Here is a 49,997-nt window from a genome sequence, read left to right on the forward strand (position 1 = left end):
AAAGTTCTTGCCATCTGAATGACGCCAGCCCTACAGAAAATAAATAGGTGCTCTCTGTAGTTGATGTTATGAGCAACATCACTTTTCACTCCGTATCATACTTCGTAGCTTTTGACTGGAGGTACGCAACTTCTCGACACCTCTTCAATGGTTCACTTTCGTTCAACTCCTTTATTCACACCTGCCGACCTCATGGATCGGATTCTCCCAAACGCTCAGTACCATTGCTATTCACAACAGCACCTTTGGGTGGTTTAGAGCCATCGCCTATACGACGACTCTGATGGGCCTACCATCATCTTATTTGCAGCATGCAGCCAATTTATTGCCGTGGCTGCTTCTTGGCACACTATGAACAGTACGGGTGCAAACTTGCGTGTACTTTCCGTAAGGCACTTAGTAAAACTGTTTATTTTCTTTTTTTTCAGGTCAAAGCAAAATCGAACAGATTTTGCGAACATCATAAAGTACGCAAATTTTTCGATTAAGCCCGGAGCCCGTATTGTTTATAGGGGGTGTTGTAAAACGTTTTAATTATTAGTGTTTCACATTTTTTGCGAGAAACATTCGGCTCAGATTCAGACAAAGAATTAAATATTAGCCTGCTTTATATAGATAAAGAAACATCATTAGAAGATATTTTGAATGAGGTCAGGAAAATAAACTCTAAACATTTTTCCGATTAAACTTCTTGAGGTTAGAGTTGAAAGAGGATATTAAATCATAAGTTTCCGTATCCAAGCTAATTCCTTTTGGGTATTCTCTTAAAAACCTATCCATACTTTCAGAAAAGTTATTTAATGCTTCTGCTAGTTTTTCGGCAGTTTGATTGTTTAAATCCATAGTGTTTAATTAAATTGTTATTTCAATGTTTAGACGTTTCAGGGATTGGTTTAGTTCGTTCAGGCGCAGGATTATATATGACTGCTTTCATTTCGGTTACTCTACTGTTTTTACTCTTTAAATCGGTTTTTTCGTTGCTATTTTTTTGACTGCTTTCATCGTCTTTAATCTCGTTGCCGTTATCCTTTTGTACTATTTTAGTATAAACCTCTATTCCGGAATTTATAGCTTGTGGCAATGCTATAATAGAAGCTAAAACTAATAACCACGTAGTTATATTCTTATAGTATTTGTCTTTTTTCTTATTTTTGTGTTCCATCAAGTAGTCAATGCCTTTAGGTAATAACTTAACTTTTAAAACACACTCTTCGGTAGGTGTCTTGTACCTTTGTCCTTGTAATTCAGAAAACAGTTTGTTCTCTATTATCCGTATAAATTCAAGTTGCTCGAGTTCCTTAAATAATTCATCATTTCTATGTTGGTCAGTTACTGAGCCGCCACCACCTTCTTCAATCATTGACCCTTTAGGGGCCATTAATTTTATTTTTATTAGAAAAGGAATAATATCGTAAGCGCTTAAGCCTGCCTTATCTTCTATTTCGGACAATATTTTAATTAAATCACTGCTCTTTGGTTTGTAGTATCTTTTTTCCAACTCGGAATTTAACCGTTTAGTGTTTCGGTCATGATTTCGATTATCCTTAAAGTCGCTAAACCAGCTTTTAATATTCATTGCGCTCGTTAGGATTTAACGGATCAATTTCATCTTCCGCTAATTTCTTCTTCTCCATGTAGTTCCTAAAAGCAATGAGCTTTAGCTTTTCCATTCTACTCATTTTAGGTTTGTCTGTGTTTTCCATTCTCCTCTGTTTATGTCCAAATGTTTTACAACATACGGATATAGGTATATGTTACTAAACATCCATTTAATCGAATTACTAACATAGCTCTTATTTCCCAAAATATCCAGTCGGTTATTGAAAAGTAGTTAACAATCAGATGTTTATAACCATATGAAATCGTTGGAAAATGGAGTAGAGGAGTCCAAAAATTGTATTGAATTTAGTTCCCTGTTCTATAAGCTAGGGGATAATAGAACCTTTTAGGCTGTTACATCAAATCCAAATTCAACTTAGGAAGCAAATTGGCAGCTTCTTTCATTTTCTTGTCAATGATTTTGGCATAGATCTCCGTAGTTCTAATTTCACGGTGACCAAGACGTTTGGAAACGGTATAGATATCCGCACCATTTTCTAATAACAGTACCGCATTGGTATGCCTGGCAGAATGGAAGGTGATGTGTTTGTTAATACCTGCAAACATACACCAACGGAGGAGTTGGAGGTTCATATGGGCACTATAACGGAGACCTTTAAATACTCGATCATTTGGACCTCTGCGTTCCCCCAATAGCTCCCTAGCCTGTTGTGAGATATATAAGTATTCTACGCCCTCTGTTTTCTTTTGTTGAAACACAATTCGGTAAATAAGATCCCCGGAATTGTCCGTTCCCTCATCACGTACCTCGGACCACTTTAGTTTATTAATGTCGGACCAACGTATCCCCGATAAGGTGGAAAAGAGAAAAGCACGTTTTAATAGAGGAATAGTGCAGGGGGTCTGGGATAGTTTTTGAAGCTCATCTGAAGTAAGATACTCTCTGGTGGATTCTCCAGCAGTAAACCCCTTGACTTTCTTAATGAGGTTCTCTTTTAGGTACCCTTCTTCAAAAGCTGCATTTAAACAAGCCTTGAATTTATTGTAGTACGCATTTTTGGTGTTTTGGGATAACTTCTTTTTACTCTGTGTAACCGCAACGGTGTCCAGGTATTTCTTATACCCTTTAATAAAATCGACATCAATATCGTCAAATGTTATGGTAGGGGAGCAGTAGGCTTCTAGATGTTTCTGTGCCGCATCCCAATTGTCATAATTTCCTTTGGACTGGTAGCGCTCCTCTTTTTTCTGAACATAAAAGTCTAATAAACTAACTTTTCCTTTGGTGTCGTTTTTAAGGTTATACTTCCCTTGATAGAGTTCAGCCTTTCTTATAGTTAAGATTTTTTCTGCGAGTTCTAAGGTATCTTTGTTTTTCCTTATTTCAGCATCGGTTTTGGGATCGGTTGTGAGATAGAGCTCTAGATATTCAAAATCCCTTAAAATTTTACTTTTACCTTTGGGCGTTGTGGTATGACCTTTATAGTATTCTATATAAAGACTGGTCAATCCGCTTTTCAGCTTTTTCTTTCTGAGATGAATTTTCATACGAGATACAAATTTTGTATCTCGACATCATTTTAACTTAACGAGATACAAATGGGATACAAAAATGTACGAAAAAAGGATGAATAAGAGAAAGCATAAATTTGAAAGTTGTTAACAAATTATTGATTTTCAGCTATTTGCAATCAAATGATATTATATGATATCAAATAAAATGAATGTCTATTTGCCGATACAGAAATTAGCGAAAATGTTACCCAACAATTCGTCATTGGTAACTTGTCCGGTAATTTCTCCCAAATGGTAAAGCGCTTCTCGGATATCGATGGCTAACAAATCGCTAGGGGTTTCCTCGTCCATTCCAAACTGTACTTTCTCTATCTCTTCTAAAGCTTTAAGTAGGGCGTTGTAATGTCTGGTATTGGTAACAATGGTTTCACTGTTTCGCAATGCCCCAGTATTTACAAATTCTAATAAACGCGATTTTAATTCCTCTACTCCAAATCCAGTTTTAGCAGACAATAAATACAGCTCCGAAATTTGTTCTTTTAGGGGCTCTATTTCTTCTGGTTGCAAACGGTCTACCTTGTTGGCAATGACCAATAGTGGTTTTTGAGGATACCTGTTTTTAATTTTTTCTAATTCTACTGTACTCGATTTTAGCTTGACAGGATCGGAGGCCATTTCCCAAGCATCAACCAATAGCACTACTACTTGGGCCTGAGCTATTTTCTCGAAGGTTTTCTGAATACCTATGCTCTCAACCCTATCTTCGGTATCTCTAATTCCCGCGGTATCAATAAATCTGAATCCTACTCCGCCTATATTTATTTCATCCTCTATAGTATCTCTAGTAGTACCAGCAATATCACTTACAATAGCGCGTTCCTCGTTTAATAAAGCGTTTAAAAGGGTGGACTTTCCAACGTTGGGTTCTCCTACAATGGCAATCGGTATTCCATTTTTAATCACGTTCCCAACTGCAAAAGAATCAATCAGTCTTTTTAATACCTCCTGAATTTTAGATAATAATATTTTAAACTGACCCCGATCGGCAAATTCTACATCCTCCTCTGCAAAATCGAGTTCCAATTCTATTAACGAAGCAAAATTAAGCAGTTCTTCACGCAATTTTTCTATCTCGTTGCTAAAGCCGCCCCGCATCTGTTGCATAGCTATTTGATGACTAGCTTCATTATCAGAAGCAATAAGGTCGGCAACGGCTTCTGCCTGGCTCAGGTCCATTTTTCCGTGTAGAAATGCCCTTAGCGTAAATTCCCCCGCATGTGCAGACCTACAACCATTACGTAAAAAGAGCTGGATGATCTGTTGCTGGATATATGGGGATCCGTGGCAGGAAATCTCTATCACATCTTCACCTGTATAAGAATTGGGACCTTTGAATACAGATAACAATACCTCGTCTAATACTTTATTGTCCTCCACAATATGGCCCAAATGAATAGTATGACTCTTTTGCTTTTTTAAGTCCTTACCTCGAATGGATCTAAAATGTGACCCTGCTATAGTAATGGCATCTTTTCCGGAAATCCGTATAACCGCAATGGCACCTGCACCTGAAGGGGTGGCTAAAGCAATAATATTGTCGTTGTTAATCATATAATTCAATCTATGAGCACCCTATTTTAGACTATAAAAATGGGAGGTTATTAGACATTTTTAAATTCTCCGCAAAAATACAATTTATTGAGGACACTCTAAGATAAGGCAAAGGTGGACTAGGTAAATATATTTTGAATTGTAGGGTACTGATCAACTTATAAATTATAAATGTCAAATATGACAAAAATATTATAAGGCATAGAATTTGATATTACTTATTAGGAGAGTAATGAATTATTTAGTTAGGCATAATATGGTGGGAGATATTAGGTAATTTTGTATCGAGAAAATCTTAAGAGCATCCGTATTATATAGACTTGCAAATAAATTATTCTTCAAAAATAAATTGAAGGGTGTTAATTATAACCACCCTTATTAAATACTAGAAAATGAAACTGAAAAAAAGTTTAAGATTATTGTTGTTATTGGCCTGTGTTAACTTTTCTTATGTACAAGCACAAGAGCCAGAAACACTTCCAGTGCCTACCGCTGAGGAGCTAAAAATAGAGCAAGCATTGGAAAAGGAGCGGTTGAAGGAAGCCAAGGAGTTAGAAAAACGCATGGCTAAAGCAGAAAAAGAAGCCAGGAAAGCTGAAAAGGCGCAGAAAAAGGCAGAAAAGGAACTAAAGAGAAGAAATAAGATAGCTTCAAAAATCAATTCTACTAACAAAAAGATCGATAAGGATATAAGCAAAGTAGAAAAGATTCAAGAGAAAATGGAGCGGGATGAAAGGAAAGGGAAACTGTCTCCAAAGGATTTTGAAAAACTACATAAGAAAATAGATAAATTAAATTCTCGCATTGAAAAAAATCAACAACAACTGAGAAAGCTGTATAGCAAACAGTAGGTTGCAATAATTTAGTTATTGCCATTAGTTTTGTAACAAATAGAAGCTTTTATCGTCTTAGTTTTATAACCTTTATTTTCAATTTAAAAAAGCAGGGGTCTAAAACTTAAATTAGTTTGGCCCAATTAAAACATCTGGATGAAAGCGGAAAACAAACAACTGATAGTGATTACCCATTTAAGCCAGTTATTAGATTTAGTAACTGGCTTTGGTGGGTTAATTGTACCCTTAATTTTATGGTTAGTAAAAAGAGATACTGTGATAGATATGGATGAGCACGGCAAATCTATAGTTAACTTTCAAATCAGTATGATTTTATATGCGTTGGCATGTATTCCTCTTATCCTACTATGCGGCTTGGGATTCTTGGGTATTATTGGTATAGGCCTACTTTGTATTATATTTCCCATTGTGAATGCTATTAAGGTATCTAATGGAGAGCCTCCTTATTATCCGCTGAGCATTAAGTTTGTGTAAGCCAATTATCTTAAAATAAAAAAAATCCGCATCGTAAATTTACAATGCGGATTTTTTATGGTTTAAAGAATAAATTCCTTAACTATTAAGCATTACAGGCATTACCAACATGGTAACCATTTCTCCTTCATCTAACCCGTCTATAGGGGTAAGGATACCTGCTCTATTAGGTAAGCTCATTTCTAACTGCACGTCATCTGAGGTAAGGTTGTTTAACATCTCTACAAGAAAACGGGAGTTAAACCCTATTTGCATATCGTCTCCTTGGTAAGAACAAGTTAAACGCTCTTCCGCTTTATTGCTGTAGTCTATATCCTCTGCAGAAATATTTAATTCCGCACCAGCTATTTTTAAACGTATTTGATGTGTAGTCTTGTTAGAGAAAATAGACACTCGTCTTACTGAACTTAATAACTGGGTTCTTGAGATAGAAAGTTTATTTGGATTCTCCTTAGGGATTACGGCTTCGTAATTAGGGTATTTTCCATCAATTAATCTACAGATTAAGATGGTGTTTTCAAAGCTAAACTTAGCATTGCTTTCATTGTATTCTATAACAACATCGGTCTCGCTTCCTGCCAAAATTCCTTTTAATAAATTTAATGGCTTTTTCGGCATTATAAACTCGGCTACTTTAGAAGCAGTAATATCCGTTCTCTGGTATTTTACCAATTTATGGGCATCCGTTGCTACAAAAGTTAAGTTCTCTGGAGAAAACTGAAAGAAGACTCCGCTCATCACCGGTCTTAAGTCGTCATTCCCTGCTGCAAATATCGTTTTGTTAATAGCGGTAGCCAATACATCTCCTAATATAGTAGTAGAGGATGGATTGGTTAGCTCCACAGATTTTGGGAATTCAGATCCATCAGCGTAGGCCAAGGCATATTTACCGTGATTAGAGCTAATTTCTACTGTGTTATTGTCTTCTACAACAAATGTTAAGGGTTGCTCTGGAAAAGTCCTTAAAATCTCTAACAATAGTTTTGCAGGCACCGCAATGGTTCCTTCATTGTCTGAGTCCACCTCCAAAACGGAACTCATTGTGGTTTCTAGATCCGAGGCGGAAACGGTAAGTTCCCTTTGATTTAGATCGAAAAGAAAATTGTCCAGAATTGGTAGGGTGTTACTGTTATTGATAACCCCACCCAAAATTTGGAGTTGTTTTAGTAAATAGGTACTAGATACTATAAATTTCATGTGTCTCTTATTTATTTTTAAGGAACCTAAATTTCAAATTTCCCATTAGGTTAATTAGGCTATATTCAGCAAGATTCCTTTCATCTCAATCAAAAACAAAGATATTTTAAATGTCCTTTTTAAGGAAACAAACTTATTAACACTTATCGGCTGTATTTTTTCCTTCTAAAAGCATTTATAGCCCAACCGAAAATAAGCGTCAAAACTAGCGGGAGGCCAATATTTATCAACTGCCATCTGGTTTTTTGTTCTTTAATTTTAACCTCATCTAAAAACGGAATTGCAACTTGCTTTGTACGAATGTTTATAAGTCCATTATCGTCTAAAAGGTAATTAAGGGAATTTATTAGGAATTCTTTGTTCCCATAATAGTTATTTGTCCATTTATCATATCCCAATTCTAAAGGTCGTCCCTGTCTTGTCTGGTTCCTAATTACATCACCATCCGATATAACAATCATTTTGTTGTCTGGTCCATTTTCTAGAACTTCATTAAGGGCAACAGGTTTAACCCTATTGGTGAAAGTAGAGCTAAATTCTCCCTCTACCAAGACCGCCAAGGGTTTATTTCCATTAGAATAAGATTCCTTGTCAGGAGCCTTGTTTATTATATCGAGGCTTATTTGCCTAGGAACTCCTTCTATTTTAGAAAGGGGAGAGCTCTGTAATAATATTTTCTTGCTATAGGAATTTGGGAGGGTGTCTATAGATCCTGTAAACTGAAATCTAACTGCTTCTATATTGGTGTTGATGGGATGATCATTCTTAGAGAAGACCATAGGGTGATAGTACCAAGGAACCGGATTGTATTGGGAATCGTTCCCTTCACCACTAGCCAATACAATCTGAGTAAAGTACATGTCGTTAATAAGATTGGCATTTAATCTTACCCCATATCTAAAGAAAAAATCATTTAGATTTAATTGTCGGGGGAAGGCCATGGCAGTGCCACTTTCATTATATAGGCTATCCATTTCCATTACGACCTGATCTATTAGCCAAAGCGATTTTCCACCGCCGGTAATATATTGGTCCATAATAAACTTCTCCTCATCAGTGAATGCCTCTGTGGGTTTTGCTATAAGCGCTAGATCAAATTCCCTTAACTGGTCTAACACCTTTTGCGGATTATTAGCAACTGAGTCGAGCGTTATAACCCCTAAATTATAATAGTCCCTAATAGTAGTAAGGTAATCTGCTATGAGTGTATCCTCTAACTGTCCATTTCCTTTTATAATTGCTACCCGCTTTTTATCGGAAAGGTTTAACTGAGAAAAAGCATTGGCAAAGGCATATTCTAAATGTTGTACGGAATTGTTTACTCGCTCTTCAGTAGTGGTCCCTATTTTGTTTTTGAGAAGGGGGACTTTAACCGATTTTTGATTGTAATTTATAACTGCCCACGGAAAGATAATCTCCTGAGAGACTTTACCACCCTGGTCTACTGTTACGTGAGTAGGGGTAAGGCCCAATCCGTGTAGTTCTCCAATTACCGCATCTGGAGTAGCAGCATCCTTTAAGGGATCTACAAATGCGAATTGTATATTTTTATTTTCTGCGGCAAATTCTTCTAATAATTGTCGGGTTTCATCCTTTAATCGTAAAAACTCTGGGGGTAGGTTCCCATCCAAAAGGATGTCTATAATAACCGGAGATTCAAACTTTTCCACAGAGTTAATGGAAGGAACAGATAGGGTGTATCTTTTGTCCTCTGTAAGATCTACTCTGGTGTAGAAAATATTTCCTACCACATTTAGCAAAATCAGGACGAATAAGGCCTTTAAAACGGATAACAAACTTTTTTTCATTATCGAGTCTGATTTTTAAGCTGGTTAATGGTTAGGAAAAGGAAAAATGAGCAAAGCCCAATAAAATATACGATGTCTCTGGTGTCGATCACCCCTCTAGCAATACTATCAAAATGAGCCTTCATTCCGAGGTTTTTTACGAATAAGTGCATATTTCCAGAAGGAATGAGGGATGCAATAGCTTCAAAACCATAGAAAATTAGAAAACTAACTACCATAGCAAGGATAAAGGCTACAATTTGATTTTCTGATAGGGTAGAAGCAAACAAGCCCACTGCAGTATACCCCGCAATAAGGAACAAGAGTCCAAAATAAGATCCTATAACCATTCCCATATCTAAATTTCCAACAGTAGTACCTAATTCAGAAATTGTATAGACGTATAATAGGGTGGGTAAAACGGCAATTAAAGAAAGGATAAAAGTCCCTAAAAATTTCCCCACTACCAGGCTGCCTATAGATATGGGCTTTATAAAAAGGAGTTCTAAGGTTCCCATTTTTTTTTCTTCAGAAAAACTCTTCATGGTAATAGCGGGAATTAGGAATAGAAATACCCAAGGGGCAAGGAGAAAAAACTGACCCATATCGGCAAATCCATATTCAAATATATTGAAGGGTCCCTTAAACACCCATAGGAATAGTCCGTTAAGTACTAGAAATAGTCCAATAACTAAATACCCTATTGGAGAGGTAAAGAAGGATTGGATTTCTCTTTTTAAAATAGCAATCATGTTATTTGATTAGTGGTTTTAACTTTTTTGTAAAGACCATGCTTCTGGCTTATCAGCAAAAAGCAATTTGGTGGCCTTCCAAACTTCGCCAAAATATTCCGATTTTCTATAATTTTCTAAATCGGCGTTGCTGTTCCAATAACTATGGGTGAAAAATATACGTTCGTCATTTACATCCTGTAGCAATTCTAAAAAAGTACAACCCTCCACATTTTGCATTGCCTTTTGGTGCTTTTTAAATATGGATTTAAATTCCGGGATATTTTCTAACTCAAACGTTAATTTTACTATTCTTACCAACATAGGTTAGGGCGTTTATTCAAAGTTTATAACTATGGTATCCCTATAGTCGAGTCCTAATAGGGTAGAGGCCCCACCAACAGTATTAAGGTCACTTTTATAAATCGCAATTTCCAGGTAACCAGAAGTATTAAAAAGTGCTAAAAGATCCCCAGGGGTTTTCCGCTTTTCCTTTTCTTGTTGATAATCTACTATCTCACCATATTTTCGGTGTATTTCCCTAATAACTTTATTGCGGACCAATAGCTGAAATGGCCTTGCCTTTCCGTGTAGTAGGAAGTCGCTTTGCTCTATATTAGTAACAATATTGCCATAATTATCTATGTAAATAACACTTCCGTATAGGGTGTTTCCATCGTCTGACAACCTTGGCTTTACATTTCTAAGATCTTTTAAAGCTTTAAAGTCTCTTCCTATAACCTCTAACTTTCCTCCTCTGGCAATGTGACAAGCAACCTTAACAAAAACATCTAAAACCGGAAAAGAACCATCTACCGAGTTTGGTAATTGAATCTCCACTACTTTTTCTGGCATTATTTCCGAAGTTATTAAACCTATAACACCATTATTAGCCATTATAAAATAGTGGTTATCCGCAAAAACAGCAATGTGCTGATTTTCTGGAGAAAGTTCAGAATCTATTCCCACAATATGGATGCTGCCATCTGGAAAATTTTTGTAGGAATTTTTAAGGATATAAGCGCACTCCTGAATATTAAATGGGGAAATGGAATGGGATATATCAACAATTTTAGGATCACCCAATTCCTTGTAAATTGTTCCCTTAATGGCGCCTACAAAATGATCTTTATATCCAAAATCAGTAGTTAAAGTAATTATAGGCATAGAGGACTGTTGATATGTTTTTGGTTTGGTAAGTAGTTTTTTACTTAATTTTGATTTTGTTTCACAAAATTACACAAAATATTATCGAACCAAAATATTATATTTTTTTCTAAACCATTTAAAATACACCAATTTTTTGAACGAACTTATAATAGAACTTACAGACATCGGCCCAAGGGAGTTTTTTGGTCAAAACAATGAAAATATTGATTTGTTAAAAAAGCATTTCTCAAAGTTGAAAATCGTTGCTCGTGGCAATAAAATAAAAGTATACGGCGATGAAAAACGGTTAGACGAGTTTGATCGGAGATTTGAAATGCTCACCTCTCATTACGCCAAGTACAATAAGCTTGATGTAAATAGTATAGAGCGTTTACTAACTATTGATGGTATAGAAGAGGTAGAGGCTTCACAGGCTAGTGGGGAAGTGTTAGTGCATGGGACTCATGGCCGACTCATAAGGGCTGTGACTTCTAATCAAAGGAAATTGGTAGATGCAGCAAGGAATAATGATATGGTTTTTGCTGTAGGTCCTGCAGGAACTGGTAAAACTTATACCGGTGTTGCACTGGCAGTTAAAGCACTAAAGGAAAAAGAGGTAAAACGTATAATCCTAACTAGACCCGCAGTGGAGGCAGGAGAGAATTTAGGTTTCTTACCAGGAGATCTAAAAGAAAAACTAGACCCCTATATGCAGCCTTTGTATGATGCTCTTAGGGATATGATTGCTCCTGAGAAGTTGGCCCACTATATAGAAAATGGGACCATACAGATAGCACCTATGGCATTTATGCGAGGAAGAACCCTAGATAATGCTTATGTTATCTTAGATGAGGCGCAAAATACTACCCATGCCCAAATGAAAATGTTTCTTACCAGAATGGGTAAGAATGCTAAATTTTTGATTAATGGGGACCCTGGACAAATAGATCTGCCAAGACGCTTTGTTTCTGGACTTAAAGAAGCCTTGTTGGTGCTGCAAAATGTTGAGGGTATTTCTATTATCTACCTAGACGATAAAGATGTTATCCGACATAAATTGGTGAAAAAAGTAATTGAAGCCTATAAAGGCATTGAGCATAATAATTGATTTTTCTTGATGAGTAATACAATAATTGATACGAATTTTAATTTCCCAGGCCAGAAAGAGGTCTATAAGGGAAAGGTTAGAGAGGTTTATACCTTAGAGAATGATTTGCTGGTAATGATAGCTACAGACAGGCTTTCTGCCTTTGATGTAGTAATGCCAAAAGGAATACCTTATAAAGGGCAGATCCTCAACCAGATTGCCACAAAAATGATGGCTGACACGGCAGATATAGTGCCCAACTGGCTATTAGCTACTCCGGACCCTAATGTTGCCGTAGGACACGCCTGTGCCCCTTTTAAGGTAGAAATGGTTATCCGAGGATACCTTTCCGGACATGCAGCTAGGGAATATAAACTTGGAAAACGCGAGCTGTGTGGTGTTGCTATGCCAAACGGTATGAAAGAGAATGATAAGTTCCCAACGCCTATTCTTACTCCCGCTACCAAAGCGGAAATGGGAGATCATGATGAAGATATTTCTAGGGAAGCTATTCTAGAACGCGGAATCGTAAGCGAAGAAGATTACGTTATCTTAGAGAAATATACCCGTGCCCTTTTTCAAAGAGGAACCGAAATAGCTGCTAAGAGGGGACTTATTTTAGTGGATACTAAGTATGAGTTTGGTAAGACTAAATCTGGAGAGATTGTTTTAATAGACGAAATCCATACCCCAGACTCTTCCCGTTATTTCTATGCAGATGGGTATCAAGAAAGACAAGATAAAGGGGAAATGCAAAAACAATTGTCTAAAGAGTTTGTTAGACAATGGTTAATTAGTAATAATTTTCAAGGTTTAGAAGGACAAGTAGTGCCGGAGATGACCGATGAGTATATCCAAACGGTATCCGAAAGATATATTGAATTATATGAAAATATTACAGAAGAGAAATTTATAAAAGGTGATATTTCCAATATTCAGGAGCGTATAGAGACCAATGTGGTTCAATATTTATCCGATTTAAAAAAATAAGAGGTTAGCCCATTTTTACAAGATCTTTTAGTTTAAGAGACTCCTTTTCTTTAAGACGAGATTTAATTTTTAAAAAAGCTATAGCAGTAATATAGGCATCCCCCATGGCGGTATGCCTATCTTTTTTTGATATATCAAATTTATCAGCCAATTCATCCAATGAATAGTGCTCCTTTTTCTTAACCAGATTAGTGGTTAAAAGGGTGTGTTTGTATAAATTGGAAGTATCTATTGCAAGATTTTTTAATTTGGGGAGCCCGTTTCTTTCCAAGGCCTTATTAATCATATTAAGGTCAAAGGTTGCATGGTGAGCTATAATTACAGCATTTTGCAAATAAGCTAATAGTTGTTGTAGCGCTTCTTCCTCACTTATACGGAATATCGCCTCACTTTTTAAAATACCGTGTATTTTTATACTATCGGCATTAAAGTGTTCCTGCTCTAAATAGAGCTCTAAATTATTGGAGACCTCTATCATTTTGTCCTTGAGAGTTAGTGCTCCAATAGAGAGTATTCTGTCATGTACATAATCAAACCCAGTAGTTTCCGTATCTAACACTACAAAACGAACATCCTTGAGTTCTGCGGGCTGTTTTTGCTCAAAGCATTTTTCATACTCCTCCCAATAAAGGGGATACTGTTTGGGTTTTCTTTTAAAGAAATTGATCATCGCATTAAATTTGAAACTTTAAACCTTACACTGATCAATTCTTGAATATCCTTGATCGTCTTAAATGTTCGCTTTAGTTTTATCCGTTCTTCTTTGGATAGTTGCTCAATGGCAATATACCGGCCAGAATCGTTGTGTAATAAACCTTGTTTGGTCCTAAACTTTAAAAGAGCCTTAGTGGCATAAGAGCAGGCTAAAAAGGTTTCCTTATTGTTAGGTTCTAATTCGGCTAATTTTTCAAAACGTTCAAATGTATTGTTTACAAATTTTATCGAATGGGATAAAATAAGCACCCTAGCCGCATCGGTAAGGGGCATCAATGCCCTCCGTTTAACATCAAAGGTATCCTTGTGTTCTCCATCTGCTTCTAATAACATCTGCCTAAAAAATCCTGTAGGGGACGGGTTCTGAAGCGCTCCACTAGCCAAATGCAAGTAGAAAATGGGATAATTTTGCGTAGTCTCAAAAATATGTTCCGATAGTTTGTCGGCTAATTCCATATCCCCATAGGTAACATTATAATCAAAAAATATGGAAGATAGTAACACCTCATCGGCGCCCGGATTAGTAATCCATTGAGAAACTTTAGCTTTCCATTGATCTAAACTATGACACCAATTTGGATTAGAAGCCATCATCTCTGCGGGACAATATTCATAGCCAATGTCAAAAAGGCCTTTATTTATAATCTTTGCCAATTTTAGAAAGTAATTAGTAGTCTCTTCAAGATCTTCCTCGGGCACATTCTCAAATAAAATGGCGTTATCTTGATCGGTTTGTAGTAATTGCTCGCTTCTACCTTGACTTCCCATAGAGAGCCATGTAAATTTTACTGGAGGCTCGCTAGGCATTTCTTTTAGAGAAATTTCTATAATCCGCTTTATACAGGCATCATTAAGCTCGGTTATAATTTTGGAGGTAAGGGTCATGGGGATATTCTGCTCCAAATACCCAGCTAAGAGGTGATCTATACTTTTTCTTATCCGTTTTATATTCTTTATTTTCTTTGCTCTTGTAATGGCTTTTATTAAAACAGCAGGGTTGTTTCCCATGGCCACCATGATATCGTGTTTAGATAAAATCCCAATGGCTTTGGTATCCGGGGTGCCGTCTTTGGTAATACACAAATGACTAATATTACTCTTCATCATAGCCATTTGGGCCTGAGTAATAGTAATATTTTTTCTAAAGGTGGTAACAGGCGAAACCATAATTTTTGAGGCTTCTACGGTAATAGGATATTTCCCAGTAACAATATTGTTGCGTAGGTCCCTGTCTGTAATAATTCCTATTGGAAGTTTATTTTTCAAGATTAACATGGCCCCCACCTTATTTGCGGTCATCTTTTCTGCCACTTTATTTACGGGGGTATTCTCAGTACAAGTAATCAGTTTTTTGGAATACTGTACCGTTTGTAAGTCCATTAATGGCGTGTGGGGAGTATCAGGCTCTAATACCTCTTGATAGAGTTTTCCACGGTGGGTGATAGAATACGGGTTTCTTGTGTTTGAGGCAAAGCTAGCAATCAAATAATCGCCCACCTCATTATTTTGTTGTGCATAGGGTTTAAATTTCTCTATAGGAATAGCGTACAAAATACTTTCTTCCTGTGCCCTAGCTTCCATCTTGTAGTTTTCCGATGCCATAAGGGGTCTAAGGCCAAAAATATCACCTTCGTCACAAAGGTCCATCATGCTCTTTTCATTACTCTTTTTTAGGGCAATGGCGCCTTTATTCACAACATAGAAATGTGCGTGTGGACTGTCGTTTTCCAAAAAAACCGGACTTCCCTTCTCCTTGTAGATAATGGTAATCTGCTCAGATAACTTTAGCAGATTCGGTTTATCTAACAGGTTAAAAGGGGGATAGTTTTTTAAAAAATCGGCTACCCTATGGGAAATGGTATTTTTCATATGGAGGGGTTTATTGTTAATAACAGTCACACCTGAACAAGGTAGTTGGGCAGGTATGTAAACTTGCCTTGCGCCAATCAGGATTGCATTTCTTCATTCAGATTTGCGACATGTTTTCGTTTATGCTCATTTCATAACTCGTATTTGGGATAAAATTACTTTATAAGGTTCATCATTAAAAGAAAAAAGATACACAAAAAGTAATTTATTATCGTCATTCACTATTCTAAATGAGATTATTGATGCCTAAGTGTGAAAGAAAGTATTATTGATGTCGTTTTTATTAAATGGGATTACTTAAATTTGAGATGTATTGTCCAAAATTCTTTAATTTGATTGCAGTATGAATAAAAACTATATTTTTCTTGCTGATGATGATGAGGACGACAGAATGCTGTTTTCGGAGGCGTTGAAGGAACAACGTCCAGATTCCATAATACTTACTTTTGATAATGGGGTGGACCTTATGGCTAGTTTACTAGATAGGGACCAAAAACTCCCAGATATAATTTTCCTTGATCTTAATATGCCCTTGATGAATGGGGAAGAATGTTTAGACGATATTAGGAGAGAACTAAGCTTGGCTTTTATTCCCGTTATTATCTATTCTACTTATTTAGATCCACAGAAGGTAGATGCAGTTAGAGATGGCGGGGCAAATAAGTATTTGAAGAAACCTGAATCTTATACAAAACTTAAAGAATCCTTGGAAAAAGCTTTAACCTCCGTTTTAGATGAAAATGAGGGAACAGATTCTGAGTTTATTGTGAGGTGCTAGTCTGTAAAGGAAAGCTTACTTGCCCGAGGTTCCTATTTTTAAATAATTAAAGATAAGATGGACTTATAGGGGGTATGATTTAGGTGTCCCACGACATAGATAATCAACCAATTGATTTTCAACTTTACCATTGAAGATTATTTCCTTTTTATAATACAATCAAGGTGTTTAGCGGTTATTATAGCTAGGAATATAGTTCAAATTTGCATTTAGAGTAGTTTTAATATTTTGTTTCCTTACTCACTATAAACATGCCCGTTTGCGTCTATATATTATTCAATAAAGAGCATCATTAGGGGAAGAATACTTTAATTTTAAGGTACACTTAAATAATATCACTATGGAATTAAAGTATCAAGATTGTATAGACGCCTGTCTAAAATGTATAAAAGATTGTGAGTATTGTCTAATACAGATGGCTGGGATGGAAAGTAAGAACGACTGCCCTAAATGCTGTATACTGTGCATAGAGGCATGTACTACTACAATGAAATTTTTAATGGCCGATAGTAGTTTTGCCAAGGAGTATTGTAGGTTGTGTGCAGAAGTATGTCAATGGTGTGCAGAGCAATGTGGACAACATGATCATCAGCATTGTGAAGATTGTGCCAATTCCTGTGTTAAATGTATGGAAGAGTGTAGAAAAATTCTAGCCGCATAAACCTGGGAATTTACTATCAATGGCTAATTCTAAATGAAATGACAGTAGATATAATCCTAGTGTTTCTAGTGCTGGTAACGGTAATTGTTTTATTTGCATTGGAGATTTTCCCTGTAGATAAAATTGCCTTTTTCATAATTGTATCACTAACATTACTAGGATTAATTTCCCCTGAAGAAGCTATCAGTGGATTCTCTAACAGTGCCACTATTGCCGTATTAGCATTAATGATTTTGGCCATTGCCATGGAAGAAAATGGCGTTATCTCTTGGCTTACCTCAGGTTTAGGAAAGTTAAAGGGAATGTCGGTTTACATTATGGCTCCATTGTTTATGGTGGTTACGGCTACTATATCAGCCTTTATAAGTACCACCGCAGTAGTCATAGTCTTTATTAAAATAATAAATCAGCTCTCCGAAAAATTTAAAGTCCCAAAATCCAAACTGTTGCTTCCTATTTCCTTTGCAGGAATTTTAGGAGGTTCCTGTACCCTAATGGGGACGTCCACTAACCTAATTGTTAATTCGGTAGGTAAAAATCTAGGAGCACCGGTTCTGGGGTTTTTTGAATTTACTGCAATTGGACTTATATTTCTAGGAGTATCTATTATATATCTTACATTGATATTAAGATGGTTGCCATGGAGTAAGAATAGAGATCTAAATGAAGATTATAGTTTAGAAAATTATATCACTAGTGTACGTATTAAAAGTGAATCTCAATTAGTGGATAAAAGAATAGAAAACACCTTTCTATATAATAATCCCGAAATTTCCGTACTACAACTTGTACGTGACAACCGAGTGCATAACGCACCGGGAAAATACATTTCCCTTAAGGAGAATGATGAGTTACTTCTAATGTGCGATATTAATACCCTGTCTAAGTTAAATGAATCTCAAGGTCTGGGAGTTAATGAACAGCATCATTGGATGATTCCCGATAATCAATCAGAAGAAGGAGAGAAAGACGCTAAGCTAGATGAGCGTGTATTTGTAGAACTCCTAATGCTACCTGGATCAGCCCTTCTCGGAAAAACCTTGGGTAATCTTAGGGGATATATGCAGCAAGATGTATTGCCTCTTGCTATTAAAAAGCGGAAAACACTTACTAATATTCGCCAAAGGATGGTACGGAGTAGTGTAAATAAATTGGTTCTAAAAGCAGGTGATAGATTACTAGTAGATGTTAGTAGGGAAAATGTACAATCCTTAGAGGCTATAGAGAATATAGTACTACTTCAAGAGTTGGATAGACCAGATAATAATGCTCCACATAAAAAATATTTTTCTTTAGCAGTCCTGCTAATGGTGGTTGTTTTGGCGGCAACAGGAGTATTATCTATTATGGTAAGTGCACTATCAGGAGTGGCATTACTACTACTAACCAATCAGCTCCATTTAGATAGGGTGTATAAAAAAGTAAATTGGCAGATATTCTTTCTACTAGCCGGGATGATACCCTTAGGCTTAGCTATGAATAATACTGGTGCCGACATATGGATTTCCGAGCAGTTATTAATGTTTTTGGAGGGGCAATCCGAAATGGTGGTGATAGGAACACTTTTTTTTGTAACCATGGTTATGAGTGGTGTTGTTAGTAATAATGCTACAGCCATCATTATGACGCCTATTGCGATAGCAGTAGCCCATGGTCTTCAATTAGATTTTAAACCGTTTATACTTGCCGTAATGTTTGCCGCCAATTTTAGCTTTTTTACTCCTGTAGGGTATCAAACCAACACCCTAATCTATGGAATTGGTAATTATAGGTTTCGTCACTTTTTTATCATAGGCGGAATATTAAGCCTTATTTTATGGATTTTGGCCACCGTTCTTCTTACTCGTATGGTCTAATGACTATAAGACCTTCAGGCTTTTGGGTAATATAAAAATTAAACGATCTTAATTTGAGGTGCTTCAGGAAATTAGTCCTCTAATAAAGGAAATTGGGTTACCTAATCAATAATCATAGTGCAGCATATAGGTATTAAGGGATCATGACCAATTGTTGTGTTTATGCAAACAATGAACCTTAAATATTAATTCAAATTAATAAGGTTTTACATATACGATTAACTGAGTTTTACTCAAATATATTCTTTCATTTTCTTTGCTTGTCCAAAGAAAACGAAACAAAAGAAAAGACACCTTCTCCGATGAATTTTTTAGATCAAATCTAAAAATCGGTTTCAAAACTCCGCGCTTTTTTGGAAATAAAAAAGCTGAATCTCGGAGCTTTTGAATCCTATTCTGCGGATAAGGATAACAAAACAAGAAGCCTTCTTTTAAAGGTTTTCGGCCTACTTTCTCTTTTAGTAGCAAATCAAGGAGTTTCTACGTTGGCCGAAGGAAGGCGTCCAAAGAGCATTTCACCTTAGTGAAAGCGGCCTGGACGCTGTGGCAGTAGAAAGTCCGTAGATTTCAAGAAAGGAGAAATAAGCCTAGATTTTTTTGAATACTTTTTTCATCAATGGAAAAAAGTATTGACATGTCAAAAAGGAAAGGTTTTAACCATTTGTCCTTACCGTTAGTTTAAGTCACACACAACTTTTGATCTTGGTCCGTATTTAGGCTAAAACATTCGATTTAAAGTGCTATTTTGTGTGCTATTGTTAGTTTCATTCTAATTTAAAAGCGTGCTATAACACGCATTGTGTAAGGTAATCTGGTATGAGGGGATATGTTATATTGGTTTTTTTGTTGTTGTTGATTACTTCTTGTTCAGAAAAGAAAAAGGGGACTAAGTATTCAGAAATAAAAGAAATTCCGGTTTCTAAGCTTCAGGGAGATCAGTTAGCACGTATCCATTGTTCTAGTTGCCATCTTTTTGTTCCTCCAGATAGTCTGCCGCAATTTAGCTGGAGGGAGGACGTACTTCCGGCTATGGCTTTTCGATTAGGGATTTATGATGGAGAGCAGCAACCAGATAGTTTATTTGAAAAAGGGAGTGGGGGAGATAGAGTTAGAAACGCCAATGTTTTTCCAAAACAACCCTTATTGGCTAGGGCAGACTGGGATAAGATTGTAGAATACTATATAAATAATGCGCCAGATTCAATGCCTTCCCTATCGTATTCTAAAAAGATTACAATAGGCTTACCGCATTTTAATTACAAGGAAGTGGCATATTCACATAGACCCCCACTTACCACTATGGTGAAAATTAGACCAGAGGGAAAGGGAGTGGTATATGCCGATGGAAAGCAACATATAAATAGTTTAACCTTCCTAACACCCAATTTGGAAAAGGATCATGAAGTGCGATTGAAAACGAGTCCCGTTCAATATCGTGAAAAAAATGACACCTTATATGTGACTATTGCAGGAAAAAATATTTTTCCAAATGATGCCGCAGACGGAACCTTACAAATGCTAACCATTTCTGAAATTGGGCATCATTATAACAGCGCAGAAATGCTTATAGATAATATGCAGCGTCCCGTATTTATGGCTTATGGAGATTTAAATAATAACGGGAGAGAGGATATTGTAGCTTGCGAGTTTGGAAACCAGACAGGAAGATTGGTTTGTTATTTTAATGAGGGGGAAGAAGGGTATAAAGAGCAACTATTAAATAATAGACCAGGAGCTATTTCAGCAGTAATAAAGGATATGAATGGGGACGGACTAAATGATATAGTGACATTAATGGCGCAAGGCGATGAGGGGGTATTCTATTATGAAAATAATGGTGACGGTTCTTTTGTAGAAAAAAGACTCTTATCATTTATGCCTTTATATGGGTCACAACATATAGAGCTGGCCGATTTTAATAATGACGGCTTGGATGATATACTCTATGTTAGTGGAGATAATGCGGATAAGACTCCTTTCCTAAAAAATTATCACGGGATTTATATATTTATAAATAAGGGGAATCTACAATTTAAACAGGAATACTTTTACCCTTTAAATGGGGCATATAAGGCTGTGGCAAGGGACTTCGATTTAGATGGGGATTTAGATATCGCAGCAATATCCTTCTTTCCAGATTATATCCGCCATCCAGAGGAGAGTTTTGTATATCTGGAAAATAAAGGGAATTTGGATTTTGAAGACTACTCATTTCCACAATCTACCAATGGGAGGTGGATTGTTATGGATGCCGAAGATATGGATGGGGACGGAGATGTTGACCTAGCCTTAGGGTCCTTTGTTTATTTTACCCCAGCAGGGGACACTACAGGGCTAGGCAAAAGGTGGCTTACTAACAGTCCATCTGTTATTATTCTAGAGAATACCATAAGATAATCCCGTTAACTTAAAATTTAGGAATAGCGAGCTGATGACCTATAATGACCTTATCTCCCCTATGCGCTATTATTACAATCCCTAAAATTTGTAACTCCACATAGATGGTTAATACATAACTACTTATTTCGTGATATTGAGAAGAATACAACTATTATCGGGTGATTTTTATGTAAAATTTGTTGATTTCATAAAAAAGTAGGATTTAAAATTTTATTTTGTAAGTAATTAACCTAATTTGGTGGATTTAAGTAGTTCTAATGTAAAAATCCTGATGATACTTTCAAAATTTTGGAATGCTATTATTTAACTCCTAAAGTAGATAGCATTAGCTATAAAAGGATAAATCATTTTTATTTTATAAGGTAGAAGATGGATTTAGACAGGGAGTATAATATAAAATAAGTAATAATATGATGTTTTTACATTAGGGTTAAATGATTTCAAGTTGTTATATATAAAAGGAATTGTACATCGCGTAAATGGTAATTGGTCTAGTAAAGTCCATTATTTTTTTAATTAAAATTTAAATTATGCCAATGAAATAATGGAAAAAAGACTCGTCCTAATATCCTTAGCGTTGTTTGTTATAACTACAGCTACTATTTGGAGAATATCTTTTCAAAGAGTTGAGGTTTATCGAACCAATGTAGAGCTAGTAGAAGAAATTAAAGCTGACAATCGCCTTTCTGCCGCGAATCACCAACTAGGTGATTTATATAATTTCAGCAAAAAACATGTCTTTTTTATTAGAGACCTTATCAAATTAGATTTAGAGTCGGATCTTTCTATTGAATTAATTAAAGAAAAACTAGGTCTGTTTCTAAAGACTGATGACAACTATTTCTTAGCCCGATTTATAGATGCTTTGGGGATGGAAATAATTCGAGTTGAGGATAATAAGATATCTGATGTAGATATCATTCAATACAAAGGAAATCGCTATTTTTTTAAGGAGTCCATAAAACTAAAACAGGGAGATTTATATGTTTCTAATTTGGATCTTAATATGGAGCATGGTGAAATAGAAATTCCGTATAGGCCTACTATTCGTTTTTTCACGCCCTTATTTCTTAACGATGAGTTAAGGGGAGTTGTAGGATTGAACTTAAAAGCTCAAAATTGGCTTAATCATTTTAAACGACAAAATGTTGGATTGCTAACCGATAATAGAAAGGATTTACCTGTGGGCTTCGGGGAACTGTACCCTATTTCTGAAGAGGAATTACATCGAAAAAATCTAAACGAGAATCCAATATATTCACATCGTAAGGTAAATTTAGAAGGTAAAACCCTTTTTACACTTTACACTAAAATCAATAATGATCTTATTGATAAAAAGGTGAAGGACTATAAAAAAAGAACGTTTTTATATGCTTTCTTGCTGAATTCTGGTGTGGTTTTATTCCTGTTTATCATCTATAGCTTATATAGAAAGAACGCTGCTATTTACACGCTGAATGATAAGATAGAAACCCGGATTAAGGAAAGAGAATTATTACTTAAAGAAATTCATCATAGGGTAAAAAACAACCTTCAGGTTATTACTGGTTTATTAAGTTTGCAGTCCACCTTTATTAAAGACGAGGCAACAAAGGGGCTTTTTAGATATGGGCAATATAGAATAAATTCGATGTCTATTATTCATGAAATGCTATACCAATCCGACGATTTAACAAAGATAGATTACGAGGAATATTTAAATAGATTGGTGACTAACCTTATCACTTCCATGAAAGGAGATGTTTCTAAGATTAATCTAAGTATTAAGGCGGATGAACTCTATCTTAATTTGGATACCTCTGTGCCATTAGGCCTTATAATCAATGAAATAGTGACTAATTCTTTAAAGTATGGAATTGTAAACGATGAAAAAGGTAGTATTTACATAGAAATTGAAAAATTAGACTACCCAAATTATCTTCTAAAAATTGGTGATGATGGTATTGGGTTTCCAGAGGATTTGGACTTTCGTAATATAAAATCACTTGGTTTAAAATTGATTCATAAATTAGTGGTCCAGGTAAAAGGTAGTATAGAGAAAGACAATTCAAAATTAGGCACCCATTATATAATTAAATTTCAAGAAATAGAAGAAATCTTGTAGGCTATGTCGACAAAAATTTTAATAGTAGAGGATAATATGGTAATCCAAATGTTTTTGGAGTTTACCATTAACGAAATAGACAACGTTGTTATTAGAACTGCTAATAATGGAGAGGAGGCATTGAATATGATGGAAAAAGAGACTCCAGATCTTGTCCTTTTAGATATCGGATTAAATGGAAAGTACAACGGGATAGAGATTGCTGAAATAGTCAATGAAAAATATGGTATCCCCATTGTTTTTATAACTGGTAATTCGGATCAAGCTACGTTAGATAGAGCTAAGAAAGCGAATCCTGAATATATCATCAATAAACCTATTGATGAATATCAATTAAAACAGGAGATTGTTCGAATAATAGCAAAAATATTGGACCGAGATATGGCTTAGGGATAGGATTAATTAAAACTGATTTTAAGTAGTATAAATAACTACATCACCCTGGTGTCTCTGCTAACTTGCTTGTATTTAGATTTCTAGGTGCTGTTTTTCAATTGGGGTCTAATCAATGCGATATTTTAATTCTTACCGTTTTATTATCTTCTTTACTAAGAGAACAATGGATAAACAGATAACGCCCACAATTAAGCCAACTATAAATTCGCCCAATATAGAGGGAATACCAGTAAACCAATGGTGAAGGAATTCCAAGTTATGCATAAAAATACCCCCAGCCACCAATAGTAGAGCTATTGTTCCTATTACTGATAAACTTCTAATTACAACAGGAAGTGCGTTTACCAAAAACCTTCCTATCTTATCAGATATACTATCGTCCTCTTCATTAAGATCAATTAGTTTAAAGCCAAAATCGTCCATTCTAACGATTAGGGCTACAATACCGTATACACCTACCGTTGCAATAAGGGCAATAATAGATACCACTATTATCTGTATTGTTATTGGCTGACTAACCACCGTTCCCAATGCTATAATTACAATTTCTACGGAAAGAATAAAGTCGGTAAAGATGGCCGATTTAATTTTGTCCTTTTCTTGCGCTAATATTTGAGCCTTCGTAAGCTCCTCATGCAACACCTCTTTACCTCCGTGATTTCTATGAAATAGATATTCATGAACTTTTTCTGCTCCCTCATAGGCCAAATATAATCCCCCTAAAAGTAGAATTATAGTTACCGCAATGGGTAAAAAGGCACTAAGGGCAAAGGCAACTGGTAAAATAATTATCTTGTTAAGCATGGAGCCTTTAGTGATAGCCCATAATACCGGTAATTCACGTGAGGAAACAAATCCAGAAGCTTTTTCTGCATTTACAGCCAGATCGTCCCCTAAAATACCTGCGGTTTTCTTTCCTGCAATCTTACTCATTGCTGCTACATCATCCATTAAAGCTGCAATATCATCTAGTAATGCAAAAAAACCTGACGCCATATTTGTTTATTTTAATTTGATAAAGTGGAAAGCAAGATTACGGATTTTTTATTTTTTATAATGCTTTAAAAGCGGTTTTTCTTATTGCTATTGAGATTATTTCCCCAAGTTGAGGATTATTGAGCTTAGTAGCGCTATTGAGTTCTCCAAAGGCAAATAGATTCGATTTACCATTTTAAGAATAAAATATCAAAAACACTAAAACTTTTATTGTTAGGGTTAATTGTCTAATAAACAGGCTATTAAATTTGATATTCAAGAGGGGGTTCCTAAGGTAGTTTAATCTCTGCTGTTATGGAAATACTCTTAAAACTGAATGTTAAATTAAAATATACGTTATGAAAACTTTAAAATTAGTAACAACAATGGTTGTTTTATTGGTGACCTGTGGTTCTTTTGCCCAGAATGATAAGAATCAGAAAATTATTAACGCTGCGGAAGAAGCGAAAACGCATGCTGAAAATATGGATGCAGGATTGGACCTTTTCTTTAACAATGCATCCGGTTATGTAATCTTCCCTAATGTTGGTGAGGGTGCCTTTATTGTAGGCGGTGCCTCTGGAAATGGTGCTGTTTATGAAGATGGGATGTTAGTAGGAATGGCAGACCTCAAAAAATTAGATGTAGGCCTTCAAGCAGGGGGACAAACCTTTACAGAAATCATCTTTTTTGAAACAGAAGATGCACTAAATCACTTTAAACAGGGTAAGTATGAGTTTTCTGCTGAAGCCAAAGCTATTGCTTTAGAAGAAGGTGTTTCAGTTAGCGCTAATTATAACGATGGTGTGGTGGTATTTGTAATTCCAAAGAAAGGATTAATGGCAGATTTATCCGTAGGCGGTCAAAGACTAGCGTTTGTTCCTCTAAAGTAGTCAACATACCCTGATAATTTTAATCACCCTGTTGCTAGCGACAGGGTGTTTTAATTTAAATCTTGCTTAAATGGTGAGTTGCCATAGGGGCAATTGCATTCTAGGAATTGTCTGATAATAAGAATGCCTATGGTATAGTGAAATTTTAACGCTATTCGTTTAATCATTTCCTCTAAGGCAATATACCCGCCTTTGTAACAAGAAATTCTGTAAATTTATATAAAGCAAAAGCATGCAAAAGCCAAATAGAAGACTTGAAAATCAAACTTGTATTGTAACTGGAGCCAGTTCGGGTATAGGTAAGGCAGTGGCAAAGTCTATGGGAATGGAAGGCGGGAATATTGTTGTAAATTATCTTTCAGACAAAAAAGAAGCAGAAGAACTAGCCCATTGGATTTGTGAAAATGCCGATTGTGGTGAGGCCATCGTATTTAAATGTGACGTGAGCAAGGAGAGTGAGGTGAAAGCCATGTTTAATAAAACAGTCACCCATTTTGGAACAGTAGATGTTTGCGTTGCCAATGCCGGAATCCAAATAGACCACCCCCTCCATGAAATGCCTTTAAAGGATTGGCAAAAAGTGTTGGATGTTAATCTTACTGGACAGTTCCTGTGTGCTAGGGAATCCATAATAGAATTTAAAAGAAGGGGAATAAGAAAAGATGTTTCTAAATCCTTGGGAAAGATTATACATATGAGTTCTGTACACGAAGTAATCCCCTGGGCGGGGCATGCTAATTATGCAGCCTCTAAAGGAGGGTTGTTGATGTTGATGGAGAGCATCTGTCAAGAATATGGACCAGAGAAAATACGATGTAATAGTATTGCCCCTGGGGCCATCAAAACAGATATAAATAAGGAGGTGTGGAGTACAAGAGAAGGTGCAGAGGGAATGTTAAAGCTTATTCCTTATAAAAGAATCGGTATTCCCGAAGATATTGGGAGCGTAGCTAGTTGGTTGGCTTCCGATGAATCTGAATATATCAATGGTACAACCATTTTTGTGGATGGTGGAATGACCTGTTATCCAGGATTCACCACTAATGGTTAGATATAGAAGCTTGCAACAGCAGTAGGAATAATAATCTTTTAATCGATATATCATGGAAACGGATAGCGGAAATTGGAAAATTAGACTGGATGATTTGCTTTGTGAGGTAATTTCCTCCAAGGAAGCGTATAGAGAATTATCACTCACGGAAGAGATTCTGCAGAAGCGACAATTTTTTAAAGAACAAGCGGAACAGCGACAAGATTTTGAACAAATCTTAAGTGACGAGATTATTGCCGTAAAGGAGGGAGGAGTATTCAAACGTAAAAAAGAAGGGGTATGTATTTTTGATGACGTAGCGGAAAAAGTGAATAGCAAAAATCTTACTGCCATTGAGGTAGATCGGTTGATTTTACAGCGAGAGCAAGACCTGATTAAAAAATATCAAGAGGTTTTAGCCTATGAAAATATTCCCGATGCCACTAATGCACTATTACAATCGCAGGCAGAAGATATAAACGATATCGCCCAAAAACTGATATTAGATCTGAACCTGGAAGAAAATAACTTTTAGTAGGAATAAGAATTAAAAACAAGAAACATCATTATGAAAAATATTATTAAAGCATTACTAGCAGGATGGGGTGCAAAGAAAATTGGCGGAGGTAAATGTGGGTGTATAGGAACAATAATTGTTTTTATAATTCTCTATTATCTATTGGGATACGTATTATAATTACCACCTGGCGGAATTGAAGGGTCACCAAGAGATGTATATTTTAAAATAAAAAACCGCCAATTAAGGCGGTTTTCATAACTCTTTTTTTTTGGTGATAATATCCTGCTCTAATTTATAAAACGCTGAGCATAGTGTTTAATCACAACTGATTATTTTGGCATTGCCTCCTTTAGGGGAGCGTAATAGATACCGTTGTTCTTCCAGATTTCCAATAGGTTTGGGAGTGTTTTTAGGAAACGATCAAAATCTTTCTGCTGAGGCTGTGTCCAACCCACTTCCGCATAGGCCGCAATTCGTGGAAACGTCATAAAATCCATATACCCGCTAGTAGGTATCCATTCTCCCCACATCTGGCTTCCGGTTCCAATTATCCTATCGTGATATTTAGCGTCTAAATCCTTAGGGATAGGATTAAAGTCATAGGCCCTATTTAAAGGAATATTTTGGTAGGAATAATCTAAATACGTCTCTGTATGCAGAGAATTTACAATATTATACCCTTCTTCGGCTGCTTCTGTCATAAGCTTAATATCTCCCCTCCAAAAATGAATTACCGCAGACTTGGAAAGTTCGGTTTCTGCTTTACTATCCTTTTCAGCTTGATATTCATGAACATTAGTTCCTAGAATCTCGTTCCATCCCATCATTTTTCTCCCTTTACTTTCAATGTAATTGGATATTCTATTAGTAAAATCTACTTGCAGGTCGGCGAAGGTCTTTAGGTTATTATCCTTCATGTAATTTCTAATCTCCTCAGAATTCTCCCAATGATCGTATTTTGCTTCATCCCCACCTATGTGAATTACTTCAGATGGGAATAAGGCCATTACCTCGTCTAATACATCGGTAAGAAAGGAGAAGACCTTAGGATCTACCACATTAAAAATATCCTTACTCACCCCAAAATTAATAGGGACTTCTATTTGTTTTCCAGAAGAGCCTAACCATGGGTAGGCTGCAATTGCTGCAGAAGAATGTCCGGGCATTTCTATCTCTGGCACTACTGTTATGTATCGCTCTTTGGCATAGGCCAGAATCTCTTTTATATCTTCCTGGGTGTAATAACCTTCATGGGGTACTCCAGACTGTATAGGGCTATCCCACTTTCTAGGTCCTACTTGAGTGCTTGTTCTTTTAGATCCCACTTCGGTTAATAGTGGGTATTTTTTAATCTCTATTCGCCACCCTTGATCATCTACCAAATGCCAGTGGAAAACGTTCATTTTTAGTCTGGCCATCTCATTCAGTAGCTTCTTAACCTGATCTTTTCCTTGAAAGTAGCGCCCTTCATCTAACATAAAAGCCCTCCAGCCAAAGCGGGGTTCATCGGTGATATTAATATACTCTAACTCGCTCTTTTCTTCTTTTTGGGCTAGTAGCTGCCTAAGCGTTTGCAAACCGTAAAACAACCCTTGTTCATTGGCAGAAGTGATTAGGATCCCTTTTTTATCTATCGTCAAGCTATAGGCGCCATCGGTTGGATTTGCTTTTTTGCTGAGCTGTAATGTTAAATCCGATTTCCTTTTATCTGTACTTATTACAGATTTCCAATTAAAATCTTCTTCAAACATATTAGAAGCATATTTTAATAAATGACTAAGTGTTGCATTATCCCCAAAAATCTGAACCTCTTCACCAGGGGAATATACTCCATTCTTAGGTTCTACTACATTGGGTTGCGGAATAACACTTATGTTGGAAGGTTGTGCCGTTAAAAGAATGGGAACAAGCAGTAATAAACTCAATGTAAATACTATACTCTTTTTGTTCATTTTAATTTATTTGAATTGATTTATTGGATTAGATTAAATTTAATTGCGGAACATATATGGTTGGGCTGTTCTAAAGGCTGGGAGTTGTGTAGATGCCAACCATTAATTTAGGTTTAAATCTACGGAATATTTAAAAATAGCACCGCTAACCAAGTCGAAAATTAAAATACTATTGATTGGTTTTTTGTTGATTCTATAACGATAATTTTTCCTGTTTGTTCCTTAAAGAGACCAAAAGGTTAATCTGCTATATACGTTTAGGCTTTTTTAATAGTACCGCTTACATAGTTATATATCTCGGCCTTAAGGGTTTTAAAGTCATCCATACAATCCAATACCTCCATTTCTAAATCATCGTGTTTGTGGTAAAACGCAGCATCAAAGGTTTCTTTTCTGAACTGTGCTAAACCCCCAAGATGATTTTCGTGTTTAGAAATCAGTTGACGTAGCTTAGATTTCCTAGCTTCAAACTCTCCTAACCGAGTTAAATATTTCTGTATTCTTTCAAATAAATTAGGAGTATTGGGCTTAAAAATATCGGAGTTTAATAATTGATGAATAAAACTGGTTTCATTCTCCATAAAATGAAGGTCCGATTTCCAATGTTGTATGTGCCAATGTAATTTTTCAATTTTTGGTGGTGTGTTAAACACTTCGTTATTATCTTTCATCTGTTTATATTTTATTGTTTTTTTCGGTCAGATGTAATTCGCCATTAAACATTAAGGTTGGTATCAACTTATTTGTAATGGCTCATTTCATAGGGGTAATTTCTAAAAGTGAGTTATAAAAATTGCCAAACCTTAATGGGGTGCAGAACTGTAATTTACTCGATAATAGAGATTTAAATGCTCCGAGGCTTGCCCGCCCGTGCCGTTCTGGCGGGCCTCGAAATCAATACGTTTTTTTTCCTTTAATGCCTTGTGGGCTTGCCTCAAGGTAGTTTACTAATCTTATCAATCATTAATTGAAACCAATGTGCCGAGGATACATTCCTTAAATCACATTAATTCTCACGCATAGCATTCACCGAAAAATCAGTCCGCAGTAAAATACGTTAGCAACTCATTTTTATCTAATGTAATAATCAATAATAGGCTGTTTTTTAATGAGATACAATGATATTGGTCAGGAAGAATATTAGGGTCAGTTTAAAAAATACTCCCTTTTGTTAATCAACTAATATATAACCCTGAAGGAATTGATTATTTTTAGCGAATAAATTATTTAGGTCTAATGATGAATGTATTTAAAGTACTCCCTTTTCTTCTTATTTTAATTATCACTTCTTGTAAGAAATCAGAACCCATTTTTACTGGAATAATTCCACAACCTAATGAAATTACCTATCAGGAAGGTTCTTTTGAGATAAATAAAAGCACTGTAATTGTGGTTGATAGTAGGGTGGAGGGTGAAAAGCTTGGAGCTGAATTGCATTCATTTTTAAAAGCTAATTTTAATTTAGACCTTAAATTAACCTCTGAGAATCAAGATAATGCTATTCAATTGATACTTTCTGGTGAGGATGAATCAGAAGGAGCTTATGGTCTAACTATCAATAAGTCGGGAGTGTCCATAATAGGAAGTACTTACCAAGGCTTATTTTATGGAATTCAGTCTTTAAAACAACTCCTCACTCCAAAATCAGCCATAAAAGAACCTGTTCTTAACTACCTTAACATTAAAGATGCCCCGGAATTTGGATGGAGGGGAATGATGCTAGATGTATCTCGTCATTTTATGCCTAAAGATTCTGTGAAAAAGGTGATAGATGCACTAGCAATGCATAAGATGAATAAATTTCATTGGCATTTGGTAGATGGAATAGGATGGAGAATTCAAATTGATGCCTACCCCGAGCTCACCAAAAAAGGGGCATGGCGAAAAGTAAAAGAAAACAAGAAGCCATGGGAAGATTTTGAAGTGACCGAAGAAAATGCAGAAGGGGAAGTCTATGGAGGTTACTATACCAAGGAGGATATTAGAGAGATAGTAGCCTATGCAAAGGATCGGTATATAGATGTGATTCCTGAAATAGAAATGCCAGGGCATTCCGAGGCCGCTTTACAATGTTACCCTGAATTCTCTTGTGATATCAATAATATTACTGGTGTGTATTGCGCTGGTAACGATGGAACTTTTCAATTTCTACAAAATATAATTAGTGAGGTGGTAGAATTATTTCCTAATGAATATCTGCATATTGGTGGGGATGAAGTGGGAAAGGATTCATGGTTAAATTGTGATAAATGCAAAATAAGAATGCAAGAGGAAAACTTGCAAAATGGAGAAGAACTGCAGAGCTATTTTGTAAAAAGAATGGAAAAGTTTATACATTCTAAAAATAGGAAGCTTATTGGATGGGACGAGATTCTAGAAGGCGGCTTGCCAGAACGAGCCACGGTGATGTCTTGGAGAGGGGTTGCAGGTGGAATAGAAGCAGCTAATGCCGGACACGATGTAGTAATGTCACCAGGAGATCCATTATACTTTGATCATAGTCAAGGTAAAAGCGAATTTGAACCACCCTCTTGGGGAGGTTATAATAACCTTTTAAAAGTATACGATTTTGATCCTATTCCCGTAGCTATTGAGGCGGATAAAAGACACCATATTTTAGGCGGACAAGCCAATCTATGGACAGAGCAGATAAAAACCTTAAACCATGTTCAATATATGATGCTGCCTAGACTCACCGCTCTTTCCGAAGCACTTTGGACAAAATCTGAAAATAAGGATAAAGAATATTTTAAAGAAAAATTAGATTTACAATTGGATAGATTTCAAGACTTGGGATATAATTTTGCTGGTAGTGCTATGTCTCCCAATTATGAGGTAAGTTATAATAAGGCGAATAAAGTGTTTAGCCTTAGTCTGTTTAACGAACTGAATCAATACGACATTAGATACACCTTGGATGGTTCCGAGCCATCATTAGAATCCAAACTGTATACAGTGCCAATTGAATATACTTCTACTATTGAATTAAATGCTCAATCTTTTAGGAATGGTAAGGCTATTGGGTTTCCCTTAATTAAAATGTTCTCTACTGGCTTTGGAGATCAGGCAACCATCATTTACACCAATCCCTATGACGAGACCTATAGTGGAGGAGGGGATAGGGCACTTGTAAATAATAAATTTGCCACTGCCCGTGGAGACGATCCCAATTGGCAGGGTATTCCGAAAAAGGATTTTGAAGTAGTTGTAGATCTAGGCGATGCCAAGGAACTTTCTTTCGTAGGGCTTAATTACTATCAGGACATAGGCGCCACTTCCGTAATGCTTCCTACTCATGTCACCATTTCTATTTCAAAAGATGGACAAGACTATAAGACTGTTTTAGACCAGCCTATAGAAACCTTAGAAAAAAGGGAGCCTATTATTAAAAAGATAGTGGCCAATTTTGCTAATCAAACGGTTTCCTATATTAAAATTACTGCCAAGAATAGAGGAACATTGCCAGAGTGGCATTTGAGAAGAGGGGATGCCTGGATTTTTATGGATGAGATATCTATAAAATAAATGGTAGTAAATAAGGTGGCTCCAATTTATTTAGGATGAAATTTTAAGCAAAAAAGGGCTTAGCTGATTTATATCATATCTAATCAGGAGGTTGTTGATTAAGTTTGCTAATCTCAGGATCAAATTAAAGTACTACGGATCTATGATGGTCTCGAGAATATTATATAATATTAAAATTGAGACGTATGAAAGCTAGGGCTAAATTGGAAAACTTAAACTGTACTGCAGATAAACAGATTATTGTTCGAAACCTGAGTCGCATTATGAATATCAGGGTTCTTGAGGTCAATATTGATTCAAGTACCATTGACTTCCTATATTCCACCTCCGTTGTGTTTGAGCAAGCTCAGCGCGAATTGTGGAGGATTGGTTTCCCTATAAAGTCTTGTGCACTTAGTGGATTTGATCAAAATACGGCTAAAAAAGAAATAAGGGTAGAAATGGCTTAAACCCTCGTTTGTTTAAAATGTTATTTGTGTAATTACAGATTACATAAATTCTTTATTTCGTTAATAACCCTTTTTGTTCTCAAAGCTGAAATTCCAATTTTCTCTAATGCATGTGGAGCATTAAAAAGCTCAACGGTTAAAATTATATCGTTCTCAATTAGTTGGTGTTTTTCTTTCTTAGTCAGCGTAGTTAAAGTGGTAATAGGATAGAGAGCATAATGATCTATATTGTGTTTTATCCCATTGTTTTCTGGGTAATCCCAACTTAATAATTGCAGCCCTACACAATTGGAGTAGTCTATAGCATCTGAAGAAAACCGGGTGTTGGTAACTAGCCAGCCTTGTTTGAGGTGCGATTTTTTTACAGGGTCCTTATTCCAACGATTTTGAATATCTAGAAAGCGCGAATTAATGTATAATGGCACCTTTACACCACTAATTGATTTGGGGTCTGAGTGAAATTTGCATTCTACCGCATAGGAGTTCCCGTCTTTCTGGGCTAGCACATCTACTTCATGAGTAACACATTCCCCTTGTAGAGTTACACTAACCTGAGTTTCAAAACCTTTTTGACGGAGTAAGGCACCAATTAATCGTTCAAAAGGAAACCCCGTAGGTCCTAGGTCCAATATAGCGCGCTTTAAACTGTATTTGGAAGCGGAAATACGGTTGTGTTTTTTTAATAATGAAAATACCTTTTTATATATTTCCTTGGAAGGCATGCCATCATAAAGTGTGGGAGTAATATGCGCAACAATATTTTCTATCTCCTCTTCCGAGGCCTTACTTCTTCTTAGGGAGTTTTTTAATTTTTCGACTTTAAATTCTTCAATCTCTCCATTAAATTTTTTAATATATATTGGATTGTTTTCCATGTTTTTTATGCTATTTTTTTACTGATTTTATAATAGACCATCGCTGAGAAATCTAAGGTAAGAATAATCCTAAAACTCATAGCGCCTATCGTCCTAATTTCAAATATACCGCCTTGGTTAATATAAATGACCAAAGCGATAGAAGCAAAAATAAGAAGACTAGTTATCCTGATCAAAACCCAATGGGTTCAGTTCATTGCTTTAAAGAAACCATAGAGTGCTAATAGATGCAGAAATCCACGTACAAATTGATACAAAGCCTTGGAGAATAACTCAATTCTCTAAACCTAGAACACGGTCCATTTAAGAATTTGGATTCCCTTTTTTTTTGTAAATATTATTAGATTTCTTTTTTCATTAGTTTACTTTTTTATAACTCCATACGGCTAACGCATTCATCACTAACGCATAAGCTAAAGTTTTTAGTAGTTGAGGTAGTATATCCTGAAGACCAGAGCCTTTTAGTAGCACCATGCGCATTACCTCAACAAAGTATTTAATAGGATTAATTTCGGTGAAAATTTGTGCCCACTGGGGCATGCTTTCTATAGGGGTAAATAGGCCACTCATTAAAATAAAAATGACTATAAAAAACCATGCTATAAACATTGCCTGCTGTTGGGTATCGGTAAAGTTTGAAATTAGTAATCCCATTCCCAATATCACCAGAATGTAAATAGAGGTATAGAGATAGAGCAATGGAATGCTGCCCAACATGGGCGTATTGAAAATTAATTTTGCTAAAATCAGGCCAATCGTTAACAATCCCATCCCAATAATCCAAAATGGAAATAGCTTACCGATGATAAATTGACTTTTTTTAATTGGGGTTACATTTATCTGCTCTAACGTACCTATTTCCTTTTCCCTAACAATGTTCATCCCAGACAAGAAGAGGGTGATCATGGTTACCAACAACACCAAAATACCGGGCACCATAAAAGTTTTGTAATCCAAGCTTGTGTTATACCAAAAAGAAGGAATACTACTAATATTCATTGGCTTAATACTCCTATGCGAAGTATCCATAAGGCTTACCCGAATATCACGGTTATAGCCTTGAATTATTTGATTGATATAAACACTTTCTAATCCTGCTGCTGCGCCATCTATCGCATTGATGCTAATACCAAGTGTAGCTGATTTTTCCTTTATCAAATTCCGTTCAAAATGATTTGGTATTTCTAAGACTACATCCACTTCTCCGGCAAGCATAGCGGAATTCGCCATCTTATTGGACGGTAAGTCCATTAAGACATCAAAATAAGAGGAGGCATTAAATTTTTCGATTAGGGAACGAGAAGTGGAGGTACGATCAGCATCGATATAAGCAAACTTTATATTTTTCACCTCATAGGTAGCAGCATTGGAAAGAATGACCAATTGAAGGATGGGCAAGATGAAAATAATTGGCAACATTCCTTTATTTCTAAAGATCTGCTTAAACTCCTTTTGTATGATATAGCCTATAGTTCTCATTATTCCAGCCTAATTTTATATTTCTTGACGCTTACGGCAATAAAAAAAACAGTCATACCTATCAGAATCAGAGTTTCCTTCCAAACAAATGCCAGTCCAACACCCTTGAGCATAATACCTTTAATGATGATGATAAACCATTTGGCGGGAATAATATTACTGATTACTTGTAGCGGTGCTGGCATACTAGAAATGGGAAAAATAAAACCCGAGAGTAGTATTACGGGAAGCATTAACCCCATTAGTGAAATCATCATAGCAGATTGTTGCGTATCTGAAATAGTGGAAATCAAGATTCCAAGAGCTAAGGAAGTAATGATAAACAAAACACTTTCTGCCCCTAGCAGAAATAAACTACCTTCCACTGGCATTTTAAATATAAATATGCTTAAAAGTACAATGACAGCTGCGTTGATTATAGATAGGAATATATATGGGACCACTTTCCCTATAATCACTTGGAACGGTTTTAAAGGAGAAACCAAGAGAATCTCCATGGTCCCCAATTCCTTTTCTCGAGTGATAGAAATAGAAGTCATCATTGCCGAAACCAGCATTAAAATAATGGTCATTACTCCTGGAACAAACATGAATACGCTCTTTAGCTCTTGGTTATAGACCATGCGAGTTTGCGGAATAATCTGATAGTCTATTTGAATACTCTTGTTTTTTTCTAGTTGGTAATTTTGAAGGATGGCGTTTATGTAATTGGTTATAGAATTGGCAGTATTGGGATCGGTGGCATCGGTTATTATTTGAATTTTAGCGCTTTTCTCTTTGATGAGATTTCTACCAAAGTCTTTCTCAAAATTTAAGACCGCTTTTATTTTTCCTTTTTGAAATATACTTTCAATTTCCGCTTCCCGAGAAATTATCTGCTTAATACTAAAGTATTTGGAGTTGGAAATTTTATTGATGATTTCTAGGGTAGAAGCATCTTTAGAATGATCCTGGATAGCAATATTTACATTGTTGATCTCATTGGTTATGGCAAATCCGAAAAGCAATATCTGGGCAATTGGCATTCCAAACAAGATAAAAAGCGAGCGCCTATCCCTAAAGATATGGTAGAATTCTTTTCTTATAAAACCTATAAATCTTTTCATTTGTGTGAGATCATCTTTCCTTATTCAATATTCCTGGCCAATTTTAAAAACACCTCGTTCATGGAAGTAACTTTAAATTGTTGTTTTAGATTTTTTGGTGTATCCAATGCTTCTATTTTCCCTTCTACCATGATGGAGACTCTATCACAATACTCGGCTTCATCCATATAATGTGTGGTGACAAAAATGGTGGTGCCTTGGTCGGCAGCTTTATAGATCATTTCCCAAAATTGCCGTCGGGTAATAGGATCTACACCACCTGTGGGTTCATCCAAAAAAACAATTTTTGGTTCGTGAAGGAGTGCAACAGAAAAGGAGAGCTTTTGTTTCCATCCCAACGGTAGGGAACCTACCAATTTGCTCGAAATTTCATGCATGCCTAATTCAACTAACAAGTTTTTACTCTTCTCCCTAATGACTTTACGTGACAAGCCATATATCCCTCCAAAAAAGTTTATATTTTCTTGTACGGTAAGGTCATCATAGAGTGCGAATCGCTGACTCATATATCCGATATTTCTTTTAATAGCCTCGGGTTGGGTATACACATCGTAGTCCACCACCTTTGCTTTGCCAGAAGAGGGATGGGAAATTCCGATCAGCATTTTTATCGCGGTTGTTTTCCCTGCGCCATTTGCACCCAGAAAACCAAATATCTCTCCTTTCTTAACCTCAAAGCTTATGGCATTCACCGCTTTAAAAGCACCAAATGCTTTGGTTAAATTTTCTACCTCTATGACGTTTTCGTTTTTCATTTTTTCGCTAATTCCATAAATGCATCCTCAATATCAGCATGGGTGGGGGCAATGGTAATGGCATTGAGACCAGAGGATTCTAGATAGTGTTGTAATTCTTCCGTTTTAAAAGTGACTCTTTTATCGGTGTAGTGTACAAATTCTCCAAAGGGAAATACGCTATAGGTATGTTCATAACGTTGTAAGGTTTGTATCAACTTATACATGTTGTCTGCTTTAACGTTGTAAATGTCCTTTGGAAACTTATCTACAATAGCTTGAGGCGTATCTATATCTAATATCTCGCCTTCTTGGATTAGGGCTATACGGTCACACAGGGCAGCTTCATCCATGTATGGCGTAGATACCAAGATGGTAATTCCCCGTTTTTGCAATCTTTTGAGCATTTCCCAAAACTCCTTTCTGGAAACCGGATCTACTCCCGTGGTAGGTTCATCCAAGAAAAGCACCTTAGGTTTATGGATAAGGGCACAGGAAAGGGCGAGTTTTTGTTTCATCCCACCCGAAAGTTTACCTGCTCGGCGATCTTTAAAAGGGGCTATCTGCTCATAAATATCCTTGATTAAATCGTAGTTTTCGGCAATAGTAGTTCCGAAGATGGTAGCGAAAAAGTTGAGGTTTTCTTCTACAGTAAGATCTTGATAGAGGGAAAAACGCCCAGGCATATATCCTACCGAATTTCGGATGGCTTTGTAATCTTTAATTATATCCAAGCCTGCTACGGTTGCCTTCCCATTATCTGGCAATAAAAGTGTGGCTAAAATTCTAAAAATAGTGGTCTTTCCCGCACCATCTGGCCCAATAAGTCCAAATAACTCCCCCGGATTTACATCAAAAGTAATGTTCCGTACTGCTATTTGCTTCTTGTAAGACTTGTCGATATTGCTTAAGGAAATACCCATTATTTGTGATTTATATTTAGGGCATCAGGTAAACCCAATGCCCTGAATTATGTATTTATTGTATTATCAGCGTCTTATATTTTCTTTCCAGTCATGGGCATTAATTACCTTGAGCAGGCTAGATTATTAGACCACAGCTACAGTTATTTCCATGGAAACCTTGGTATTTATTGAGTTTGATATTAGGCAAGCCTCTTCAGACTTTAGAAGAACTCGTTCAGCTCTATCCCTGTCTTTTTCGTGCATGATTATCAGTTTTGGTTTTAGGATTATTTCTGTCATTAGAAATCTCTTTTCTACTTTTTCCATCACTCCAATAGCCTCGCACTCAAAGGAGGTAAATTCCAATTTGGAGTTCTCTGCGATGGCTAAGAAGGTAGTTAGCAAGCAACCGCTCACAGAAGCTGTAAATAAATGTTCTGGCGACCAAATATGGGGCATGCCCTTGGGAAATTCTGGTGGAGTGGCCACCTCAATACTATTGTCTGTCGCACTTTTACCAGCTGATAATTCTGGAGAGGAGAGGATACCCTTACGCTCTTCTACCCATTTTAAGTTTACCTTGTATTCATGTTTATCCATAATCTTGCTTATTTAAAGTAAGTGTAATATCCGTCTAAGTTTTCTTTTATACTCTTTATCGTTTCTTTACCGTTTTCAACAGAATTTACTTTTCCTAAAGCATCAATTTTCTCAATAAGGGGATGCAGAAAAACGTGTAGGTTATCGTGTGAGGGTCCGGTCATAGTACATTCCTTTACCACAAAGTTTTTCTCATCATTTAATTTTGATGCTAATTGATGATAGTCCTCTACAGTTTGCGGATTATTTTCTTTAATCAACCCCAACATACTCTCAACTCCTTCCGTGGTTTCTATATTGGCTTCCCATTTGTTACCTTTATCTAGTTGGATTTCGTTTACCCAAGAGTTGTTTAATACCATTTTATCATCCTCGTGTACGTTTTCATGAATAGTTTCTGTAGTTTCCACATTTGTAGAGGTATTACTTTTTTCCTTGATTTCCTTGCAGCTAATAAATAGTGCTACAATCATTACCGTTGTTAAAATTGTTTTCTTCATAATGCGTATTTTAATTTGAGTTTATAAATTTCTCCCCATAGGAGAAGGTTTTATGATTTGTGGTCAGCTTTCCTTTTCATCGAATAAATGGGAATCTACTGACCATTGATCCACATCTCAGCGGGCATTCCTATTTTTAGACTTCCATCGTTTTCAACTATAATTTTTACGGCATACACTAAATTGACGCGCTCTTCTTTAGTCTGAATAATTTTGGGAGTGAATTCGGCCGAAGAGGATATCCAGCTTATTTTACCCGTATACTCTTTCATTGTATCTCCAGAGTCGACTTTAACAGTGACCTGCTGACCAATTTTAATATTTGATAGTTGAGTCTGACTCAGATAGACCCGCAACTCCATTTGGTTTAAATTGGCAACCTTATACAAGGGTTTGCCAAAGGAAACTATTTCTCCAGGCTCGGCATATTTGGCGAGGACGGTACCATTTATTGGATTAGTTATATTACTCCTTGTAATTTGCTCCTCAACCAGTGCCACCTGTGCCGATATAGTTTTACCTTCATTTATAATAGGTGAATTTTTACTCTCTACATTTTTAATCTGCTTTTTTAAAACGTCTACTCGACTGTTCGCTCGATCTAATTCCTGCTGGGTAGCAGCATTATCGGCAAACATATTTTGTAAGCGCTGCTGCTCTATTTTTGCGTTCTTCAATTCTTCTTGTAGCACTTCTACTTGCGACCATACTCCGCCAGATTTGGAGGCTACCGTTGCTTTAGTAGCCAGCAGTTGTTGTTTGTTTAGATAGGATTGGACGGTATCTACCAATCCTAATACAGCACCCTTTTCTACTAGTTGCCCTTCTTCTATGTTTAGGAATTGTAGTTTTCCGTTAGCTTCCGCGGAAATAGTGATCTCAGTGGCTTCAAAGTTACCGTACCCATCTGCTTTTTGGTCATTAGAGCACGACAGTAGTAGGGCTATGAAACTTATTGGAACAATTAATTTGAATGATTTCATCTCAGTATCTTGATTATAAATTTCCTATAATCAGCTTATAATTAGCTCTGGCTAAGCTTAGCTGCGTTTTATGTATTTCCTGGGTAATTTTTGCTTCGTATAGATTGTTTAATTCAGTAATGTATGCTGAAGAAGGTATAGATCCATTTTTAAATTGTGAGGTCGTAGCTTTTAAAACCTGCTCTCGCAATTGGATAATCTCATCATCTGTTTGTAGCATTTCTGTAAACTTGGCTATATCGCTTTTAGCTTCTTCTAATTGAATAGCATTATTAAGGACAAAAGTTTCTTTCTCGCTAGTAAGGATTTCCTTTGAAATCGCTACCATTTTCTTCTTTTCTTTAGATGTTCCCCAATCCAGAACATTCCATTTCATTTTTAGACCAACCATATAGAAATCTTGAAAAGAGTTGTCTAGCATATTTAAGCCTGGATTTCCATATCCCACTTGTCCAAATCCAATTAATTTAGGGGAATTGGATTTGGAGATGACCTCTTTGGTGATTTCTAATTGACTTTGTTGTAAATCGAAAAGTTTCAGTTCTGGTCGCTCGGAATTAGTTTCAGATAAAATATCGGTATTAGCTCTTTGAAGGATACTATTGTTGTCTATATCCTTGGAGACTAAGGCTGATAGATTTGCTAACTCTTTTTTACGATCATAATTAATTTCAGATAGTTGTTGTTCCAATTTTAGGCTTTCTGCTCGTAAGGCTTGTTGTGCAGATGGTAGTATTGCACCGTGTTTTACCCCGGCTTCAATTTCCTTTAATCTTGTTTCTAATTCATGCATTTTTGAAGTCAAGAGTTTGGCTTGTTCCTGATGGAAGAGCACTCGGAAATAACGCTGATTAATTTGTGCTCGTAAAGCATAAAGTGTTACCTCTACTTGTTGCTGTTGTGTTTGTAGTTCTGCTTCCTTTAGTTTGATATTCGCGTCAACACTTCCCCCATGGTAAATAAGCTGATTGGCATCTAAGGTAGCACGGTACTGATCTTGGTTGGGAGATGCTATACTAATATTTGGTAGCGCTATTGGGAAATGGATTACGTCCGATTGATAGGTTGCTTGGGCATTCAAATCTAATTTTGGTAATCGCTCCTTATTAATTACACCTACCTCCATTCTGGACCTTTCCTCTAACAGAACACGCTGTTTTGCCAAAGGATATGTTTTTTCCGCGAGCTCATAACAGGCTTCTAACGTTAATACCTGCTGTGAAAAAGCAGAGAGAGAAGCAAAAATGAAAAGGAGTAATAAATAACTTTTCATATGGAAATATTTATTGTTTTTTAACGGTCATACCAGCACGAATAGGTCGTTCTGGCGGGCCTGTACAACTACGTCATTCAGGTTGGTGCGATTCGCATGTCTTCCTTCGTGTTTGTCCGCCAGAATGAATCTTTCGGGCTGGCGACCAGATTTCGGTCATGCTTATTTCATAATAGTATTGTATCATTCCTTTTCAGGTGTTCCTTGTGCTATTGTTGTATTATTAGTTGACAAATTCATAGATAGTACTACTTCTTTATGGATGCAATAATGAATTCGGCAACAGCTGTTTTTCTTTCCTCCATTAATATCTTAAATCCATTATCTTCAATATGTAAAAGGCCTTTTATTAGCGGAGATGCTACAAAAGGGAATACATTGAGGGAAAGAATATGAATAAATAGCTGTTTCCCATCTATATGTTTTATAATGCCTTGCTCTACCTCATAGGCTACTTGATTTTCAAATTTTTCTAAACTAGGGAATGCGGCATTTTTCCGTAATGTTTCAAAAAAATTCGGATTTCGGTTCAATTCCTGAATTATGAAATTGGGTAAATAGGGGTGCTTCATAATAAAGGATATATAATTATGAGTAAAACTTCTCACTTTTTCCTCTATGCTGGAGTCGTCCTTTAAAACTTTGTTCAGCTCTGGAGCAAGGAGAGAGAAAGCATTACTAAACACCGCCTCAAATAGCATTTGTTTGCTTCTATAATAATAATGGAGCATAGCTTTATTTATGCCCGCCTTATCCGCAATTTCTTGCATCCGCGCTCCATCCATGCCCTTTTTCTGAAACACTTTTTTAGCAGCATCTAAAATTTGCTCTTCAGTATCTTGATTCTTTTGCTTTGTCATCCTATTAACTTTAATATTTAACCTTACGGTTTAACCATCTGGTTAATAAATATACAATATTTATTCTAGACTTAACAAGGTTCTATTGGCTAAGGAGTTATTATGCTGATTTAATGAATTTAAAGTTGGTTCAACTTAGATAAAATCAGTACTGGTGAAAATCTATTTTACGAGATTCCAAGGTTTGCATCTTATATACAAGTAAAGAGTTTGGAGTACACTTTAGGCCTCCCGTTTCTTTCCAGTAATCTCCTTAATTTTTATTCTATAAACAATGGGAGCACCTCTTCCATAGGATTTACTAGAAAACTCATTGATAAAATTAACCTCTTTATTGTCTTTCTGTTGGATGACACTTTTGACTCCTTCAAAAAAATCGTGCAATTTTTGCCTTGCAAAACTACCTTCGAGCTCTTCAAACTCACCTTGGATTAAGGCCGACTTCCAATTCACCAAGGATTGTATCTGTTCAGTAACCATGGATACGGATGGATTTTCTCGCATGGCATCTATTTTATGCCCCTCTCCTGTATAGCTTATAATACTATTATCTGTTGGATCGAAATAAAAGGTAATAGGAACCACATATGGCTTCCCATTGGAAATGTAGGCCAAATGACCGTTATAATTGTTTCTAAGGATGCTGGTGCTTTCACTTATATTTAAATCTGCCATTGTTTTATAGTTTAAAGGTTACTGATAGTACTAATTGCTTTCTTTATTTGGGAGTACCAAAAAAGGTACATCAGAATACATACTTAGGTCTTTAATTACAGGTTCACGCGTTAATCGTTGAAAAAGGCTTCGTCGGTTGTGGACCATAGAGAACAGATCTATTTTAAACTTATCTAGTGTAGAATCAATGGTCTTTGCCTTATCACTAAATTCATATATTTCATGGTAAGAATGCGTTATTCCTTCCAAACAGGTTCCTAATAGTCCTCTATTGATTTCTTGGGTGTTGCTCAGTACTTTACTTTCGTTAATATGTATAACTTTAATAGAAGCATCTAAAAGTGTAGCGAGAAATAGTAGTGGGGCAATAGTCTCTGCTTGGCAGCCTGTTCTATAATCGGTAACAAAGGCTATATCTTTTGGAGTTATATAATCCATTTCACCTGGGATGGCTAGTACTGGGCAGTTAGTCATCTCATTTACAACTTTAATAGTGTTACTACCAAAGAAAAGCTCTCTTGTTTGATTCTGTCCTTTATTGCCCATAACAACTAAGTCTATTTCTTTGTTATCTATTATTTTGAGGACTCTTTTAATTAGATCTCCCTTTTTGGAGATGGTTTTAAATTGATGATTGGGATTCCCATTGTCCAAAACAATTCTATATGATGTGCGTGCTAGGCCTTCCTCGGATGCTGCTTTCAATTGGTTCATCACCTTTTTACCTCTAAAACCTGGTAAATTTTCACCTTCTAAAAGGGAAAGCTCATTGTAGGTGTTCAACAAATAAAAAGTACACGGTTGCGATTTAAGTAGTTGAGTTGCGTAAAATAGAGCGCAATAAGCATTATTAGAAAAGTCAGTGGCAACAAGTATGTTCTTCATATTCATATTGTATTAAATTTCATCTTGTTCCATTTCCTAATTCTCCACTACGAATACACATTGTAAAAAGCCTATCTAAGTCAATTAACTCAAGGCAGACCAATAAAGCTTCGGATAAAAACTATCGTCACCAATTTTCAGCAAGTGTTGAAGCATTTAAGCCTCACTTAGTGGGGGAGTTCATCACCTCTACACCTGTTATTGCTTTATAGTACAAGATGCTCTCAAAATTACAAGCTAATACTGTTGATTAATATGATTTTGGTCAGCTTTAAAACAAATTGATTTGGATCAATTTTCTTAAATTGGGTCATTCTCAATTGAAAAATCGTAATTTAATAGAGTCGATGGAACTAAATCAGCATGAACCAGTAAGTAGAAATATAAATCAGGTTTTCTCCTGATAAAGATCATTACAGTTACTTGATTTAAGACATAACTTTATTTTTTAAAGTAGTAAGTAGAAGTTGGCGATTATGAATATTTACAAAGCCACTTTTTAATAAATTGGAATACATATAACTAAATAATTAAATAAGATCATATGAAATATCATATCAGTAAAACAGTTACAGGCACCTTTGATGAGGTGGTTAACAAGGTAAAAGAAGAATTAAAAAAAGAAGGCTTTGGGGTGTTGACAGAAATCGACATCAAGAATACATTAAAGAACAAATTGGATGTCGACTTTAGAAAATATACCATTCTAGGAGCTTGTAATCCAGGTTATGCCCACAAGGCACTTTTGGCAGAAGATAAAGTGGGTACTATGCTGCCCTGTAATGTTATTGTTCAAGAGAAAAGTGAGGGCAATATAGAAGTGGCCGCCGTAAACCCAAAAGCATCTATGATGGCAATTGATAACGATAGTTTAAAGGAATTGGCTACTGATGTTACTCAGAAATTAGAAAAAGTGGTGGCAGGAGTATAGCCGTTAACTGTAGTAAGGAGATTAATAGTATTGCTGAGGAGGTGTACAACAAGACAAGCCCAAATGTTGTACACGGTTGTGGTATTTTCTAAAGAGTTTCTTATAACATTTTAGCAGCAAGTATTTTTTGTAACGTCCTGATCTAAAAACTTTAAAATAATCTCCTTCATTTTGGTCCAGTTATCCGTATCTATACAATAGCAAACGCTGGTACCTTCTACGTTGCCTTTAATGAGACCTAGATTTTTAAGTTCCTTTAAATGTTGGGAAATGGTGGGTTGTGCGAGACCTATTTCGTTTACTAAATCCCCACAAACACAAGAGTTAATTTTAAATAGGTGCTGCAAGATAGCTACCCTTGCAGGATGTCCAAGGACTTTAGCGAATGAGGCAATGGTATTCTGCTCTTCAGTAAATTTTTCAGTTTTAGTGGCTCCCATCTTATGTGTAAATTGATTGTAATATTACGATAAAGTTATTCTATGAGCAAAATTATTTCCTTATACAACTAGATATAAGGCGATTAAAGGTTCTGTTTTTTTGATCCAGTAATTGCTTAAAATTGATAACTACTCCAATCTTGTTAAGAGTCTCTTATGGGTTCGTTACCGCATTATTCCAAATTTATATGGGTGGACAATGGGGAAAGGCTTTTGTAAAACTGACCAAAATCATGATAATTAGCAGCATAGGGCCTTAAATTGGACTAAACAGATTAAATATGGGTACTATGTGGTTTGTAGTTCTGGTTTCACTATACTTTCTTTTTGCCGCTGCTATTGTAATTGTGGTATTGCTAAATGGGGTAAGACCGTCTAAATCCTTAGCATGGCTATTGGCTATATTTACTGTTCCCGTTGGTGGTATTTTATTGTATTTGTTATTGGGAAGAAATAGAAGGAAGAATAAGTTACTCAAACTTAAAAAACAAGCGTTTTTAAATTTACCGAAACCAACTGCCTCCCATATGTCTACCCTAGATGGAGAGTATAAAAAATTAATGAAATTGGTTTATAAAAACTCCTTCTTCCCACCTACGAAGCATAATGAGGTTTGTCTCCTAAAAGATGGGAAAACTACTTTCGAGGCTATTTTTAAGGCCTTGGAAAATGCCCAAATACAAATACATCTACAGTATTATATTTTTGAAGAAGGGGAGCTTGCAGATCGCTTATTATTGCTTTTTAAAGAAAAAATTGCCCAAGGGGTTCAAATACGGATGATTTATGATGGTATAGGGAGTTTTTCACTGAGTAAGGCCTACCGAAAAAAATTACTAGCTGTTGGGGTAGAGGTGTATCCTTTTCTTCCTTTTAAGTTTGGGCGCTTTCTTTCTTCCCTGAATTATAGGAACCATCGAAAAATAATTGTAGTAGATGGAATAATTGCCTTTACAGGAGGGATTAATATTTCTGATAAATATCTAAAAGGAGACCCTGCTTTGGGCAATTGGCACGATATGCATATTAAAATAGTAGGGGAAGCAGCAAGCCACCTGAATACTATTTTTGAGATGGATTGGTACTTGGTCAGCCAGATAATATTAGACCCCTTGGTAATAACAGAAACTGCCATTGCGGAAAGGAATTATTCTTTAGTGCAGATTGTTTCTGGTGGACCCGATGACGATTTCCCCTCTTTAGAACAGGCCTGCTTTACCATTATCAATAAAGCAACGGACTACCTATATATTACAAATCCGTATATAATTCCTGGGCAAGCGATTATGCAGGCTTTACAGACTACGGCACGGAGTGGGGTAGATGTACGTCTTATGGTTTCAGAAAAGGTAGATAGTAAGATAGTGGGGTGGTGCGTGCGTTCTTATTTTGAATCGTTGCTTAAGTCGGGCATAAAAATCTATCTCTTTCCAGAAGGGTTCCTTCATAGCAAGATAATTGTAAGTGACGATTCGGTTTCTACTATAGGGACAGCAAATTTGGATGATCGTAGTTTTGAACAGAACTATGAGGTAAATGCGATCATTTATGATAGGGAATTTGCAAAGTTGCTCCGTAACGATTTTTTAAAAGATGCCAATATTAGCAGACTGCTTTCTTATCAAGAATATGTAGGAAGACCCTGGATTGAGAAGTTAAAAGAAGGTTTTGGAAAAGTCTTTAGTCCGCTGTTATAAAGTGTTTATTTGCCATCCCAATTCATTCTTGCCAGTTACTCCTTCTGCCCAGCAGTCCAAATTATAAAAAGTAGATTCTGCAATGTTAGTAAGTGCTTCACTGGTTATAAAGCCCTGATGAGGAGTAAGAAGTACATTAGAAAAAGATAGTAGCTTTTTAAGTTGATCGTCCTTAATGCCGGTTTTAGAGTTGTCCCTAAAGAAGGTCCCTTTTTCATGTTCGTACACGTCAGTGCCATAGGCCCCAATTAAATGATTTCCTAATGCCGTAAGCAAGGCAGAGGTATCTACCACTGCGCCTCTGGCCGTATTAATCAGAATAACATTGTTTTTCATAATCTTGAAAGCAGAATCATCAAGTAAGTAGTGAGTTTCTTGTGTTAGCGGCACATGAAGACTAATTATATCTGATTTTGAATAAAGCTCTTGCAAACCAACATATCGTGTTCCGTATTTAGAAACTAAATCTAGATTAGGTTTTATGTCATGGGTTAAAATATGGCAACCAAATCCGTGCATAATCTTTACCATAATAGCTCCAACATTCCCAGTACCAATGATACCTACCGTTTTTCCATTAAGGTCAAAGCCCAATAGGTCATTTTGAATAAAGTTGTAGTTTTTGGCTCTTAAATTTGCCAAGATAACTTTTCTATTTAGCGTTAAGAGTAAAGAAGTAGCATGTTCTGCAATAGCATAGGGTGAATAGTTAGGTACATTGGCAACTTTAAATCCAAAGCGTTTTGCGGTGTGGATCTGTATGTTGTTATGACCAGTAGAGCGAAGTGTGATATTACGTACCCCCAAATCCCATAGTTCCTCTAGTACTATAAGGGAGGGGTCGTCCCCAGAAAAAATGGAAATGGAATTATAACCAATAGCTTTAATTGCGGTATGGGTATCTAAGGCTTCCTTGTAATAGGTAACTTGATACTTTCCATTATTGGCTTTTTCCAAAAATGGGATTTCAAATTCTTTGGCGCTATAGACTAGTAATTTCATTTTTCATGTATTTAAAAATTAAAATAGATCACCCCTTATCCCTAAGCTATTTTTTTATGTTTATATCCAATTCGGGTACTTTTAGTAATTGTAATGTGGTTGATGCTAGGGTGACCTTCCCGTAGGTACCCAAAACTGCCTGTGATATTTGGTAATACAAATTATTCTTTGTTGCCCTCCTTAACTTGTAATCTGTGATATATCTTAAATTTATCGCAATCCAATTATCCGTTAAACGTAAGGCTAAGGTTGGTTCTAGTCTTGCATTTTCAATATAGTAGTGCGCTACCATTTCCTCCCATTTTTCCAAAGAGCTTTCTGTATATTCCGAAAGCAATTTTGTAGCGGTATCCAACATTATTTTTTTAGTCAATTCCACATCGGAATCATAGGTGATTAGGATATCCAATTCGTCCCAAACAAAGGGGAAGTCCATGGAATAGTTCTTTATAGGACCCTTAAAGACAAAAGCATTACTTATTTTTACTATTCTACCAGAATAATTATCGCTACTTACCCATTCGCCAATCTCCATCATAGTAGTGTAAATACTATCTATATCAATAACATCTCCCTTAATTCCATTAATCTCTATCCGGTCTCCAGGTTTGTAAACTCGAACAAAGAAGATATAAAAAGAGCCTGCTATACTAAGGATAAGTTCCTGCAGCGTAAAAGTGATTCCTGCAGTAAAAAGACCAATGATTACGGTGTAGTTTTCTATATTTTCTACTGTAAAGGATATCAATATCAATAAACCGATAAGCAGATACCCAAATACTTCAACTCCTTTTTGGGCTTTATATCGTATAGAGACATCACTTATCCGCTTTTTTAAAAGCTTCCTCAAAAAACCTATGATTAGTACAACGAAGACTATCCATAGGATAAGTTTTGTAATCCTTGTAATAATAGGATTATCAAAAAAGTCGAGTAATTCTATCATATAGTTTTTGATCTATTTTACCTCCAAAAATACGTAGCGTTTTAGCGGTGTTTGATTAAGTTTTAACCAACTACTTTCCTTTATTAAAATAATTCCGCACCAAAGCTTTCACTTGGTTTTCTGTCATGCTATCAGATTTGATTACCGTTTTCAGTTTTGCAGCTATAGACTTGTAATTGTTGGTTAATTCTTTTTTAAACTTTTCGTTGGTATCTCCAAGGCCAAAAAGTGCTATGGCATCTGCATCTTTAATGGCGTTGGCAAGATGGCTGAAGTAGGTTTTTAATTGATGCTTTTCCCGCTCTAAAAATTTGCTGTCTTGTATTACGTCTTGGGGTCCCCATTTTGCTGATCTAGTACCAGATCCGCCAGAAGGTCTATAAAATTCAAGTTCAGACATGATAGTTTCAAACCCTACCTGTTCCCCTGCAAGCATCACAATGTGAGCTTTTTCCTTGTCCATCCAAATTCCAAAATTTTTCATAATAGTTTTATTAGTGTAATGCTAAAATTGGTATGCTAGCTTTATAACCTATCTCTTTAACTAACGGCCTTGAAAATATGCTACCGAAGAAAAAATGTTTCCGATTAATAAAGGCTATCATATCACTCTTCCTAAGATCTGCAAATGAGGTAATCCCTTGGGCTACATCTTTCTTGGGTATGGTATGGAAACTGTGGTCTACGGTCTCCAAGATCTCTTTTAATAATTGTTGGCTCTAGTTTATAATAGCTATTATTTGTATCTTTAGGTATGGAACTAGAAGAATTAAAACAAAAGATCCTTTCGCTTCCTCTGGTGGACAGGCGGAGATTGCTCAAGGATATCGAAAAGCACGATGTGACTACGGGAAGTCCAAGGGCACAGGCCTCCCGCCGACATCTTCTCGACAATATGATGGGCGAGTGCCCGCACTGTGGCCATACCAAATATGTCCGTTTCGGAAAGGACAAGGGTGCACAGCGCTATAAATGCAAGTCCTGCAAGAGAAGCTTTACCGAATATACGGGCACTTGGATGGCGGGGCT

50 protein-coding genes are annotated in these 49,997 nt (G+C 36.1%); 19 read left to right on the forward strand and 31 right to left on the reverse strand.

Annotated elements, in window-relative coordinates:
• Positions 1-666 precede the first annotated feature (666 nt).
• From H344_RS21690 to mnmE, 5 genes are all read right to left on the reverse strand, one after another.
• On the reverse strand, positions 667-843 hold the full coding sequence (locus H344_RS21690) for a hypothetical protein (RefSeq protein WP_157378263.1): 177 nt from the start codon (positions 841-843) through the stop codon (positions 667-669).
• A 22-nt stretch (positions 844-865) separates the two neighbouring features.
• Positions 866-1,576 carry a hypothetical protein gene (locus H344_RS0112270; protein WP_026810589.1) on the reverse strand — a complete coding sequence of 237 codons (711 nt, stop codon included), beginning with the start codon at positions 1,574-1,576 and terminating at the stop codon, positions 866-868.
• Complete coding sequence (locus H344_RS21695; protein ID WP_157378265.1) at positions 1,566-1,703, reverse strand: hypothetical protein; 138 nt, start codon at positions 1,701-1,703, stop codon at positions 1,566-1,568. The genes H344_RS0112270 and H344_RS21695 overlap by 11 nt, the downstream gene beginning before the upstream one ends.
• Before the next feature lie 250 nt (positions 1,704-1,953).
• The gene (locus H344_RS0112285; RefSeq protein WP_026810590.1) at positions 1,954-3,108 is read right to left on the reverse strand and encodes a site-specific integrase; all 1,155 of its coding nucleotides are present in this window, start codon (positions 3,106-3,108) and stop codon (positions 1,954-1,956) included.
• A 180-nt stretch (positions 3,109-3,288) separates the two neighbouring features.
• Positions 3,289-4,686: a tRNA uridine-5-carboxymethylaminomethyl(34) synthesis GTPase MnmE gene (gene mnmE, locus H344_RS0112290; RefSeq protein ID WP_026810591.1), complete on the reverse strand. Its 1,398-nt coding sequence runs from the start codon at positions 4,684-4,686 to the stop codon at positions 3,289-3,291.
• 392 nt (positions 4,687-5,078) lie between these two features.
• Between mnmE and H344_RS0112295 the strand changes: the two genes are divergently transcribed.
• Positions 5,079-5,537, forward strand: coding sequence for a hypothetical protein (locus H344_RS0112295; RefSeq protein WP_026810592.1), 459 nt, complete (start codon positions 5,079-5,081; stop codon positions 5,535-5,537).
• Positions 5,538-5,675: 138 nt separating this feature from the next.
• Positions 5,676-6,014: a DUF4870 domain-containing protein gene (locus H344_RS0112300; protein ID WP_026810593.1), complete on the forward strand. Its 339-nt coding sequence runs from the start codon at positions 5,676-5,678 to the stop codon at positions 6,012-6,014.
• 78 nt (positions 6,015-6,092) lie between these two features.
• On the opposite strand, the gene dnaN is transcribed toward H344_RS0112300, so the two are convergent.
• The 5 genes from dnaN to H344_RS0112325 all read right to left on the reverse strand — a co-directional run bounded on the left by dnaN (position 6,093) and on the right by H344_RS0112325 (position 10,896).
• Positions 6,093-7,211 carry a DNA polymerase III subunit beta gene (gene dnaN / locus H344_RS0112305; protein ID WP_026810594.1) on the reverse strand — a complete coding sequence of 373 codons (1,119 nt, stop codon included), beginning with the start codon at positions 7,209-7,211 and terminating at the stop codon, positions 6,093-6,095.
• Positions 7,212-7,354: 143 nt separating this feature from the next.
• A complete protein-coding gene (gene gldG / locus H344_RS0112310) occupies positions 7,355-9,019 on the reverse strand; it encodes a gliding motility-associated ABC transporter substrate-binding protein GldG (RefSeq protein WP_026810595.1) in 1,665 nt (554 codons plus the stop codon).
• Positions 9,019-9,750, reverse strand: a complete 732-nt coding sequence (gldF, locus tag H344_RS21875) for a gliding motility-associated ABC transporter permease subunit GldF (protein WP_026810596.1) — start codon at positions 9,748-9,750, stop codon at positions 9,019-9,021. The genes gldG and gldF overlap by 1 nt, the downstream gene beginning before the upstream one ends.
• Before the next feature lie 18 nt (positions 9,751-9,768).
• Complete coding sequence (locus tag H344_RS0112320; RefSeq protein WP_026810597.1) at positions 9,769-10,053, reverse strand: putative quinol monooxygenase; 285 nt, start codon at positions 10,051-10,053, stop codon at positions 9,769-9,771.
• A gap of 12 nt (positions 10,054-10,065) precedes the next feature.
• Positions 10,066-10,896, reverse strand: coding sequence for an SAM hydrolase/SAM-dependent halogenase family protein (locus H344_RS0112325; RefSeq protein WP_026810598.1), 831 nt, complete (start codon positions 10,894-10,896; stop codon positions 10,066-10,068).
• Between the two features lie 136 nt (positions 10,897-11,032).
• Between H344_RS0112325 and H344_RS0112330 the strand changes: the two genes are divergently transcribed.
• Together H344_RS0112330 and H344_RS0112335 are read left to right on the forward strand one after the other, a co-directional pair.
• Entirely contained in the window at positions 11,033-11,986 is a 954-nt protein-coding gene (locus H344_RS0112330; RefSeq protein ID WP_026810599.1) for a PhoH family protein, read from the forward strand.
• A gap of 9 nt (positions 11,987-11,995) precedes the next feature.
• Positions 11,996-12,955, forward strand: a complete 960-nt coding sequence (locus H344_RS0112335; RefSeq protein ID WP_026810600.1) for a phosphoribosylaminoimidazolesuccinocarboxamide synthase — start codon at positions 11,996-11,998, stop codon at positions 12,953-12,955.
• 4 nt (positions 12,956-12,959) lie between these two features.
• Here H344_RS0112335 and H344_RS0112340 read toward each other — a convergent pair whose 3' ends face one another.
• Positions 12,960-13,625 (reverse strand): 3'-5' exonuclease, encoded by a 666-nt coding sequence (locus tag H344_RS0112340; protein WP_026810601.1) that lies wholly within the window; start codon positions 13,623-13,625, stop codon positions 12,960-12,962.
• Positions 13,622-15,538 (reverse strand): DUF294 nucleotidyltransferase-like domain-containing protein, encoded by a 1,917-nt coding sequence (locus tag H344_RS0112345; RefSeq protein ID WP_026810602.1) that lies wholly within the window; start codon positions 15,536-15,538, stop codon positions 13,622-13,624. The genes H344_RS0112340 and H344_RS0112345 overlap by 4 nt, the downstream gene beginning before the upstream one ends.
• 343 nt (positions 15,539-15,881) lie before the next feature.
• Between H344_RS0112345 and H344_RS0112350 the strand changes: the two genes are divergently transcribed.
• The 7 genes from H344_RS0112350 to H344_RS0112380 all read left to right on the forward strand — a co-directional run bounded on the left by H344_RS0112350 (position 15,882) and on the right by H344_RS0112380 (position 23,727).
• Positions 15,882-16,316 carry a response regulator gene (locus H344_RS0112350; protein ID WP_026810603.1) on the forward strand — a complete coding sequence of 145 codons (435 nt, stop codon included), beginning with the start codon at positions 15,882-15,884 and terminating at the stop codon, positions 16,314-16,316.
• A 340-nt stretch (positions 16,317-16,656) separates the two neighbouring features.
• Entirely contained in the window at positions 16,657-16,977 is a 321-nt protein-coding gene (locus tag H344_RS0112355) for a four-helix bundle copper-binding protein (RefSeq protein WP_026810604.1), read from the forward strand.
• 38 nt (positions 16,978-17,015) lie between these two features.
• Positions 17,016-18,833 (forward strand): SLC13 family permease, encoded by a 1,818-nt coding sequence (locus H344_RS0112360; protein ID WP_026810605.1) that lies wholly within the window; start codon positions 17,016-17,018, stop codon positions 18,831-18,833.
• A gap of 353 nt (positions 18,834-19,186) precedes the next feature.
• Positions 19,187-19,357, forward strand: a complete 171-nt coding sequence (locus tag H344_RS21700; protein ID WP_157378267.1) for a hypothetical protein — start codon at positions 19,187-19,189, stop codon at positions 19,355-19,357.
• A gap of 292 nt (positions 19,358-19,649) precedes the next feature.
• The gene (locus tag H344_RS0112370; RefSeq protein WP_026810607.1) at positions 19,650-21,230 is read left to right on the forward strand and encodes an FG-GAP repeat domain-containing protein; all 1,581 of its coding nucleotides are present in this window, start codon (positions 19,650-19,652) and stop codon (positions 21,228-21,230) included.
• 547 nt (positions 21,231-21,777) lie between these two features.
• Complete coding sequence (locus H344_RS21100) at positions 21,778-23,337, forward strand: sensor histidine kinase (RefSeq protein ID WP_051254303.1); 1,560 nt, start codon at positions 21,778-21,780, stop codon at positions 23,335-23,337.
• A gap of 3 nt (positions 23,338-23,340) precedes the next feature.
• Entirely contained in the window at positions 23,341-23,727 is a 387-nt protein-coding gene (locus tag H344_RS0112380) for a response regulator (protein ID WP_026810608.1), read from the forward strand.
• Positions 23,728-23,862: 135 nt separating this feature from the next.
• Here H344_RS0112380 and H344_RS0112385 read toward each other — a convergent pair whose 3' ends face one another.
• On the reverse strand, positions 23,863-24,729 hold the full coding sequence (locus H344_RS0112385; protein WP_026810609.1) for a DUF808 domain-containing protein: 867 nt from the start codon (positions 24,727-24,729) through the stop codon (positions 23,863-23,865).
• A 338-nt stretch (positions 24,730-25,067) separates the two neighbouring features.
• On the opposite strand from H344_RS0112385, the gene H344_RS0112390 reads away from it, so the two are divergent.
• The 3 genes from H344_RS0112390 to H344_RS0112400 all read left to right on the forward strand — a co-directional run bounded on the left by H344_RS0112390 (position 25,068) and on the right by H344_RS0112400 (position 27,166).
• A complete protein-coding gene (locus H344_RS0112390) occupies positions 25,068-25,601 on the forward strand; it encodes a lipid-binding SYLF domain-containing protein (protein ID WP_034256580.1) in 534 nt (177 codons plus the stop codon).
• 232 nt (positions 25,602-25,833) lie between these two features.
• Positions 25,834-26,652, forward strand: coding sequence for an SDR family oxidoreductase (locus H344_RS0112395; protein ID WP_026810611.1), 819 nt, complete (start codon positions 25,834-25,836; stop codon positions 26,650-26,652).
• A gap of 52 nt (positions 26,653-26,704) precedes the next feature.
• A complete protein-coding gene (locus tag H344_RS0112400) occupies positions 26,705-27,166 on the forward strand; it encodes a hypothetical protein (RefSeq protein ID WP_026810612.1) in 462 nt (153 codons plus the stop codon).
• Between the two features lie 314 nt (positions 27,167-27,480).
• On the opposite strand, the gene H344_RS0112410 is transcribed toward H344_RS0112400, so the two are convergent.
• Complete coding sequence (locus H344_RS0112410; RefSeq protein WP_026810614.1) at positions 27,481-29,103, reverse strand: beta-N-acetylhexosaminidase; 1,623 nt, start codon at positions 29,101-29,103, stop codon at positions 27,481-27,483.
• 257 nt (positions 29,104-29,360) lie between these two features.
• Positions 29,361-29,774, reverse strand: a complete 414-nt coding sequence (locus H344_RS0112415; protein ID WP_051254304.1) for a hypothetical protein — start codon at positions 29,772-29,774, stop codon at positions 29,361-29,363.
• 565 nt (positions 29,775-30,339) lie between these two features.
• Between H344_RS0112415 and H344_RS0112420 the strand changes: the two genes are divergently transcribed.
• Both H344_RS0112420 and H344_RS0112425 read left to right on the forward strand, forming a co-directional pair.
• Complete coding sequence (locus H344_RS0112420) at positions 30,340-32,628, forward strand: beta-N-acetylhexosaminidase (RefSeq protein ID WP_084148801.1); 2,289 nt, start codon at positions 30,340-30,342, stop codon at positions 32,626-32,628.
• Between the two features lie 185 nt (positions 32,629-32,813).
• Positions 32,814-33,077 carry a hypothetical protein gene (locus H344_RS0112425; protein ID WP_026810617.1) on the forward strand — a complete coding sequence of 88 codons (264 nt, stop codon included), beginning with the start codon at positions 32,814-32,816 and terminating at the stop codon, positions 33,075-33,077.
• 32 nt (positions 33,078-33,109) lie between these two features.
• On the opposite strand, the gene H344_RS0112430 is transcribed toward H344_RS0112425, so the two are convergent.
• The 12 genes from H344_RS0112430 to H344_RS0112485 all read right to left on the reverse strand — a co-directional run bounded on the left by H344_RS0112430 (position 33,110) and on the right by H344_RS0112485 (position 43,952).
• Entirely contained in the window at positions 33,110-33,952 is an 843-nt protein-coding gene (locus tag H344_RS0112430) for a restriction endonuclease (RefSeq protein WP_026810618.1), read from the reverse strand.
• 357 nt (positions 33,953-34,309) lie between these two features.
• A complete protein-coding gene (locus H344_RS0112435) occupies positions 34,310-35,431 on the reverse strand; it encodes an ABC transporter permease (protein WP_026810619.1) in 1,122 nt (373 codons plus the stop codon).
• On the reverse strand, positions 35,431-36,537 hold the full coding sequence (locus tag H344_RS0112440) for an ABC transporter permease (protein WP_026810620.1): 1,107 nt from the start codon (positions 36,535-36,537) through the stop codon (positions 35,431-35,433). The genes H344_RS0112435 and H344_RS0112440 overlap by 1 nt, the downstream gene beginning before the upstream one ends.
• Before the next feature lie 20 nt (positions 36,538-36,557).
• On the reverse strand, positions 36,558-37,292 hold the full coding sequence (locus H344_RS0112445) for an ABC transporter ATP-binding protein (RefSeq protein ID WP_026810621.1): 735 nt from the start codon (positions 37,290-37,292) through the stop codon (positions 36,558-36,560).
• Positions 37,289-38,194, reverse strand: coding sequence for an ABC transporter ATP-binding protein (locus tag H344_RS0112450; RefSeq protein WP_026810622.1), 906 nt, complete (start codon positions 38,192-38,194; stop codon positions 37,289-37,291). Before H344_RS0112450 ends, H344_RS0112445 begins: the two co-directional genes overlap by 4 nt.
• Before the next feature lie 126 nt (positions 38,195-38,320).
• Positions 38,321-38,776 (reverse strand): OsmC family protein, encoded by a 456-nt coding sequence (locus H344_RS0112455; protein ID WP_026810623.1) that lies wholly within the window; start codon positions 38,774-38,776, stop codon positions 38,321-38,323.
• Between the two features lie 8 nt (positions 38,777-38,784).
• Complete coding sequence (locus H344_RS0112460; RefSeq protein WP_026810624.1) at positions 38,785-39,276, reverse strand: hypothetical protein; 492 nt, start codon at positions 39,274-39,276, stop codon at positions 38,785-38,787.
• A gap of 95 nt (positions 39,277-39,371) precedes the next feature.
• Positions 39,372-40,259: an HlyD family secretion protein gene (locus tag H344_RS0112465; RefSeq protein WP_026810625.1), complete on the reverse strand. Its 888-nt coding sequence runs from the start codon at positions 40,257-40,259 to the stop codon at positions 39,372-39,374.
• 13 nt (positions 40,260-40,272) lie between these two features.
• The gene (locus H344_RS0112470; RefSeq protein ID WP_026810626.1) at positions 40,273-41,532 is read right to left on the reverse strand and encodes a TolC family protein; all 1,260 of its coding nucleotides are present in this window, start codon (positions 41,530-41,532) and stop codon (positions 40,273-40,275) included.
• A gap of 248 nt (positions 41,533-41,780) precedes the next feature.
• Positions 41,781-42,392, reverse strand: a complete 612-nt coding sequence (locus tag H344_RS0112475) for a TetR/AcrR family transcriptional regulator (protein ID WP_026810627.1) — start codon at positions 42,390-42,392, stop codon at positions 41,781-41,783.
• Between the two features lie 222 nt (positions 42,393-42,614).
• Positions 42,615-43,067 carry a pyridoxamine 5'-phosphate oxidase family protein gene (locus H344_RS0112480; RefSeq protein ID WP_026810628.1) on the reverse strand — a complete coding sequence of 151 codons (453 nt, stop codon included), beginning with the start codon at positions 43,065-43,067 and terminating at the stop codon, positions 42,615-42,617.
• Positions 43,068-43,097: 30 nt separating this feature from the next.
• The gene (locus H344_RS0112485; protein WP_026810629.1) at positions 43,098-43,952 is read right to left on the reverse strand and encodes a universal stress protein; all 855 of its coding nucleotides are present in this window, start codon (positions 43,950-43,952) and stop codon (positions 43,098-43,100) included.
• A gap of 544 nt (positions 43,953-44,496) precedes the next feature.
• On the opposite strand from H344_RS0112485, the gene H344_RS0112490 reads away from it, so the two are divergent.
• Positions 44,497-44,883, forward strand: a complete 387-nt coding sequence (locus tag H344_RS0112490) for a DUF302 domain-containing protein (protein WP_026810630.1) — start codon at positions 44,497-44,499, stop codon at positions 44,881-44,883.
• 110 nt (positions 44,884-44,993) lie between these two features.
• On the opposite strand, the gene H344_RS0112495 is transcribed toward H344_RS0112490, so the two are convergent.
• Positions 44,994-45,323: an ArsR/SmtB family transcription factor gene (locus H344_RS0112495; protein WP_026810631.1), complete on the reverse strand. Its 330-nt coding sequence runs from the start codon at positions 45,321-45,323 to the stop codon at positions 44,994-44,996.
• Between the two features lie 281 nt (positions 45,324-45,604).
• On the opposite strand from H344_RS0112495, the gene cls reads away from it, so the two are divergent.
• Positions 45,605-47,020, forward strand: coding sequence for a cardiolipin synthase (cls, locus tag H344_RS0112500; RefSeq protein WP_240484979.1), 1,416 nt, complete (start codon positions 45,605-45,607; stop codon positions 47,018-47,020).
• Here cls and H344_RS0112505 read toward each other — a convergent pair.
• The 3 genes from H344_RS0112505 to H344_RS0112515 all read right to left on the reverse strand — a co-directional run bounded on the left by H344_RS0112505 (position 47,015) and on the right by H344_RS0112515 (position 49,452).
• A complete protein-coding gene (locus H344_RS0112505) occupies positions 47,015-48,022 on the reverse strand; it encodes a 2-hydroxyacid dehydrogenase (RefSeq protein WP_026810633.1) in 1,008 nt (335 codons plus the stop codon). The genes cls and H344_RS0112505 overlap by 6 nt on opposite strands.
• 46 nt (positions 48,023-48,068) lie before the next feature.
• Positions 48,069-48,872 carry a mechanosensitive ion channel family protein gene (locus tag H344_RS0112510; RefSeq protein ID WP_240484980.1) on the reverse strand — a complete coding sequence of 268 codons (804 nt, stop codon included), beginning with the start codon at positions 48,870-48,872 and terminating at the stop codon, positions 48,069-48,071.
• A 166-nt stretch (positions 48,873-49,038) separates the two neighbouring features.
• On the reverse strand, positions 49,039-49,452 hold the full coding sequence (locus tag H344_RS0112515) for a hypothetical protein (RefSeq protein ID WP_026810635.1): 414 nt from the start codon (positions 49,450-49,452) through the stop codon (positions 49,039-49,041).
• 270 nt (positions 49,453-49,722) lie between these two features.
• Between H344_RS0112515 and H344_RS21705 the strand changes: the two genes are divergently transcribed.
• On the forward strand, positions 49,723-49,997 hold a 275-nt coding region (locus tag H344_RS21705; RefSeq protein ID WP_026810636.1), incomplete at its 3' end, for an IS1/IS1595 family N-terminal zinc-binding domain-containing protein.

It is taken from the genome of Arenibacter latericius DSM 15913, assembly GCF_000424985.1.
Classification (GTDB): domain Bacteria; phylum Bacteroidota; class Bacteroidia; order Flavobacteriales; family Flavobacteriaceae; genus Arenibacter; species Arenibacter latericius.

Bases quoted from the DNA above. Each gene is read 5' to 3' on its own strand.
- H344_RS0112430 (WP_026810618.1), bottom strand. From the start codon at position 33,952: ATGGAAAACAATCCAATATATATTAAAAAATTTAATGGAGAGATTGAA.
- H344_RS0112270 (WP_026810589.1), bottom strand. From the start codon at position 1,576: ATGAATATTAAAAGCTGGTTTAGCGACTTTAAGGATAATCGAAATCAT.
- H344_RS0112360 (WP_026810605.1), top strand. From the start codon at position 17,016: ATGACAGTAGATATAATCCTAGTGTTTCTAGTGCTGGTAACGGTAATT.
- H344_RS0112435 (WP_026810619.1), bottom strand. From the start codon at position 35,431: ATGAGAACTATAGGCTATATCATACAAAAGGAGTTTAAGCAGATCTTT.
- H344_RS0112440 (WP_026810620.1), bottom strand. From the start codon at position 36,537: ATGAAAAGATTTATAGGTTTTATAAGAAAAGAATTCTACCATATCTTT.
- H344_RS0112340 (WP_026810601.1), bottom strand. From the start codon at position 13,625: ATGATCAATTTCTTTAAAAGAAAACCCAAACAGTATCCCCTTTATTGG.
- mnmE (WP_026810591.1), bottom strand. From the start codon at position 4,686: ATGATTAACAACGACAATATTATTGCTTTAGCCACCCCTTCAGGTGCA.
- H344_RS0112385 (WP_026810609.1), bottom strand. From the start codon at position 24,729: ATGGCGTCAGGTTTTTTTGCATTACTAGATGATATTGCAGCTTTAATG.
- H344_RS0112350 (WP_026810603.1), top strand. From the start codon at position 15,882: ATGAATAAAAACTATATTTTTCTTGCTGATGATGATGAGGACGACAGA.
- H344_RS0112475 (WP_026810627.1), bottom strand. From the start codon at position 42,392: ATGACAAAGCAAAAGAATCAAGATACTGAAGAGCAAATTTTAGATGCT.
- cls (WP_240484979.1), top strand. From the start codon at position 45,605: ATGGGTACTATGTGGTTTGTAGTTCTGGTTTCACTATACTTTCTTTTT.
- H344_RS0112395 (WP_026810611.1), top strand. From the start codon at position 25,834: ATGCAAAAGCCAAATAGAAGACTTGAAAATCAAACTTGTATTGTAACT.
- H344_RS0112320 (WP_026810597.1), bottom strand. From the start codon at position 10,053: ATGTTGGTAAGAATAGTAAAATTAACGTTTGAGTTAGAAAATATCCCG.
- H344_RS0112300 (WP_026810593.1), top strand. From the start codon at position 5,676: ATGAAAGCGGAAAACAAACAACTGATAGTGATTACCCATTTAAGCCAG.
- H344_RS0112415 (WP_051254304.1), bottom strand. From the start codon at position 29,774: ATGAAAGATAATAACGAAGTGTTTAACACACCACCAAAAATTGAAAAA.
- H344_RS21690 (WP_157378263.1), bottom strand. From the start codon at position 843: ATGGATTTAAACAATCAAACTGCCGAAAAACTAGCAGAAGCATTAAAT.
- dnaN (WP_026810594.1), bottom strand. From the start codon at position 7,211: ATGAAATTTATAGTATCTAGTACCTATTTACTAAAACAACTCCAAATT.
- H344_RS0112460 (WP_026810624.1), bottom strand. From the start codon at position 39,276: ATGAAGAAAACAATTTTAACAACGGTAATGATTGTAGCACTATTTATT.
- H344_RS0112335 (WP_026810600.1), top strand. From the start codon at position 11,996: ATGAGTAATACAATAATTGATACGAATTTTAATTTCCCAGGCCAGAAA.
- H344_RS0112445 (WP_026810621.1), bottom strand. From the start codon at position 37,292: ATGAAAAACGAAAACGTCATAGAGGTAGAAAATTTAACCAAAGCATTT.
- H344_RS0112325 (WP_026810598.1), bottom strand. From the start codon at position 10,896: ATGCCTATAATTACTTTAACTACTGATTTTGGATATAAAGATCATTTT.
- H344_RS0112470 (WP_026810626.1), bottom strand. From the start codon at position 41,532: ATGAAAAGTTATTTATTACTCCTTTTCATTTTTGCTTCTCTCTCTGCT.
- H344_RS0112345 (WP_026810602.1), bottom strand. From the start codon at position 15,538: ATGAAAAATACCATTTCCCATAGGGTAGCCGATTTTTTAAAAAACTAT.
- H344_RS0112505 (WP_026810633.1), bottom strand. From the start codon at position 48,022: ATGAAATTACTAGTCTATAGCGCCAAAGAATTTGAAATCCCATTTTTG.
- H344_RS0112410 (WP_026810614.1), bottom strand. From the start codon at position 29,103: ATGAACAAAAAGAGTATAGTATTTACATTGAGTTTATTACTGCTTGTT.
- H344_RS0112490 (WP_026810630.1), top strand. From the start codon at position 44,497: ATGAAATATCATATCAGTAAAACAGTTACAGGCACCTTTGATGAGGTG.
- H344_RS0112450 (WP_026810622.1), bottom strand. From the start codon at position 38,194: ATGGGTATTTCCTTAAGCAATATCGACAAGTCTTACAAGAAGCAAATA.
- H344_RS21695 (WP_157378265.1), bottom strand. From the start codon at position 1,703: ATGGAAAACACAGACAAACCTAAAATGAGTAGAATGGAAAAGCTAAAG.
- H344_RS0112480 (WP_026810628.1), bottom strand. From the start codon at position 43,067: ATGGCAGATTTAAATATAAGTGAAAGCACCAGCATCCTTAGAAACAAT.
- H344_RS0112355 (WP_026810604.1), top strand. From the start codon at position 16,657: ATGGAATTAAAGTATCAAGATTGTATAGACGCCTGTCTAAAATGTATA.
- gldF (WP_026810596.1), bottom strand. From the start codon at position 9,750: ATGATTGCTATTTTAAAAAGAGAAATCCAATCCTTCTTTACCTCTCCA.
- H344_RS0112390 (WP_034256580.1), top strand. From the start codon at position 25,068: ATGAAAACTTTAAAATTAGTAACAACAATGGTTGTTTTATTGGTGACC.
- H344_RS0112485 (WP_026810629.1), bottom strand. From the start codon at position 43,952: ATGAAGAACATACTTGTTGCCACTGACTTTTCTAATAATGCTTATTGC.
- H344_RS0112420 (WP_084148801.1), top strand. From the start codon at position 30,340: ATGATGAATGTATTTAAAGTACTCCCTTTTCTTCTTATTTTAATTATC.
- H344_RS0112515 (WP_026810635.1), bottom strand. From the start codon at position 49,452: ATGAAAAATTTTGGAATTTGGATGGACAAGGAAAAAGCTCACATTGTG.
- H344_RS0112495 (WP_026810631.1), bottom strand. From the start codon at position 45,323: ATGGGAGCCACTAAAACTGAAAAATTTACTGAAGAGCAGAATACCATT.
- H344_RS0112295 (WP_026810592.1), top strand. From the start codon at position 5,079: ATGAAACTGAAAAAAAGTTTAAGATTATTGTTGTTATTGGCCTGTGTT.
- H344_RS0112465 (WP_026810625.1), bottom strand. From the start codon at position 40,259: ATGAAATCATTCAAATTAATTGTTCCAATAAGTTTCATAGCCCTACTA.
- H344_RS21100 (WP_051254303.1), top strand. From the start codon at position 21,778: ATGGAAAAAAGACTCGTCCTAATATCCTTAGCGTTGTTTGTTATAACT.
- H344_RS0112380 (WP_026810608.1), top strand. From the start codon at position 23,341: ATGTCGACAAAAATTTTAATAGTAGAGGATAATATGGTAATCCAAATG.
- H344_RS0112425 (WP_026810617.1), top strand. From the start codon at position 32,814: ATGAAAGCTAGGGCTAAATTGGAAAACTTAAACTGTACTGCAGATAAA.
- H344_RS0112455 (WP_026810623.1), bottom strand. From the start codon at position 38,776: ATGGATAAACATGAATACAAGGTAAACTTAAAATGGGTAGAAGAGCGT.
- H344_RS0112400 (WP_026810612.1), top strand. From the start codon at position 26,705: ATGGAAACGGATAGCGGAAATTGGAAAATTAGACTGGATGATTTGCTT.
- H344_RS0112285 (WP_026810590.1), bottom strand. From the start codon at position 3,108: ATGAAAATTCATCTCAGAAAGAAAAAGCTGAAAAGCGGATTGACCAGT.
- H344_RS0112370 (WP_026810607.1), top strand. From the start codon at position 19,650: ATGAGGGGATATGTTATATTGGTTTTTTTGTTGTTGTTGATTACTTCT.
- gldG (WP_026810595.1), bottom strand. From the start codon at position 9,019: ATGAAAAAAAGTTTGTTATCCGTTTTAAAGGCCTTATTCGTCCTGATT.